Source organism: Enterobacter cloacae complex sp. SHL001 (assembly GCF_049236825.1).
GTDB classification, from domain to species: Bacteria; Pseudomonadota; Gammaproteobacteria; order Enterobacterales; family Enterobacteriaceae; genus Enterobacter; species Enterobacter hormaechei_C.
The window spans coordinates 229,217-286,887 of record NZ_JBMKIP010000003.1; the positions used below are offsets into that span (position 1 = coordinate 229,217).

The 57,671-nt window shown below is 56.0% G+C and carries 44 protein-coding genes and 3 tRNA genes (3 of these 47 only partly in view); 16 read left to right on the plus strand and 31 right to left on the minus strand.

Going from position 1 to position 57,671, the window contains the following annotated elements; genetic code table 11:
- Nucleotides 1–14 carry the 3' end of a 6-carboxytetrahydropterin synthase QueD gene (gene queD / locus ACOTYH_RS10495; protein WP_006811776.1) on the plus strand. Its footprint begins 352 nt before the window's first position, so the window shows 14 of its 366 coding nt (coding positions 353–366); its start codon lies beyond the left edge, outside the window; the stop codon is at nt 12–14.
- Here the strand turns inward: queD and ACOTYH_RS10500 are convergent.
- Nucleotides 1–2,353, minus strand: the 5' portion of a protein-coding gene (locus ACOTYH_RS10500) for a helix-turn-helix domain-containing protein (RefSeq protein WP_086626085.1). The gene continues 2 nt to the left of window position 1, outside the view; 2,353 of the gene's 2,355 nt are visible here — the first part of the coding sequence; it begins with the start codon at nt 2,351–2,353; its stop codon straddles the left edge of the window (only 1 of its three bases is visible, at nt 1). The two genes, queD and ACOTYH_RS10500, sit on opposite strands and share 16 nt — an antisense overlap.
- Before the next feature lie 171 nt (nt 2,354–2,524).
- Between ACOTYH_RS10500 and ACOTYH_RS10505 the strand changes: the two genes are divergently transcribed.
- Both ACOTYH_RS10505 and ACOTYH_RS10510 read left to right on the plus strand, forming a co-directional pair.
- Complete coding sequence (locus ACOTYH_RS10505; protein ID WP_015571720.1) at nt 2,525–3,694, plus strand: M20 aminoacylase family protein; 1,170 nt, start codon at nt 2,525–2,527, stop codon at nt 3,692–3,694.
- A gap of 27 nt (nt 3,695–3,721) precedes the next feature.
- Nucleotides 3,722–5,119 (plus strand): MFS transporter, encoded by a 1,398-nt coding sequence (locus ACOTYH_RS10510; RefSeq protein WP_017382823.1) that lies wholly within the window; start codon nt 3,722–3,724, stop codon nt 5,117–5,119.
- Nucleotides 5,120–5,136: 17 nt separating this feature from the next.
- Here the strand turns inward: ACOTYH_RS10510 and queE are convergent, their stop codons facing one another.
- From queE to ACOTYH_RS10525, 3 genes are read right to left on the minus strand one after another with little or no spacing between them, the layout of a single operon-like run.
- Nucleotides 5,137–5,808, minus strand: coding sequence for a 7-carboxy-7-deazaguanine synthase QueE (gene queE, locus ACOTYH_RS10515; RefSeq protein ID WP_015571722.1), 672 nt, complete (start codon nt 5,806–5,808; stop codon nt 5,137–5,139).
- A 54-nt stretch (nt 5,809–5,862) separates the two neighbouring features.
- Nucleotides 5,863–6,570: an N-acetylmannosamine-6-phosphate 2-epimerase gene (locus ACOTYH_RS10520; RefSeq protein ID WP_017692753.1), complete on the minus strand. Its 708-nt coding sequence runs from the start codon at nt 6,568–6,570 to the stop codon at nt 5,863–5,865.
- Nucleotides 6,570–8,129, minus strand: coding sequence for a maltose/glucose-specific PTS transporter subunit IIC (locus ACOTYH_RS10525; RefSeq protein WP_047638188.1), 1,560 nt, complete (start codon nt 8,127–8,129; stop codon nt 6,570–6,572). Before ACOTYH_RS10525 ends, ACOTYH_RS10520 begins: the two co-directional genes overlap by 1 nt.
- Before the next feature lie 166 nt (nt 8,130–8,295).
- On the opposite strand from ACOTYH_RS10525, the gene ACOTYH_RS10530 reads away from it, so the two are divergent.
- Nucleotides 8,296–9,120: a MurR/RpiR family transcriptional regulator gene (locus tag ACOTYH_RS10530; RefSeq protein WP_015571725.1), complete on the plus strand. Its 825-nt coding sequence runs from the start codon at nt 8,296–8,298 to the stop codon at nt 9,118–9,120.
- Nucleotides 9,121–9,172: 52 nt separating this feature from the next.
- On the opposite strand, the gene eno is transcribed toward ACOTYH_RS10530, so the two are convergent.
- The 5 genes from eno to rlmD form a co-directional block, all read right to left on the minus strand.
- The gene (gene eno / locus ACOTYH_RS10535) at nt 9,173–10,471 is read right to left on the minus strand and encodes a phosphopyruvate hydratase (RefSeq protein WP_006811784.1); all 1,299 of its coding nucleotides are present in this window, start codon (nt 10,469–10,471) and stop codon (nt 9,173–9,175) included.
- An 82-nt stretch (nt 10,472–10,553) separates the two neighbouring features.
- Entirely contained in the window at nt 10,554–12,191 is a 1,638-nt protein-coding gene (gene pyrG, locus ACOTYH_RS10540) for a glutamine hydrolyzing CTP synthase (RefSeq protein WP_003862718.1), read from the minus strand.
- 223 nt (nt 12,192–12,414) lie between these two features.
- Nucleotides 12,415–13,206, minus strand: coding sequence for a nucleoside triphosphate pyrophosphohydrolase (mazG, locus tag ACOTYH_RS10545; RefSeq protein ID WP_017382826.1), 792 nt, complete (start codon nt 13,204–13,206; stop codon nt 12,415–12,417).
- 67 nt (nt 13,207–13,273) lie between these two features.
- On the minus strand, nt 13,274–15,505 hold the full coding sequence (relA, locus tag ACOTYH_RS10550) for a GTP diphosphokinase (RefSeq protein ID WP_003862722.1): 2,232 nt from the start codon (nt 15,503–15,505) through the stop codon (nt 13,274–13,276).
- Between the two features lie 51 nt (nt 15,506–15,556).
- Nucleotides 15,557–16,855, minus strand: coding sequence for a 23S rRNA (uracil(1939)-C(5))-methyltransferase RlmD (gene rlmD, locus ACOTYH_RS10555; protein ID WP_058689540.1), 1,299 nt, complete (start codon nt 16,853–16,855; stop codon nt 15,557–15,559).
- Nucleotides 16,856–16,912: 57 nt separating this feature from the next.
- Here rlmD and barA point away from each other — a divergent pair, with 57 nt between their 5' ends.
- Nucleotides 16,913–19,672, plus strand: a complete 2,760-nt coding sequence (gene barA / locus ACOTYH_RS10560; protein WP_421637730.1) for a two-component sensor histidine kinase BarA — start codon at nt 16,913–16,915, stop codon at nt 19,670–19,672.
- A 50-nt stretch (nt 19,673–19,722) separates the two neighbouring features.
- Here barA and ACOTYH_RS10565 read toward each other — a convergent pair whose 3' ends face one another.
- The 8 genes from ACOTYH_RS10565 to syd form a co-directional block, all read right to left on the minus strand.
- The gene (locus tag ACOTYH_RS10565; RefSeq protein ID WP_048219557.1) at nt 19,723–20,868 is read right to left on the minus strand and encodes a glycerate kinase; all 1,146 of its coding nucleotides are present in this window, start codon (nt 20,866–20,868) and stop codon (nt 19,723–19,725) included.
- Nucleotides 20,869–20,945: 77 nt separating this feature from the next.
- On the minus strand, nt 20,946–22,283 hold the full coding sequence (gene gudD, locus ACOTYH_RS10570) for a glucarate dehydratase (RefSeq protein WP_032619132.1): 1,338 nt from the start codon (nt 22,281–22,283) through the stop codon (nt 20,946–20,948).
- 15 nt (nt 22,284–22,298) lie between these two features.
- Entirely contained in the window at nt 22,299–23,639 is a 1,341-nt protein-coding gene (locus tag ACOTYH_RS10575; protein ID WP_045333289.1) for an enolase C-terminal domain-like protein, read from the minus strand.
- Entirely contained in the window at nt 23,639–24,994 is a 1,356-nt protein-coding gene (gene gudP, locus ACOTYH_RS10580; RefSeq protein ID WP_003862734.1) for a galactarate/glucarate/glycerate transporter GudP, read from the minus strand. Before gudP ends, ACOTYH_RS10575 begins: the two co-directional genes overlap by 1 nt.
- Nucleotides 24,995–25,302: 308 nt before the next feature.
- Nucleotides 25,303–25,752 (minus strand): flavodoxin, encoded by a 450-nt coding sequence (locus ACOTYH_RS10585; protein ID WP_015571732.1) that lies wholly within the window; start codon nt 25,750–25,752, stop codon nt 25,303–25,305.
- A gap of 15 nt (nt 25,753–25,767) precedes the next feature.
- Nucleotides 25,768–26,553: a tRNA pseudouridine(65) synthase TruC gene (truC, locus tag ACOTYH_RS10590; RefSeq protein WP_015571733.1), complete on the minus strand. Its 786-nt coding sequence runs from the start codon at nt 26,551–26,553 to the stop codon at nt 25,768–25,770.
- Nucleotides 26,550–26,879, minus strand: coding sequence for a YqcC family protein (locus ACOTYH_RS10595; RefSeq protein ID WP_045347787.1), 330 nt, complete (start codon nt 26,877–26,879; stop codon nt 26,550–26,552). The genes truC and ACOTYH_RS10595 overlap by 4 nt, the downstream gene beginning before the upstream one ends.
- Nucleotides 26,880–27,511: 632 nt before the next feature.
- The gene (syd, locus tag ACOTYH_RS10600; protein ID WP_047741223.1) at nt 27,512–28,057 is read right to left on the minus strand and encodes a SecY-interacting protein; all 546 of its coding nucleotides are present in this window, start codon (nt 28,055–28,057) and stop codon (nt 27,512–27,514) included.
- Nucleotides 28,058–28,126: 69 nt separating this feature from the next.
- On the opposite strand from syd, the gene queF reads away from it, so the two are divergent.
- The 5 genes from queF to xni all read left to right on the plus strand — a co-directional run bounded on the left by queF (nt 28,127) and on the right by xni (nt 34,542).
- The gene (queF, locus tag ACOTYH_RS10605; protein WP_032669303.1) at nt 28,127–28,969 is read left to right on the plus strand and encodes an NADPH-dependent 7-cyano-7-deazaguanine reductase QueF; all 843 of its coding nucleotides are present in this window, start codon (nt 28,127–28,129) and stop codon (nt 28,967–28,969) included.
- A 116-nt stretch (nt 28,970–29,085) separates the two neighbouring features.
- Nucleotides 29,086–30,450, plus strand: a complete 1,365-nt coding sequence (ppnN, locus tag ACOTYH_RS10610) for a nucleotide 5'-monophosphate nucleosidase PpnN (RefSeq protein WP_003862748.1) — start codon at nt 29,086–29,088, stop codon at nt 30,448–30,450.
- Nucleotides 30,451–30,954: 504 nt separating this feature from the next.
- Nucleotides 30,955–32,244, plus strand: coding sequence for an HAAAP family serine/threonine permease (locus ACOTYH_RS10615; protein ID WP_003862749.1), 1,290 nt, complete (start codon nt 30,955–30,957; stop codon nt 32,242–32,244).
- A gap of 62 nt (nt 32,245–32,306) precedes the next feature.
- Nucleotides 32,307–33,674 (plus strand): L-serine ammonia-lyase, encoded by a 1,368-nt coding sequence (locus ACOTYH_RS10620; protein ID WP_015571736.1) that lies wholly within the window; start codon nt 32,307–32,309, stop codon nt 33,672–33,674.
- 112 nt (nt 33,675–33,786) lie between these two features.
- Entirely contained in the window at nt 33,787–34,542 is a 756-nt protein-coding gene (gene xni, locus ACOTYH_RS10625; RefSeq protein ID WP_063412945.1) for a flap endonuclease Xni, read from the plus strand.
- Nucleotides 34,543–34,599: 57 nt separating this feature from the next.
- On the opposite strand, the gene rlmM is transcribed toward xni, so the two are convergent.
- From rlmM to ACOTYH_RS10645, 4 genes are all read right to left on the minus strand, one after another.
- Nucleotides 34,600–35,700, minus strand: a complete 1,101-nt coding sequence (gene rlmM / locus ACOTYH_RS10630; protein WP_003862754.1) for a 23S rRNA (cytidine(2498)-2'-O)-methyltransferase RlmM — start codon at nt 35,698–35,700, stop codon at nt 34,600–34,602.
- On the minus strand, nt 35,693–36,088 hold the full coding sequence (locus tag ACOTYH_RS10635; RefSeq protein WP_003862756.1) for a DUF423 domain-containing protein: 396 nt from the start codon (nt 36,086–36,088) through the stop codon (nt 35,693–35,695). The genes rlmM and ACOTYH_RS10635 overlap by 8 nt, the downstream gene beginning before the upstream one ends.
- Nucleotides 36,089–36,127: 39 nt before the next feature.
- The gene (gene gcvA / locus ACOTYH_RS10640) at nt 36,128–37,045 is read right to left on the minus strand and encodes a glycine cleavage system transcriptional regulator GcvA (protein ID WP_003862758.1); all 918 of its coding nucleotides are present in this window, start codon (nt 37,043–37,045) and stop codon (nt 36,128–36,130) included.
- Nucleotides 37,046–37,395: 350 nt separating this feature from the next.
- Nucleotides 37,396–37,623 carry a YgdI/YgdR family lipoprotein gene (locus ACOTYH_RS10645; RefSeq protein WP_015571738.1) on the minus strand — a complete coding sequence of 76 codons (228 nt, stop codon included), beginning with the start codon at nt 37,621–37,623 and terminating at the stop codon, nt 37,396–37,398.
- Nucleotides 37,624–37,814: 191 nt separating this feature from the next.
- Here ACOTYH_RS10645 and csdA point away from each other — a divergent pair, with 191 nt between their 5' ends.
- A complete protein-coding gene (gene csdA, locus ACOTYH_RS10650; protein ID WP_045338404.1) occupies nt 37,815–39,020 on the plus strand; it encodes a cysteine desulfurase CsdA in 1,206 nt (401 codons plus the stop codon).
- A complete protein-coding gene (gene csdE / locus ACOTYH_RS10655; RefSeq protein ID WP_017382839.1) occupies nt 39,020–39,466 on the plus strand; it encodes a cysteine desulfurase sulfur acceptor subunit CsdE in 447 nt (148 codons plus the stop codon). The genes csdA and csdE overlap by 1 nt, the downstream gene beginning before the upstream one ends.
- Here csdE and tcdA read toward each other — a convergent pair.
- Nucleotides 39,457–40,263, minus strand: coding sequence for a tRNA cyclic N6-threonylcarbamoyladenosine(37) synthase TcdA (tcdA, locus tag ACOTYH_RS10660; protein WP_006811804.1), 807 nt, complete (start codon nt 40,261–40,263; stop codon nt 39,457–39,459). The genes csdE and tcdA overlap by 10 nt on opposite strands.
- Nucleotides 40,264–40,338: 75 nt before the next feature.
- Complete coding sequence (gene mltA / locus ACOTYH_RS10665; RefSeq protein ID WP_015571742.1) at nt 40,339–41,436, minus strand: murein transglycosylase A; 1,098 nt, start codon at nt 41,434–41,436, stop codon at nt 40,339–40,341.
- 208 nt (nt 41,437–41,644) lie between these two features.
- On the opposite strand from mltA, the gene ACOTYH_RS10670 reads away from it, so the two are divergent.
- The 3 genes from ACOTYH_RS10670 to ACOTYH_RS10680 all read left to right on the plus strand — a co-directional run bounded on the left by ACOTYH_RS10670 (nt 41,645) and on the right by ACOTYH_RS10680 (nt 41,963).
- Nucleotides 41,645–41,721: transfer RNA gene (locus ACOTYH_RS10670), tRNA-Met, on the plus strand.
- A 44-nt stretch (nt 41,722–41,765) separates the two neighbouring features.
- Nucleotides 41,766–41,842 (plus strand) — tRNA-Met (locus ACOTYH_RS10675).
- Nucleotides 41,843–41,886: 44 nt separating this feature from the next.
- A tRNA-Met gene (locus ACOTYH_RS10680) sits at nt 41,887–41,963 on the plus strand.
- 89 nt (nt 41,964–42,052) lie between these two features.
- On the opposite strand, the gene amiC is transcribed toward ACOTYH_RS10680, so the two are convergent.
- The gene (gene amiC, locus ACOTYH_RS10685) at nt 42,053–43,306 is read right to left on the minus strand and encodes an N-acetylmuramoyl-L-alanine amidase AmiC (RefSeq protein WP_017382840.1); all 1,254 of its coding nucleotides are present in this window, start codon (nt 43,304–43,306) and stop codon (nt 42,053–42,055) included.
- Nucleotides 43,307–43,533: 227 nt separating this feature from the next.
- Here amiC and argA point away from each other — a divergent pair, with 227 nt between their 5' ends.
- Nucleotides 43,534–44,865, plus strand: coding sequence for an amino-acid N-acetyltransferase (argA, locus tag ACOTYH_RS10690; protein ID WP_015571744.1), 1,332 nt, complete (start codon nt 43,534–43,536; stop codon nt 44,863–44,865).
- Nucleotides 44,866–44,898: 33 nt separating this feature from the next.
- Here argA and recD read toward each other — a convergent pair whose 3' ends face one another.
- From recD to ACOTYH_RS10725, 7 genes are all read right to left on the minus strand, one after another.
- The gene (recD, locus tag ACOTYH_RS10695) at nt 44,899–46,719 is read right to left on the minus strand and encodes an exodeoxyribonuclease V subunit alpha (protein WP_047062376.1); all 1,821 of its coding nucleotides are present in this window, start codon (nt 46,717–46,719) and stop codon (nt 44,899–44,901) included.
- Complete coding sequence (gene recB / locus ACOTYH_RS10700) at nt 46,716–50,258, minus strand: exodeoxyribonuclease V subunit beta (protein WP_421637731.1); 3,543 nt, start codon at nt 50,256–50,258, stop codon at nt 46,716–46,718. The genes recD and recB overlap by 4 nt, the downstream gene beginning before the upstream one ends.
- Nucleotides 50,255–53,137 carry a pitrilysin gene (ptrA, locus tag ACOTYH_RS10705; RefSeq protein WP_063138592.1) on the minus strand — a complete coding sequence of 961 codons (2,883 nt, stop codon included), beginning with the start codon at nt 53,135–53,137 and terminating at the stop codon, nt 50,255–50,257. The genes recB and ptrA overlap by 4 nt, the downstream gene beginning before the upstream one ends.
- A gap of 139 nt (nt 53,138–53,276) precedes the next feature.
- Nucleotides 53,277–56,651, minus strand: coding sequence for an exodeoxyribonuclease V subunit gamma (gene recC, locus ACOTYH_RS10710; protein ID WP_032671941.1), 3,375 nt, complete (start codon nt 56,649–56,651; stop codon nt 53,277–53,279).
- Between the two features lie 12 nt (nt 56,652–56,663).
- A complete protein-coding gene (locus tag ACOTYH_RS10715; protein WP_023295356.1) occupies nt 56,664–56,987 on the minus strand; it encodes a prepilin-type N-terminal cleavage/methylation domain-containing protein in 324 nt (107 codons plus the stop codon).
- The gene (locus ACOTYH_RS10720) at nt 56,972–57,370 is read right to left on the minus strand and encodes a DUF2509 family protein (RefSeq protein ID WP_033487600.1); all 399 of its coding nucleotides are present in this window, start codon (nt 57,368–57,370) and stop codon (nt 56,972–56,974) included. The genes ACOTYH_RS10715 and ACOTYH_RS10720 overlap by 16 nt, the downstream gene beginning before the upstream one ends.
- Nucleotides 57,367–57,671 carry the 3' portion of a prepilin peptidase-dependent protein gene (locus ACOTYH_RS10725; RefSeq protein WP_032619109.1) on the minus strand. The gene runs 256 nt beyond the window's last position, so the window shows 305 of its 561 coding nt (coding positions 257–561); its start codon lies off the right edge, out of view — the gene reads right to left on this strand; it ends in the stop codon at nt 57,367–57,369. The genes ACOTYH_RS10720 and ACOTYH_RS10725 overlap by 4 nt, the downstream gene beginning before the upstream one ends.

Consider the following 57,671-nt stretch of genomic DNA (forward strand, 5'->3'; position numbering starts at 1 on the left):
ACCGCGGGGAGTGAATCTCCTCCGTTGCGGTCTCACGAGGCACGAGCGGCGTAAACTCGTAGAGCACCAGCGCATTACTCTCCAGTGATTCACTCAGTTGCCAGCCGTCATAAAGGCGTTCATCGCGTACGGAAAGCGTTGGACGCGCTTTATGCGCTATCCAGCGCCACATCTCTTCATCAGGGCCGCTTTCGCTGCCAACCCCTTCAAGCAACGGATAGAGCGCGCCGTTGTGCTGATCAAACAGATGGCATTTAATTCGCCATTTACCGCGCATTCCCTTCAGGTGTAAATGATACTGCTGGCGAAAACGCTGGATGAAGGCTTCTTCACTGGAAAGGAGCGGATTAAAAACCACCACATTACGCAGCAACAGCTGATAACCATTGCGATGGCGCGTAAGCAGGACACGCTTATCATTGACCAGCACCTCGCCCCGCAGACGTTGCCAGAGCCAGAGTACCCAATAAACCGGACGCGGCAGACCATGGTTATACTGTAGCGCCAGGCTTGAGGTATCGATGGTGTTGTTCGCACGGGCTTCTCCCTGAAGGCCCGAATTAAGCCAGAATCCCGCCAGCCAGACCTGCTCCGAAAGCCCGAGCAGGTTCTGCATCAGCAGCGCCCCACGAAAAAACCAGCCGTTTGTCGCCCGCGTGTTGCCGGTGAGGGTATTCCAGGAGAGAAGCCAGACGGGAAGCGAACATTTACGCAGGCGAAGGGCGGCGAGGATCTGGCGGACCTTCAGTATCGGATAATTTTCCGTTGAGGAGAGATGGGCTGGCTCCAGCTGCGCGGGATCGAGAAGCTCATTGGCATCGGCAGAACAGGCAAGAAAATCGGCCTGCATCAGGATGGCTGAACTGAACAGGGTATCGTCGCTTACGCCCGCGCTGACGGGGGCAAATCGGTGCCATAAACCAAACTTTGCCTGCGGAAGATAAGTTCGTATTGCCTTTTGCTGGGCCAGCCAGACCTGCTCCCGGGTCTCCTCACTTGCCTGTGTTGACCAGTGCATGACGAAGTGCCAGCCCGCGGTGATCTCTGGCGAAAAATGATTAACCGACTGTTGTAAAAAACGGGTAAGAAGATCGCGACGGGTCGTTACGCCGGTGTGCAGTAGCACCGTCCACTGCTTTTTTGCCAGCCAGGTGAAGAGCTGATGCAGATTGTACCAGCAGGCGTAGCCCGCCATCTGGGGGTCATCCCACCCGGTGGCAAACAGACGACTGCTGAGAAAAGGTTCGGCGATATCAATTCCCTCAATGGGAATGGCCTCATTTATCGCCTCCAGATTTTGTCGGACGTCCTCACGCAGCAAATCGTCGAGCTCACGCAGGGTAATGACCACCCGCATACGGCGCAGCGAGGCAGAAAGAGGATTGAGCTGCTCAAGATCCAGGCTCTGCTCCTGCTGCGGATGAACGATGAGCGGCGAGGCTCCCCAACCGCGCGCCACCGGTTCATTGAGCAGGCTAAACAGCTTGTCCACGGCGACCGGATAGCGCTGCTCACGCCTGTCCGTCCGAATACGTGCCGCCTCCGGGTGCTGGCGCCGGGCCTTACGAAACTCACCCGGAGACATATTGTGAACACGCCTGAACCGATCGCTCATCATACGCGTGCTGGCGAAACCCTGCTCAAGCGCAATCTGGTGCAGCGGTCGGTTCGTCAGCCGGAGAGCGTCGGCCGCCTTTTCCAGCCGCAGGTGAGTGATGTACTGCATGAAACTGATCCCCACCTCCTTGCGAAAGAGACGAGAGAGCCAGGCTTCAGAGACATATTCACTCGCGGCGATTTCCGCAAGCGTAATACGGCGGGAATAACTGGCATTGATCCGCTCTATCACCCGGGCGATGCGTTTGCTGTGCGCTGAGGAAAATTCCCGTGACAGCATACGGGCGGGCTGTTGAAAGCGGCTGGTCAGCAACAGCAATATCTCGCTCAGCCAGCGGTACGCCTCCAGCCGGTAGCGGTGCGGGTCGTTGATGAGGGTGACCACAAGAAGCTGGCGCAGCAGATCGCGAAGCGCATCGCATTGGGGCCAGACGCCTCCGGCTTCTGCCGGTACAGCATAATCATGGGCAAAAAAATCATTGCAGAGCTGGACGACCCAGCGCCCGGAAAGGGTTACGCGCAGGGTGACATTTGCCGTTTCGCTCGTGAACTGCCAGCGCCGATGACGGTTGATGATAGCAAGGGTATTGGCCTCCAGGATGTCATGTCCCACATCGGTGTTCAGCTCTGCCCGCCCTTCCAGCACCCAGAGCAACGTTAGCGTATCGCCTTCATCCTCCACGCAGTGGCGAATGTCCTGAATCTCTATCCAAAATTCATCTCCCCGTTGCGCCATCTTACCCCTCACCAAAGACAAAAAATGACCTGATCTTTTTTGTTATAACTGAATTGTATGAAAAACAATCAAAATAAAGCCGTCGCTTTACAACAAAAAAATGCATTTTCAGGCGGGACGATCGTCATAGACTCGAAATTATCATCGTTTGGCAGAAAAAGGATAACAAAAATGACACATCCAATTATCGAAGCTCTGCGTGGCAACGAAGCCCGGTTCACTGAATTACGTCACTATTTTCATCAGCATCCTGAAATTGGTTTTGAGGAGCACAACACGAGCGATCGCGTTGCAGCGCTGCTTCAGGAATGGGGATATGAGGTTCATCGCGGCCTGGCGAAAACCGGTGTGGTCGGCACACTGAAGGTGGGTAACGGGCATAAACGCCTGGGTCTGCGCGCCGATATGGATGCGCTGCCAATGCAGGAAAACAACGGCAAGGCGTGGAGCAGTACCGTTGAGGGTAAATTCCACGGCTGCGGTCATGACGGCCACACCACAACGCTCCTGTATGCAGCGGAGTACCTGGCACGCACCCGTAATTTTAACGGCACGCTGCACCTTATTTTTCAGCCCGCGGAAGAACTTCTGTATGGCGGACGCGTTATGGTAGAGGACGGTTTGTTTGACCTGTTCCCCTGCGACCACATCTTTGGTCTGCACAATATGCCGTCACAGCCCCTCGGAAAAATTGGTCTGCGCGATGGCGCCATGATGGCCTCTTCCGACACCCTTCATATTGAGGTTAACGGCGTGGGTGGTCACGGCGCGGTGCCAGAACATACCGTTGACGCCACCCTGGTTGCCTGTCATATCACTATCGCGTTGCAGTCCATTGTTTCGCGCAACATTACCCCCTTCCAGCCAGCCGTCGTTACCGTAGGCAGCATTCAGGCCGGGCACGCCCCTAACATTATCAACGACAAAGTGTTGATGAAACTTACCGTACGCACGCTGGATGAACGCGTGCGGCAAACCGTGCTACAGCGTATCCATGATATCGCCGTTGCACAGGCGGAAAGTTTCAATGCGACGGCCACCATTCGACACATTAACGGCAGCCCGGTGCTGAAAAACAATCCGCAAGCCAACGAGATGGTGCGCAGCGTCGCCACCGATCTGTTCGGTCAGGATGCCGTCGCGGAGGTCAATGCGTTTATGGGCAGCGAGGACTTTGCTTTCATGCTCGAGAAAAATCCCAATGGATGCTATTTCACGCTTGGCGCCGGGGATGAGCCTGACCGCTGCATGGTGCATAACCCGGGCTACGACTTTAACGACAACATTCTCCTCACCGGCGCGGCGCTGTGGGCCGCACTGACCGAACACTATCTGCGCTGATTCGCACCTTCCCGGGAGGGCTGCACTATGAGTACCGTTTCCCTGACAGGCGCATCCGCCTACGCCGGTAACGATCGGCTGCTGGCGGGTATCGTCATGAGCGTTCTGACATTCTGGCTGTTTGCCCAGTCGGTTATCAACGTGGTTCCGGCCATGCAGAATAGCCTCGATATTGCCCTCGAAACCCTTACGCTGGCCGTCAGCCTGAGCGCGTTGTTCAGCGGCTGTTTTGTCGTCGCCTGCGGTGGGTTTGCCGATAAGTTTGGGCGCATGCGCCTGACCATGATTGGCCTGATCCTGAGCATGATCGGGAGTGGTCTGCTGTTCATTTCATGGGAGCCCGTCCTGTTTTTGTTGGGAAGAGCGATACAGGGGCTATCAGCGGCCTGCATCATGCCCGCCACGCTGGCGCTGATTAAAACCTGGTATGAAGGTAAAGCACGCCAGCGCGCAATCAGTTTCTGGGTTATCGGTTCATGGGGCGGGAGTGGCCTGAGCTCGTTTGTGGGAGGCGCCATCGCCACCACGCTGGGCTGGCGCTGGATTTTTATTCTGTCGATGGTGGTGGCTCTGGTCGCGCTATTGCTTATCCGCGCCACGCCGGAAAGCCGCAGCCCTGATGCGTGTCGACACAAACTGGATATCAGCGGCCTGGTGAGTTTTGTCCTTATGCTGGTGCTGTTCAATCTGTTTATCAGCAAAGGACACAGCTGGGGCTGGAGCAGCAGTTTATCGCTTCTTGTACTGTGTGGAGCCGTGATTGCACTGATGTGCTTTATCGTTACCGGGCGGCGGAAAGGCGATGCGGCGCTGATCGATTTCGCCCTGTTTAAAAACCGGGCCTATAGCGCCTCGGTATTCTCAAATTTCCTGCTCAACGGCTGCATTGGCACCATGATGATCGCCAGCATCTGGTTGCAGCAGGGCCATCATCTGTCACCGCTACAGACCGGCATGATGACGCTGGGGTATCTGGTTACCGTACTGGCGATGATCCGGGTGGGTGAAAAACTGCTTCAGCGCTATGGCGCCAGGCTACCGATGATGACCGGCCCGCTGCTGACCGCAACAGGTATTTCGCTGATTTCATGCACCTTCTTAAGCAAAGAGGTCTACATTGTTACCGTTTTTCTGAGCAATATTTTATTCGGGCTGGGGCTCGGATGTTACGCCACGCCCTCAACGGACACGGCGGTAATGAATGCCCCTGAAAACAAAGTGGGGGTGGCTTCTGGGATCTATAAGATGGGCAGTTCCCTGGGCGGCGCAATGGGTATCGCGGTCACCGCATCGCTGTACGCGCTATGGCTGCCGATGGGAACGGCCAGTGCCGCGCAGTATGCCTTGCTTTTCAACAGTGCGATTTGCCTTGGGTCGGCAGTCGTGACCTGGGCTTTACTGCCAACAACAAAAGCCCCGCGTTAAGCGGGGCCACAAAAGTATCAGGCAATGTTCAGATATTTGTGCGTCTGCATCGACAGCCGCCAGTTGCGGGCGATACAGGTTTCAATGCACAGACGGGTCGCATCGTCTTTCTGGCTGATAGGCTGTAGCGCGATCACGCGCTGCTTTTCGTCCGTCAGCGTCGCCAGCAGTTCATCCAGCGCTTCGATGTCACGCACGCGCCCCACCGGATGTTTGATCTCATCAGCACGCTCAAGCGCCTGCGACAGTACGTCATACCCGCCGCGCATATTCACTTTTGGTGAAACCGTAACCCACGTTGAATGGGAGCAGCGCACTTCATGGGTGCCGCTGGTTTCGATCTGACAGCTATAGCCGTTCTTCTCGAGCAGTTCGGTGAGCGGCATCAGATCGTGAATGCAGGGTTCCCCGCCGGTGATCACCACATGCCGCGCCGTCCAGCCCTGACGACTAATAATGGCAAGCAGATCTTCCGCGCTGCCCGCGCCCCATTTATCGCTCTCTTTGGTTTTCGCCAGAATGCTGAACAGCGACACTTCCCGATCTGCGAGCTTATCCCACGTATGTTTGGTATCACACCAGGCGCAGCCAACCGGGCATCCCTGTAAACGAATAAAGATAGCGGGAACGCCGGTAAAGTAACCCTCGCCTTGCAGGGTCTGGAACATCTCGTTAATCGGGTACTGCATAGTCAACTCTGTTAAGGGGATAAACGATAAGTATCGCAGATCCCCGCCAGATGATCATGCTCCATCGGTGCTTTGCGCGCCAATTGCCGCCATAAACCGTTCCGTAATTTGCTGTGGTCGGGTGATCGCCCCGCCGACGACAACCGTGTGCGCCCCCAGCGCCAGACACCTGGCCGCGCGTTCAGGCGTATCCACGTTACCTTCAGCAATCACGGGGATCGTGACGGCAGACAGCACCTCTTTCAAAAACGCGCAGTCATTTTCCGGTAGCGAATGGCCCGCAGTCTCCGCCGTATAACCGTAAAGGGTGGTTCCGACGCAATCAAACCCAAGCGCCTGCGCGGCCACGGCCTCCTGCACGGTGGCAATATCCGCCATCAGCAGCAGCGAAGGGTAACGGGTGCGGATCTGCGCGATCAGCATGTCCAGCGATCCGCCACCGGGCCGTTTCCGGGCGGTCGCATCCAGCGCAACGATCTCCGGGCCGACCGCCATCAACTCATCCACTTCTTTGAGCGTTGCGGTGATGAACACCTCGCTGTCCGGATAGTCTCGTTTGATGATGCCGATTACCGGCAGTGAGACCAGCCCTTTGATAGCCTCAATATCCACCACGCTATTGGCGCGGATCGCAGCGGCACCGCCCTGGGCCGCCGCCAGCGCCATTCGCGACATAATAAACGGGCTGTGCAGCGGTTCGTTTTCCAGCGCCTGGCAGGAGACGACCAGTTTTCCTTTCAGGTTATCCAGTACAGTTTTCATTACGATAAGATCTCTTCTACTTCGTTTTTGATAATGGTGACGTGCGGGCCATAGATGACCTGGACCCCGTTGCCGCGGACGATTACGCCGCGGGCGCCGGTCGCTTTCAGTGCAGATTCATTGACTTTGCTACCGTCTTTCACCGTGACGCGAAGGCGCGTGGCGCAGCAGTCAACGTCATCCAGATTGTCTTTTCCTCCCAGCCCGGCGATCACCGCCGCGGCGCGCTCGCTTTGCGGCAGGGTAGCCTCGTCAGCCAACGCCTCCTTTTCACGGCCCGGCGTGGCAAAATCAAAACGTTTGATCAGATAGCGGAAGGTACAGTAGTAAAGGAAGAACCACGGTACGCCCACCAGCGGGACGAACATCCAGTTAGTTTTCGCTTCCCCCTGCAAAATGCCGAACAGCACGAAATCAATAAACCCGCCGGAGAATGTTTGTCCGATGGTGATGTGCAGCATGTGCGCGAGCATGAACGCCAGCCCGTCAAACAGCGCATGAATGACGTACAGCACCGGGGCAATAAACAGGAATGAGAACTCTATGGGCTCGGTAATTCCCGTCAGGAATGAGGTTAACGCCGCAGAGAGCAGCAGCCCGGCAACCCGCTTTTTGTTCTCCGGCCTGGCCGTGTGGTACATCGCAAGGCAGGCGCCGAGCAGACCAAACATCATGGTAATAAAGCGCCCGGACATGAAGCGCGACGTGCCCTCATAGAAATGCTGCGTGTTCGGGTCGGCGAGCTGGGCGAAGAAGATCCGCTGCGTGCCCTCAACCAGGTGACCGTTAACAATTTCACTGCCGCCAAGCGCGGTGGTCCAGAACGGAAGATAGAAGATGTGGTGCAAACCAAACGGGCCAAGCATGCGCAGGATGAAGCCGTACAGCAAAGTCCCCAGATAGCCGGTGGCATCCACCAGCCCGCCGAGGCCAAAGATCAGCTTCTGAAAATGCGGCCAGACCACGGTCATCAGCGCGCCGACGAGTATCGCCGCCATTGAGCTGATAATGGGAACGAAGCGTGAGCCGCCAAAAAAGCCCAGGAATTGCGGAAGCGCGATTTTATTAAACCGATGATGCAGTGCGCAGGTCACCAGCCCAATAACTACCCCACCAAACACGCCCGTTTCAAGCGTCTGAATACCCAGCGTCATGCCCTGCCCTACGGCGCCCGGGTTCTCATGCGCCAGTTTTCCGGTCAGGATCAGCAGCGCATTGATAGTGGCATTCATCACCAGATAAGCGAGCAACGCCGCCAGCCCTGCCGTGCCTTTATCATTTTTCGCCAGCCCAACGGCGACCCCAACAGCAAACAGTACCGACAGGTTTGCAAACACAATCGAGCCTGCGCTGCTCATGATGGTAAAGATGGCCTGTAGCCAGCCAACGTCTAAAAATGGATACGCAGTAAGCGTATTTGGATTCGATAGCGCCCCGCCGATCCCCAGCAACAGACCTGCTGCGGGCAGTATGGCGATGGGTAACATAAAGGATTTGCCGAAGCGCTGCGCTTTTTCAAACCATCCGCCGGAAGACGCTCCGCTGAACATTTGCATCATTTTTTTATCCCCCTGGTTATTGATGAAAATTTTTACCACATATATTTTTAATTGTGAAAATTACCACCAAAAACCAGGATACCGATCATACTTTTTCGAAATGACTGGCATCTCTCCCCCGCTTTCCGCCACACTAGTTGGCAGAGAAACGCATTAAGGATCTAGCATGTCGGACCATGAAAACCTGCTGCTGAAGCTACGCCAGGAGGCTTCCGGGTACAGCCCAACGCAACAAAAACTGGGGGAGTTTGTCCTCAACGATCCTGCCAGGGTGCTCTACCTGACGATCACCGAGCTGGCGCGTGAAAGCGGCACCAGCGAGGCCAGCGTCACACGCCTTTGCCGCACGCTGGGCTGTAAGGGATATAACGAATTTAAAATGGCGCTTGCGCTGGATATTCAGCAGGGTTTGCCGGAGCGTCAGGCAGGAGATGCAATAGATAACGTGGTGGATGAGTCTGTCCAGGCGCTGCAAGATACCGCAAAACTCCTCGACCGGGCTCAGCTTGAACAGGCGACACTGGCCCTGCATCAGGCGCAGTCAGTGCAAATTTACGGGGTGGCGGCCAGCGCAATTCTGGGGGAGTATTTGCATTACAAGCTGCTGCGACTCGGCAAACCTGCACAGCTGTTTAGCGATATGCATCGCGCCGCCATGAATGCGACGACGCTCTCGAAAGAGACGCTGGTGGTGGCCATCTCAAGTTCCGGCTCTACACGGGATCTGCTTCACGTGGTGAAACTCGCCCGCAAGCGCGGCGTTAAGGTACTGGCGCTCAGCAATACGCCCCGCAGCCCGCTGGCCTCCCTGAGCGATTTACAGCTGGTTGCAGCCAAACCCGAGGGACCGCTGAGCGCGGGTGCGCTCAACGCCAAGGTTGGCGTGATGCTGCTGGTTGAACTGCTAACCACTTCCCTTATTGCAGTAGACAGCCATTACGGTGACGTTAGCCAGCAAACGGCAAGCGCCACGTTGCCGCTTCTGCTATAGAAAACAAAAAACCCGCCGAAGCGGGTTTTTTCATAAGAACGAAGGTTCAGGCTTATGCCTGGCCTTTGATCTCTTTACGACCGTTGTAAGGTGCTTTTTCGCCCAGCGCTTCTTCGATACGAATCAGCTGGTTGTATTTAGCAACACGGTCAGAACGGCTCATAGAACCGGTTTTGATCTGGCCAGCAGCGGTACCAACAGCCAGGTCAGCGATGGTAGCATCTTCAGTTTCGCCAGAACGGTGAGAGATAACCGCGGTGTAGCCAGCGTCTTTCGCCATTTTGATCGCAGCCAGCGTTTCGGTCAGAGAACCGATCTGGTTGAATTTGATCAGGATGGAGTTAACGATGCCTTTCTCGATGCCTTCTTTCAGGATCTTGGTGTTGGTTACGAACAGATCGTCACCAACCAACTGGATTTTGTCGCCCAGTACTTTGGTCTGGTATGCGAAACCATCCCAGTCAGACTCGTCCAGACCGTCTTCGATAGAAACGATTGGGTACTGTTTGGTCAGGTCTTCCAGGAAGTGGGTGAACTCTTCAGAGGTGAACGCTTTGTTGCCTTCGCCAGCCAGAACGTATTTACCGTCTTTGTAGAATTCAGATGCTGCGCAGTCCATCGCCAGGGTGATGTCTTTGCCCAGCTCGTAGCCTGCTGCTTTAACCGCTTCAGCGATAACAGCCAGTGCTTCTGCGTTAGAACCCAGGTTTGGCGCGTAGCCGCCTTCGTCACCAACAGCCGTGTTCATGCCTTTAGCTTTCAGAACTTTAGCCAGGTTGTGGAACACTTCAGAACCCATACGTACCGCTTCTTTCAGGGTTTTCGCGCCAACTGGCTGAATCATGAATTCCTGAATATCAACGTTGTTGTCTGCGTGCTCACCACCGTTGATGATGTTCATCATTGGTACAGGCATGGAGTATTTGCCTGGGGTGCCGTTCAGTTCAGCGATGTGCTCGAACAGTGGCATGCCTTTAGCTGCCGCTGCCGCTTTGGCGTTCGCCAGGGAAACGGCCAGGATTGCGTTCGCACCGAAGTTAGATTTGTTTTCAGTACCGTCCAGATCGATCATGATCTTGTCGATGCCAGCCTGATCTTTAGCATCTTTGCCAACGATAGCCTGAGCAATAGGACCGTTAACAGCGCCAACCGCTTTCAGTACGCCTTTGCCCATGAAACGGGATTTGTCGCCATCACGCAGTTCCAGCGCTTCGCGGGAACCTGTAGAAGCACCTGATGGAGCCGCTGCCATACCGACGAAACCACCTTCCAGATGAACTTCAGCTTCAACGGTCGGGTTACCACGGGAGTCGATGATTTCACGACCGATGACTTTAACGATTTTGGACATTAGATTTTCCTCAGTACAAGTTAAACTAAAACTCCAGACAAACAACGCGTACCAAAGGTACGCGTTGCCGTTCTAACTTTTTTTACTTCGCCTGACGCTTCTGGTACTCGCTGGCGGCTTTCACGAAGCCTGCAAACAGCGGATGCCCGTCACGCGGCGTTGAAGTAAATTCCGGGTGGAATTGGCAGGCCACGAACCACGGATGGTTAGGCACTTCGATGATCTCGACTAACTGATCATCCCCGGAACGGCCCGCAACACGCAGACCCGCAGCTTCAATTTGTTTCAACAACATGTTGTTGACTTCATAGCGGTGACGATGGCGCTCGGTGATGACCGGCTCGCCGTACAGCTTGCGTACCACGCTATCGTCGGACAGCTGGCAGGCCTGTGCGCCAAGACGCATGGTGCCACCCAGATCGCTCTTCTCGGTACGGACTTCGACGTTACCGTCTTCGTCGCGCCATTCCGTAATCAGCGCCACAACAGGGTACTTACAGTCTGGCACAAATTCCGTAGAGTTCGCGTTTTCCATTCCCGCTACGTTGCGCGCAAATTCAATCAGCGCAACCTGCATACCCAGGCAGATACCGAGGTATGGAATATTGTTTTCACGCGCATAGCGTGCAGTGGCGATCTTGCCTTCAACACCACGGTAGCCGAAGCCGCCAGGGATGAGGATAGCATCCAGATCTTTAAGAATTTCAACGCCGCGCGTCTCCACATCCTGTGAATCAATCAGCTTGATGTTCACAGAGACGCGATTCTTCAGACCACCGTGTTTCAGCGCTTCGATAACTGACTTGTAGGCATCCGGCAGTTCGATGTACTTGCCGACCATACCGATAGTCACTTCGCCGCCCGGATTGGCTTCTTCGTAAATCACCTGCTCCCATTCAGACAGGTTAGCTTCCGGACAGTTCAAGCTGAATCGTTTACAAATATAATCGTCCAGACCCTGTGATTTCAACAGGCCCGGGATTTTATAAATGGAATCGACATCTTTCATTGAAATAACGGCTTTTTCAGGCACGTTACAGAACAATGCAATTTTCGCGCGTTCGTTCGCCGGAATCGCGCGATCGGAACGGCAAACCAGGATGTCAGGCTGAATACCGATGGAGAGCAGCTCTTTAACAGAGTGCTGAGTCGGTTTGGTTTTCACTTCACCTGCTGCTGCCATGTAAGGCACCAGCGTCAGGTGCATGAACAGCGCGTGCTCACGACCAATATCTACCGCCAGCTGACGAATCGCTTCGAGGAACGGCAGGGATTCGATATCCCCTACGGTACCGCCGATTTCAACCAGCACAACGTCATGCCCTTCGCCACCGGCAAGGACACGTTCTTTGATGGCGTTAGTGATGTGTGGGATGACCTGCACGGTCGCGCCCAGGTAGTCACCACGGCGCTCTTTACGCAGAACGTCAGAGTAGATACGGCCAGTCGTAAAGTTGTTACGACGGGTCATTTTGGTACGGATGAAACGCTCGTAGTGGCCAAGATCCAGATCGGTTTCAGCGCCGTCTTCAGTAACGAACACTTCCCCGTGTTGGGTTGGGCTCATGGTGCCAGGATCGACGTTGATGTACGGATCCAGTTTCATCATGGTCACATTGAGGCCACGGGCTTCAAGAATGGCTGCGAGGGAGGCTGCGGCAATGCCTTTACCCAGAGAGGATACGACCCCGCCGGTCACAAAAATATAGTTCGTTGTCATGCTGAACCTGAGAAGTTAGGGTGAAACGATGGAATAACCAGGACGGGAAAGTAGTATACCCGAACACGACGAGCGCCACAAACTTTCATTCTCCGTCTCCACTCCAGGCCATGACAAACATAAGGAGTGAGAAAATAGCCCCTTTTGGGTAAATGTTTTTGACGCAAATCAAGCGCTTGTCATTTAAAAAATCACACAAATTGCGCTTGATCGCAAAATCTCGTTAGAGATCATGTTCCTGGCGTTTTACTTCCTGCCAGACTTCTTCCATCGCGTCGAGGTCAATCCCGCTCATTTCCAGGCCGCGCGAGGCCACAATCCGCTCAACTTCGCGAAAGCGTCGCTCGAATTTAATGTTCGCTTTTTGCAGGGCGGTTTCCGCTTTTACACCGAGGTGGCGCGAAAGGTTGACGGTCGCAAACAGCAGATCGCCCATCTCCTCTTCCAGCTTTGCTTCATCCACAACGGCCTGCTGCGCTTCATGCATCACTTCGTCGATCTCTTCGTGCACTTTTTCCAGCACCGGGCCGAGAGAGTTCCAGTCAAACCCTACCGCCGAGCAGCGCTTTTGAATTTTGTGCGCGCGCATCAGCGCGGGAAGGTTCAGGGGAATGTCGTCCAGCGCCGAGTGCTGGGATTTTTCAGCGCGTTCGGCGCTTTTTATCTGCTCCCAGCGCGCCAGCACTTCCGCACTGTTGCCTGCGGAGGCATCGCCAAAAATATGCGGATGACGACGCTCCAGCTTGTCGCTGATAGCGGCGCAGATATCGTCAAAGTTAAAGCGCCCCTCTTCCTGCGCCATCTGCGCGTAGAACACAACCTGGAACAGCAGGTCGCCCAGCTCACCGCGCAGGTCGTCGAAATCTTCGCGCGAAATCGCGTCCAGCACTTCGTAGGTCTCTTCCAGCGTGTAAGGCGCAATGGTGGCGAAAGTCTGCTCTTTATCCCACGGGCAGCCGTTTTCCGGGTCGCGCAGGCGTTTCATGATGCCAAGCAGGCGGTCGATTTGAGTCATAACAGATTCCATTAAATGCCTGAGCCGGGTGGCGGCGTTGCCTTACCCGGCCTACAGAAGAGGATGTTTAGCCGCCGTGCAGACGACGCGCGTCAATCACATCCGGCACCTGGTTCAGTTTGCCGAGTACGCGGCCCAGCACCTGAAGGTTATAGATTTCGATAGTCATATCGATGGTGGCAAGCTGCTCGCGGGTATCGCTGCGGCTGGCAACGCCCAGCACGTTGACCTTCTCGTTGGCGAGAATGGTGGTGATGTCGCGCAGCAGGCCGCTGCGGTCGTTGGCAGTGACGCGCACCACCAGCGAGTAACCCGCCGAGTAGCTCTCCCCCCAGACGGCTTCCACGATACGTTCCGGCGCATGCGATTGCAGCTCTGCAAGCTGATCGCAGTCGGAGCGGTGAATCGAGATCCCACGCCCCTGGGTGATAAAGCCGACAATATCGTCTCCCGGGATCGGCTGGCAGCAGCGGGCAATATGGTGCATGAGGTTACCCACCCCTTCAACCACCACGCGGCCATTGTCCTTGCTGCGCTGCTGCGGAGCGTAGGTTTTCTGCTGGAGTTGTTTCAGCGCTGCCGCATCCTGCTCCGCTGCGCTTGGCTTGTTGAACTGCGCTTGCAGGAAGTTCACCATCTGGTTCAGGCGGATATCGCCGCCACCAATCGCCGCTAACAGTTCGTCGAGCTCGTTGAAGTTGTAGCGCGGCAGCAGGAACTTCTCCGCCTCTTTCAGGCTTATCCCGATATGTTCCAGCTCGTCGTCCAGGATCTGACGACCGGCAAGGATGTTCTTGTCACGATCCTGCTTGCGGAACCAGGCGTGGATTTTAGAGCGCCCACGGCTTGTGGTAACGTAACCGAGGTTCGGATTCAGCCAGTCGCGGCTTGGGTTTGGCTGCTTCTGGGTGATGATTTCAATCTGATCGCCCATCTGGAGCTGGTAGGTAAACGGTACGATACGTCCGCCGATCTTCGCCCCGATGCAACGGTGCCCCACATCGCTGTGGATGTGGTAGGCGAAATCGAGCGGCGTGGAGCCTGCCGGCAAATCAACAACATCCCCTTTCGGGGTAAAGACGTAGACGCGATCGTCGAAGACCTGACTGCGCACTTCGTCGAGCATTTCGCCGGAGTCGGCCATCTCTTCCTGCCACGCAATCAGCTTACGCAGCCAGGCGATACGGTCCTCGTGACCGGAGCGACCGCCGCCGGAGGTACCCTCTTTGTATTTCCAGTGCGCCGCCACGCCCAGCTCGGCGTCTTCGTGCATCTGTTTGGTACGGATCTGAATTTCCACCGTTTTGCCGCCAGGGCCGAGCACCACGGTATGAATAGACTGATAGCCGTTTGGTTTGGGGTTGGCGACGTAGTCATCAAACTCATCCGGCAGATGGCGGAAGTGAGTATGCACTATCCCCAGCGCGGCATAGCAGTCCTGGAGACGCTCCGCCACGATACGTACGGCGCGCACGTCAAACAGCTCGTCAAAGGCGAGATGTTTCTTCTGCATTTTGCGCCAGATGCTGTAGATGTGCTTTGGACGCCCGTAGACCTCGGCGCGCACATTCTCCTCTTTCATCGACTGGCGCAGCCCGCTGACAAATTCCTCGATATAGTGCTCGCGGTCAATGCGGCGTTCGTGCAGCAATTTTGCAATGCGTTTGTATTCCGCCGGATGCAGATAGCGGAAGCAGTAATCTTCCAGCTCCCACTTCAGTTGCCCGATACCGAGACGGTTCGCCAGCGGCGCATAGATATTCGTACACTCTTTAGCAGCCAGGACGCGCTCGTCTTCCGGCGCATCCTTCACTTCACGCAGATGGGCAACCCGTTCGGCCAGCTTGATCACCACGCAGCGGAAATCATCTACCATCGCCAGCAGCATGCGACGGACGTTATCCACCTGCTCGGAAGAGACAGAGTCCGTTTGCGCGGCTTTAAGCTGACGAATGGCTGCCATGTCACGCACGCCGTGGATAAGCGCCACGACGGACTGGCCGACGCTTTCACGCAGGACGTCTTCCGTCACCACGTCGGCGTCCGCCAGGGGGAACAGCAGTGCGGCCTGTAGCGTTTCGATATCCATGTTCAGCATGGAGAGAATTTCAACCATCTCCACGCCGCGCCACAACAGCAGTTCAGCGTCCGGATGCCCCTGCGTTGTGCGTAAACAATAGGCCCAGGTTTCGGTTAAGCGTTCACACGACTGCTGGCTGGAAATCCCCAGACTTGCGATCCATTTTTGAGGGTCAAACTCACCAGCTTTATTTAAATGTGCACTTCTTACCGCAACCATCGTCCTCTCCTTTAGGGACAAGGGCCTGTCGAAGTCGACAAGCCAAACTCATTAGATGTGCTCGAACAACACCATCGATTCCAGATGACCAGTGTGCGGGAACATGTCCAGCATTGCCAGACGTCGAATCTGGTAACCCCCGCTCAATAATGCTTCGCTGTCACGGGCAAGCGTCGCCGGGTTACAGGAAACATAGACCACGCGTTCAGGCGCGAGTTTAATTATATGCTGCATCACGCCCGGCGCACCTCCGCGCGCCGGGTCGAGCAGGATCTTATCAAAGCCCTGCTTAGCCCACGGTTGCTGAGTAACATCATCCTCAAGATTTTGATGAAAGAATGTCACATTTTGCAAGCCGTTCTGTTGGGCGTTTTCCTGGCCTTTCACCACCAGCGCCTCAACGCCTTCCACCCCGACCACGCTTGCTGCTTTGCGGGCCAGCGGCAGGGTAAAGTTCCCCATACCGCAGAACAGATCGAGCACCCGGTCAGTGGGCTGTACGTCCAGCCACGCCAGCGCGTTCGCCACCATCTGCTGGTTCACGCCGTCGTTAACCTGGATAAAATCCCGCGGGCTGAACGTTAAGCGTAGCCCGTCTGACGCATACCAGGGCGCTTCTCCGCTGACCTGCTCAAGTATCTCGCTTTGCGGCGCGAGGAAAAGCGCAAGCTCATGAGAATGCGAAAAGCGTTCCAGTTTTTCGCGATCTGCCTTTGACAGCGGCGCGGTGTGGCGCAGTACCATCAGCGGGCCACTGTTGGCCAGCACCAGTTCGACATGGCCCAGCGAACGCACGCCATCCAGCGATGCAAGACAGTGGTGCACGTCCGGGAGCAACGCCTCAAGATGGGGCACCAAAACAGGGCACTGCGTGACAGAGACGATATCGCTGGAGCCGGCTTTGCGAAAACCCATCTCCAGCCGCTCGGTTTTGGGCTGGTAGCTGAGGCTCAGGCGAGCGCGGCGACGGTAGCCCCAGGGCCGATCGGCAATGATGTCATTCACGTCGTGTCCGACCAGGCGGGCCAGCGCGCTGCTTTTACTTTTTTGCTGTAATTCTGTGCTGGCATGCTGTTGCTGGCAGCCACCGCAGACGCCAAAATGGGGGCAGCGAGGCATCACGCGCTCCGGGCTATCATTAAGACGGCGCTTGACCTGACCGCGCGCATACTGACGTTTGTCTTCCGTCAGCGTAATATCTGCGCGTTCTCCTGGCAGCAAACCTGTGATAAACAGTGTCTTACCCTTGTGACGCGCCACCCCCTGTCCAAAAGGATCGAGGTCCGTGGCTTCAACAGTTATGATCTGACGCGTCGTCACGCGTCGTTTTGCAGAGTAGAATTGCGCCATCGCCGAGATTGTTCTCAAATAAACATAATTAGCCTGATTGTCCCATAACGGAACTCCATGACCAACTACAGCCTGCGCGCGCGCATGATGATTTTGATCCTCGCTCCTACCGTTCTCATCGGTTTGCTGCTGAGCATTTTCTTTGTGGTGCATCGCTATAACGATTTGCAGAGACAGCTTGAAGATGCCGGGGCCAGCATTATCGAACCGCTGGCCGTCTCCAGCGAGTACGGTATGAACCTGCAAAACCGTGAATCCATTGGTCAGTTAATCAGCGTGCTGCACCGCCGTCATTCAGAGATTGTGCGCGCCATTTCCGTTTACGATGAGCATAACCGTCTGTTCGTCACCTCGAATTTCCATCTGGATCCCACGTCGCTGAAAATCCCGGATGGTACCCCCTTCCCGCGTCACCTTACGGTGTTGCGGCGCGGCGATATCATGATCCTGCGCACGCCGATTATCTCCGAAAGCTATTCACCCGATGAATCCGCCCAGTCCGATGCGAAGTCCAGCAATAATATGCTGGGATATGTGGCGCTGGAGCTGGATCTTAAGTCGGTACGGCTCCAGCAGTACAAAGAAATATTCATCTCCGGCGTGATGATGCTGTTCTGTATCGGCATCGCGCTGATCTTCGGCTGGCGACTGATGCGCGACGTCACGGGGCCTATCCGCAACATGGTGAATACCGTTGACCGGATCCGCCGGGGTCAGCTCGACAGCCGCGTGGAAGGCTTTATGCTCGGCGAGCTGGATATGCTGAAAAATGGCATCAACTCAATGGCGATGTCGCTGGCGGCTTATCACGAAGAGATGCAGCACAACGTTGACCAGGCCACCTCTGACCTGCGCGAAACGCTGGAGCAGATGGAGATCCAGAACGTGGAGCTGGATCTGGCGAAAAAACGTGCGCAGGAGGCGGCACGAATTAAGTCTGAGTTCCTGGCGAACATGTCGCACGAGCTGCGCACGCCGCTGAACGGGGTGATTGGCTTCACCCGTCTGACGCTCAAAAGCGAGCTGAACCCGACCCAGCGTGACCATCTGCATACCATTGAACGCTCAGCCAACAACCTGCTGACCATTATTAACGACGTACTGGACTTCTCGAAGCTGGAAGCGGGCAAGCTGATTCTGGAGAGTATTCCCTTCCCGCTGCGCAGCACGCTGGATGACGTGGTCACGCTTCTTGCCCACTCATCGCATGATAAGGGTCTGGAACTGACGCTCAATATTAAAAATGATGTGCCGGATAACGTCATTGGCGACCCGCTGCGCCTGCAACAGGTCATTACCAATCTGGTGGGCAACGCGATTAAGTTCACCGAGAGCGGCAACATCGACATTCTGGTCGAAAAAAGGGCGCTCAGTAATAACAAAGTCCAGATTGAAGTGCAGATCCGGGATACCGGCATCGGTATTCCGGAGCGCGATCAGACGCGTCTGTTCCAGGCTTTCCGCCAGGCCGATGCGAGCATTTCCCGTCGTCACGGCGGAACGGGCCTGGGGCTGGTGATCACCCAAAAGCTGGTGAAAGAGATGGGAGGCGATATCTCCTTCCACAGCCAGCCTAACCGGGGCTCAACCTTCTGGTTCCATATCAACCTTGATCTTAACCCGAACGTGCAGACCGACGGCCCGGTCACCGGCTGCCTGAAAGGGATGCGTCTGGCCTATGTGGAACCGAACGCCGCGGCGGCGCAGTGTACGCTGGATGTATTAAGCAGCACGCCGCTGGAGGTCATCTACAGCCCGACCTTCTCCGCGCTGGCTAACGATCATTACGATATCCTGTTGTTGGGGATTCCGGTGACGTTTACCGGAGAACTGACCATGCAGCAGGAACGCCTGGCGAAGGCGGCCTCAATGACGGACTACCTGCTGCTGGCGCTGCCGTGCCACGCCCAAATCAACGCCGAAGAGCTGAAAAACGACGGAGCGGCGGCGTGTCTGCTGAAACCCCTCACCGCCACACGGCTGTTACCTGCGTTGACCGAATATTGCCGTCTGACGCATCAGTCCCTGCCGCTGGAAAGCGACGAACATAAGCTGCCGATGACGGTGATGGCCGTGGACGATAACCCGGCGAACCTGAAGCTGATTGGCGTGCTGCTTGAGGATCAGGTTCAGCATGTTGAGCTGTGTACCAGCGGCGCCGAAGCCGTGGAACAAGCCAAACAGATGCAGTTCGACCTGATCCTGATGGATATTCAGATGCCGGGCATGGACGGCATCCGCGCCTGCGAGTTGATTCGCCAGCTTCCGCACCAGCAGCAGACGCCGGTGATTGCCGTGACGGCGCACGCGATGGCGGGGCAAAAGGAGAAACTGCTGGGTGCGGGCATGAACGATTATCTGGCGAAACCGTTCGACGAAGAGAAGCTGCACAGCCTGCTGCTACGCTACAAGCCGGGGCACATTGGCGGGACATACACCATTACAGCTGAATCGCCGGAGATCAGCGTTAACCAGAATGCCACGTTTGACTGGCAACTGGCGCTGCGCCAGGCGGCGGGTAAACCGGATCTGGCCCGCGATATGCTGCAAATGCTGGTGGACTTCCTGCCTGAGATCCGTAACAAGGTTGAAGAACAGCTGGTGGGTGAAAACCCCGAAGGACTGCTGGAAGCCATTCATAAACTGCACGGCAGCTGCGGCTACAGCGGCGTACCGCGGTTGAAAAATCTCTGCCAGTTGCTTGAACAGCAGCTCCGCGCGGGTACGCCAGAATCCGATCTCGAACCGGAGTTCCTGGAGCTGCTGGACGAGATGGACAACGTGACGCGGGAAGCAATGAAGGTGTTGGGGAGCTAAGACCAAAGCCCGGTGGCGCTTCGCTTACCGGGCCTACAGGAGCACGAACGTTAACGCGACATCCCCTGCCCCATCTTTATCACCGCCGCAATATTCCTTGCGGCCAACTGTACATTCTGTTGCGCATTTTCCAGCGCATCCTCCAGCGAGCAGATGGTGTAAATCACGCTGAATACGGCATCCAGTCCATGCTCATGCACCACGCCAACATCCGCCGTCAGGCTGCCGGCAATGCCGATAACTGGCTTGTTATAGCGTTTCGCGACTCTCGCCACGCCAACGGGCACTTTACCGTGGATCGTCTGGCTGTCGATACGCCCTTCGCCCGTGATCACCAGATCGGCGTCCGCGACCTGTTCATCAAGATGCAGGGCATCGGTGACAATCTCAATCCCCTGACGGAGCTGTGCGCCGCAAAATGCATACAGCGCCGCCCCCATTCCGCCAGCCGCACCGCCGCCCGCCAGGTTTAAGACGTCAATATCCAGATCCCGGGCGATAATTTTTGCGTAATGCGCCAGCGCGTTGTCCAGCGTCCTGATCATCTCCGGCGTCGCCCCTTTCTGCGGACCAAATACCGCAGAAGCGCCTGTCTCGCCGATCAGAGGGTTGGTTACATCGCAGGCCACTTCAATTCGACAGTCTGCCAGCCGCTTATCCAGCCCGCTAAGATCGATATGTGCAAGGCTTGCCAGTTCGCCGCCGCCCGGCCCTACGGGCTGCGCTTTCGCATCCAGCAGTTTTACGCCCAGCGCCTGCACCATGCCTGCGCCACCGTCATTGGTCGCGCTGCCTCCAATGCCAATAATGATATGCTTAACGCCCGCATCCAGCGCATGACGGATCAGTTCCCCGGTTCCCCAGGAGGTGGTGATTAACGGGTTACGCTTTGCCGGAGCAACAAGCTCCAGACCGCTCGCTGCCGCCATCTCAATAAAGGCGCTTTTCCCGTCTCCGGATAACCCGAAAAACCCTTCCACGCGTTCACCCAAAGGCCCGGTAACGGGAACATGGACAAGACGCCCATGCGTGGCTGCCACCATCGCTTCCACCGTCCCTTCGCCACCATCGGCAACCGGTAATTTGACATAGTCCGCTGACGGGAAAATGTCGCGAAAACCGACCTCTATCGCTGTCGCCACCTCCAGCGCGCTCAAGCTTTCCTTATACGAGTCCGGAGCGATAACAATTTTCATAAGCCATCCTTACGCATGTTAGTTACGTTAAGCATACACCACGTAAGGGACCACTCATGGGAGCGGTCCCAATGCGCTTATCGTACCATGCACGGACGTTTATTGTCGAATGTCCACTCTGGGATCAGGTATTGCATCGCCAGCGCGTCATCACGCGCACCCAGGCCGTGTTTCTGGTACAGCTCATGCGCTTTCATGACCTGGTCCATATCCAGTTCTACGCCCAGACCCGGCGTAGCAGGAACCTGTACCATACCGCCTTTGATTTCAAACGGCTGTTTGGTCAGGCGCTGGTTGCCCTCCTGCCAGATCCAGTGGGTGTCGATGGCGGTAATGTTGCCCGGCGCGGCAGCCGCCACGTGGGTGAACATCGCCAGCGAGATGTCGAAGTGGTTGTTGGAGTGCGAGCCCCAGGTCAGGCCGAACTCATGGCACATCTGCGCCACGCGAACCGAGCCCTGCATCGTCCAGAAGTGCGGGTCTGCCAGCGGAATGTCCACCGATTGCAGCGAGAGCGTGTGCCCCATCTGACGCCAGTCGGTCGCGATCATGTTGGTGGCGGTTGGCAGCCCGGTGGCGCGACGGAACTCCGCCATCACTTCACGTCCGGAGAACCCCTGCTCTGCACCGCACGGATCTTCCGCATAGGCCAGCACGCCTTTAAGCTGCTTACCGATTTTTATCGCCTCATCAAGCGACCAGGCACCGTTCGGATCCAGCGTGACGCGCGCCTGCGGGAAGCGCTTCGCCAGCGCGGCGATCGCCTCTGCTTCTTCTTCACCCGCCAGTACACCGCCTTTCAGCTTGAAGTCATTAAAGCCATATTTTTCATACGCGGCTTCCGCCAGGCGCACCACCGCGTCCGGGGTCATCGCTTCATCGTGACGCACACGATACCAGTCGCATTTTTCGTCCGGCTGGCTCTGGTACGGCAGCGGGGTGAGTTTGCGGTTGCCGATAAAGAACAGGTAGCCGAGCATTTCCACTTCGCTGCGCTGTTGGCCGTCGCCCAGCAGGGAGGCGACATTGACGCCAAGATGCTGGCCCAGCAGATCCAGCATCGCGGCTTCAATGCCCGTGACCACATGGATAGTGGTGCGCAGATCAAACGTTTGCAGACCACGGCCACCCGCATCACGATCGGCAAAGGTCGTACGCACGCGAGTCAGCACATTTTTGTACTCGCCCAGCGTTTTACCCACCACCAGCGGAATGGCGTCCTCCAGCGTTTTACGGATCTTCTCCCCGCCCGGGATTTCACCGACACCGGTATGCCCTGAGTTGTCCTTGATCACCACAATATTACGGGTGAAGAACGGCGCATGGGCGCCGCTCAGGTTCATCAGCATGCTGTCATGTCCCGCGACAGGAATGATCTGCATGGAGGTGACTACAGGGGTAGAAAATGTGCTCATCGTTCGATCCTTTTATCAGTGACGTCCAAATACAGGGCGCTTACGGTCAAATGTCCAGCCGGGGATAAGGTACTGCATCGGGCCTGCGTCGTTGCGCGCGCCGCCCGGCAGTTTTTTATACGCTTCATGCGCCTTGTGGATCTGATCCCAGTCAAGCTCCACGCCCAGCCCCGGCGCATCCGGTACGGCAATTGTGCCGTTTTTGATTTCAAGTGGATTTTTGGTCAGGCGCGCTTCGCCTTCCTGCCAGATCCAGTGCGTATCGATGGCGGTCGGGTTGCCCGGCGCCGCCGCGCCAACGTGGGTAAACATCGCCAGCGAAATGTCGAAATGGTTATTGGAGTGGCAGCCCCAGGTGAGCCCCCAGTCATCGCACAGCTGCGCCACGCGCACCGCGCCGGAAAGGGTCCAGAAGTGTGGGTCCGCCAGCGGTATGTCCACCGCATTCAGCATCACCGCATGGCCCATTTCACGCCAGTTGGTGGCGATCATGTTGGTCGCAACCGGCAGCCCGGTAGCGCGGCGGAATTCGGCCATCACCTCGCGGCCAGAAAATCCCTGCTCGGCGCCGCACGGATCTTCCGCGTAGGTCAGCACGTCGCCCAGCCCTTTGCACAGCGCGATAGCTTCATCCAGCAGCCAGGCGCCGTTCGGATCGACGGTGATGCGTGCCTCCGGGAAGCGTTTTTTCAACGCGCGCACGCTGTCAATCTCCTGCTCACCCGGCAGAACGCCGCCTTTCAGCTTGAAGTCTTTGAAGCCGTAGCGATCCTGCGCCGCCTCTGCAAGGCGTACCACCGCCTCGCCAGAGAGCGCCTCCTGATGACGCAGGTGATACCACTCGTGGCTGCCCGGCGAGCGTTCCAGATACGGCAGATCGGTTTTCGTCCGGTCGCCAACGTAGAACAGATAGCCCAGCACCGTTACCGCATTACGCTGTTTGCCTGGCCCCAGCAGTTCGCAGACCGGCACGTTCAGCGCCTTGCCCAGTAAATCGAGGAGGGCCGCCTCCAGCGCCGCCACCGCGTTAACGCGCAGTTCAAACGTCCAGGCGCCTTTGCCGAAGGTATCAAAATCCGCCGACTGGTTACCCTTATGCACCCGCTGAACCACCTTGTTCAGGCGGGCGACCTCCTGCCCAACCACCTGCGGGATGGCGTCGACCAGCGTCTGGTAAATCACCTCTCCGCCAGGCGCTTCCCCGACGCCGGTATTCCCTGCGCTGTCGGTCAGCACCACAATGTTGCGGGTGAACCAGGCGTTATGCGCGCCACCAATGTTGAGCAGCATGCTGTCCTGCCCCGCCACCGGAATGACCTTCATCTCCGTCACGATCGGGCTTGATTGCGTTGTCATCATCCGCGCTCCCCAACAGGTTTCAGTTCGATTCGTTTGATGTCACCCACCAGCACCAGATAACTGAGTACCGCCACCAGCGCATGGACGCCTACATAAATCAGCGCGCCGTTGAAGGAGCCAGTGGTGCCGACGATGTAACCGATAGCGATTGGGGTGACAATGCCGGAAATGTTGCCAAACATGTTGAACAGACCGCCGCTCAGGCCGCTGATCTCTTTCGGCGCGGTATCTGCCATCACCGCCCAGCCCAGTGCGCCAATGCCTTTACCGAAGAAGGCCATCGCCATAAAGCCGATAATCATCCACTCCGCGCTGACATAGTTACAGAACACCATGGTCATGGAGAGCAGCATGCCGAGTACGATTGGCGTTTTACGCGCAATATTCAGCGAACCGGTACGACGCATCAGCCAGTCGGAGATGACCCCGCCAAGCACCCCGCCCACGAAGCCACAGATGGCCGGCACGGAGGCGACAAACCCCGCCTTCAGAATCGACATCCCGCGCGCCTGCACCAGGTAAACCGGGAACCAGGTGATAAAGAAGTAGGTTAAGGCGTTAATGCAGTACTGGCCGAGATAGATACCGATCATCATTCGTGAGCCGACGAGCTGTTTGATCTGCCCCCATTTCTGGCTGAACGGAACTTTAGCTTTCTGGGTTTTCTGATCCATGTTGATCAGCGCCCCACCTTCAGCAATGTAGTCCAGCTCTTTCTTGTTCACGCCCGGATGCTGGTTTGGTTCGTGGATCACTTTCAGCCAGATGAAGCTGATGACGATCCCCAGCCCGCCCATGAAGAAGAAGACGTGCGACCAGCCCACTTCGTGCGTCAGCCAGCCCATGATTGGCGCGAAAATAACCGTCGCAAAGTATTGCGCCGAGTTAAAGATGGCTACCGCCGTTCCCCTCTCCTGCGCCGGGAACCAGGCGGCCACAATACGGCTGTTGCCAGGGAATGATGGCGCTTCCGCTAAGCCCACCAGGAAGCGGAGGGTAAAGAGCGCAATGATAATGCCGAAGCCGCTGAAGATATCCACGAAGCCCTGTAACAGGGTAAACATCGACCAGATGAAAATGGACCAGAAATAGACCCGTTTTGAACCAAAGCGGTCCAGCAGCCAGCCGCCAGGGATTTGGCCGATTACGTAGGCCCATGAAAATGCGGAGAAAACATAACCCATACCTACCGGATCAAGTCCGATGTCCTTTGCCATCTCAGAGCCGGCAATGGATAACGTGGCACGGTCGCCGTAGTTGAAAGAGGTGACGATAAACAGCATCACCACTATCCAGTAGCGGGCGTTGGTGCGCTTCTCAGCGCTGCTCGCCGCGTGGCTTAATGTACTCATTGTTGCACTCCTGAAACATAGCTTTCGCCTGGTTCATTCTGTACAGCACCTGTAGGGTAATCAGAATGAGAGATTTGTGTTTGGTTTTGGTACGGCCAGAAGCCGTTTTATAGTGACGGGAAAAGTATATGAAGGAGTGCCTCTTCACCTCACCGTGCAAAAACACAGTATTGAAGGGCGTGAGGGAGGTTGTTTAGGGCATAAGCCCAGAGGAGTGGAAGGTGGTTCACGGAAATGGCGTTTGGGGCGGGGTGTAATGCCGGGAGGCGGCTACGCCTGACCCGGCCTGGCATTGGTATAGCGCAGGGTTATTTAAGCAGCGTTGCCCAGTGTTCAACCCAGGGATTTGACTCGCTTTCTGGCTCAGGGTGTTCACCCGCATCAATCAGCAACATCTCTCCGACGCGCTGAGCGCTCTGTTCCTGCAACAGCGCGTCGAACTGTTTACCGCCGCCGCAGAAATTAGCGTAAGAGCTATCGCCGAGGGCGATGATGCCATAGTGAACATCTGGCTGATAGCCGAGCTGGTCTTTAATGCCCTGGAAAAGCGGGACGATGCTGTCCGGCAGATCGCCCTGCCCGGTGGTGGAGGTCACCACCAGGATGTATTTATCTTTATACTTTTCCCAGTCCGCCAGCTCCGGATCTTCATAGACCGTTGCTTTATGGCCCTGGTTTACAAGGATTGCTTCCGCTTCCTCCGCCACCAGCAGCGAGTTGCCGTACATCGTGCCGACAAAAATGCCTACTTCAGCCATGCTTTGCTCCCGTAATTATTGCGCTTGCTGTTCATCCTGAACGTTGCCTGCGGCAAACTCAACCCTTTCATTTTCGGGGAGTTGTCCCAGCCAGCCAAACTGTGACAACGCCTGCATCCAGACCTCGTCCAGCCCCGCGCGAATAGTCAGCGGTTCGCCGGTAAACGGGTGCGTCAGGCGTAGCTCGCTGGCGTGCAGCATCAGCCGGTTACAGCCAAAGTGCTCGGCCGCGCTGCGGTTCTGGCGCAGATCGCCGTGCTTGCTGTCGCCGATAATTGGGTGGCGCAGATGTGCAAGATGGCGGCGAAGCTGGTGCTTGCGCCCGGTTTTGGGCAAAAGCTCAACCAGACTGTATCGCGTGGTCGGAAATTTGCTGGTCGCCACCGGCAGTTCTGTGGTCGCCATACCGCGATAGTCGGTCACCGCAGGCTGCGGGCCTTTATCTTCGCGGGCAAATTTATCGGCAATTTTATCCAGTTCCTCCACCAGCGGATAATCAAGCGTGGCGGAATCCGTCAGCCAGCCACGCACGATGGCGTGGTAGCGCTTTTGCATCTGGTGCTGCTCAAACTGCTGCGAAAGCAGTCGACCCGCCTCACTGGAAAGCCCCATCAGCAGAACGCCAGAGGTTGGCCGATCCAGACGATGAGCAGTAAAGACGTGCTGACCGATCTGATCGCGCACGGTTTGCATGACCACGACTTTCTCATCGCGATCGAGCCAGCTACGGTGCACCAGCCAGCCGGACGGTTTATTCACCGCCACTAACCACTCATCCTGATAAAGGATCTCAAGCGTCATGCATCGTCACCGGCGAAAAGCGCATCGAGCTTTTCCAGCTCCACCAGCATCATGGCACGCGCCGGGTGGGTCGCTTCCAGCGCCATTTCGTAATAGGGAGAGACGGCAAAAGACGCGGGCAACGCGTGACCACCTTCCAGTAGCGCGTGCATACGCGGAATTAAGACCCACTGGAGCCACTCGAACGGGGCCAGCGTATCCAGACAAAACGGTTGGGTGCTGGCGAACGCGTCTGGCTGCGGCGCGTTATCCTGCCACAGCTGATGGTGGCGCATAAGGGCTTCGATGGCGTGCAACTGCGCACGAACGTTGTCATGATGCGACATATATACCTCAACTGAAAAACGGAATGGCGCGAAGCATAGCATTGCGGACGACAGAAATAAAAAAAGGGAGCACTGTAAAAACAGTGCTCCCGGTTCGTTTCGCAGCATTCCAGCTACAATACGTGCTCCCTGCTCATCCGTGACAACTTTTCCTGATGCCCGAAGGCCTGGTCATCCATTTACCTTTTGCTTCCTGCTCACATCGTCCTGATGTGTAGGTTTCATCCTGAAACGTCCTGGCCATCCTGACCCACCGACCATACTGACCGGCTCTCGTTCTCCTTCCTGGAGGTGTCCCTTACGCATCCTGCGTGATCCACTTTGCTTCATCCTGAAGCCTTCCTGCGGCGTCATCCTGACGTGTCCCTGGTAAGAAACGCCATCATCCTGATGTTCGTTTCTCGTGTCGGCATCCTGTCGACACAGATAGAATCCGCTATTCTGCTTCGTCTTACAACCCACCTTGTAAGCAATGTAAGCCAGGCGAAACGGGGGATTTCCTTTCAGAAAAACACTAACCTGTTGAAAGAAAAGTTAATATTAATCTGAAATTCCTAAGGCAACGCTAACTGTTTCGGCGATGTCTCACAGAGCGTGTAAGAGATCTCTCACACGTCCAGTAGCATCATGGATTACAGAAGCGGCTTAATTTGGGTAAGAAAATCCGCAAGTGAAGGCGCGAGAACGTCGCGATTGCGGGTGCCGAGCGTCTCTTTGATGACCTCGCCAGACAGGTTGCAGACAGAAATGACGTCCAGTTCACTGTCGAGCGTCGCAATAAAAAGAGTCGGAGAGAGCTTAAGGCGTTTTTGCGTGACCAGGTGACCAATGAGGTTTTCCTGAACGCGTTGCAGATCGTCTTCGCTCCAGGTTTGCAGCAGCGTCAACGGCTGTCCTGCAAAACATGCAGTCATATCCCCGGCAAACTGCGTGGTATAAAATGCATGAAGCGCAGGTTGTATCACAATGTCTATCGCGCGTTCAACCGCATTTACATTCTGCTCGCCCGTGAACGGTTTCGGTTGCCAGATAACGTAATCATCCTGCGAAGCGATAATGCACGGTGACGGCACGCCATATAAGTCAGTACTTTGCGGCCACGTCCCCCGCTTTTCATGCCAGGCATCGCAATAGCGGGTCGTGAAGGACGTCAGGGCATTTGCAGTTTCGATATCCACCGATTTCTCTCTTCTTGTAAGACAGGATAAACTCAGCCCATAAGTGTACCTGTAAAGTGGCTATGAAACATGTCTTACGAAAATCATCAGGCGTTAACGGGCTTAACGCTGGGTAAATCGACCGATTACCGCGACACCTACGATGCAAGCCTGTTGCAGGGCGTGCCGCGCAGTCTGAACCGCGATCCGCTCGGGCTGCACGCTGACGCGCTGCCGTTTGTCGGCGGCGACATCTGGACGCTGTACGAACTCTCCTGGCTGAATGCGCGCGGTCTGCCGCAGGTGGCCGTGGGCCACGTCGAGCTGGATTACGCCAGCGTAAACCTGGTCGAATCCAAGAGCTTTAAGCTCTATCTCAACAGCTTTAACCAGACCAAATTCAACAGCTGGGACGAGGTACAACAGACGCTTGAACGTGATTTAAGCGCGTGCGCGCAGGGCAACGTAACCGTCTCGTTATACCGTCTGCATGAGCTGGAAGGACAGCCCATTGCCCATTTCCACGGCACCTGCATCGACGATCAGGACATTGAGGTGGAAAGCTATGAATTTAGCACCGACTACCTGGAAAACGCGGCGGGCGGAAAAGTGGTCAGCGAGACGCTGGTCAGCCATCTGCTGAAATCCAACTGCCTTATCACCCATCAGCCGGACTGGGGCTCGGTACAGATCCAGTACCGCGGCCCGCAGATTGACCGTGAAAAGCTGCTGCGTTACCTGGTGTCATTCCGTCATCACAACGAATTCCACGAGCAGTGCGTGGAGCGCATCTTCAACGACATCCAGCGTTTCTGCCAGCCCGAAAAGCTGAGCGTTTACGCCCGCTACACCCGTCGCGGCGGCCTGGATATCAATCCGTGGCGCACCAATACCGATTTTGTGCCTGCCACCGGACGGCTGGTGCGCCAGTAAGATAAATATTTTCACAATATGCGGGCGGTATTCCGCCCGAAGTGTTGTGAAACGTCATAAGCCAGGGCTATTGTAATCAACAGGGAAAGACGATAATCGTCCCATAAGGAGCTCACTTGATTACACATATTAGCCCGCTTGGCTCTATGGATATGTTGTCGCAGCTGGAAGTGGACATGCTTAAACGCACCGCCAGTAGCGACCTTTATCAACTGTTTCGTAACTGTTCACTTGCCGTACTGAACTCCGGAAGCCTGACCGACAACAGTAAAGAGCTGCTGTCCCGCTTCGAAAGTTTTGATATCAACGTGCTGCGCCGCGAGCGCGGGGTGAAGCTGGAAGTGATCAACCCGCCGGAAGACGCTTTTGTCGACGGGCGTATTATTCGCTCACTTCAGGCCAACCTGTTTGCCGTGCTGCGCGACATTCTGTTTGTTAACGGACAGATCAGCAACGCCGGACGTTTCCAGCATCTTGACCTGGAAAGTTCCGTTCATATCACCAACCTGGTCTTCTCCATTCTGCGTAACGCCCGCGCCCTGCACGTGGGCGAAGCGCCGAACATGGTCGTCTGCTGGGGTGGTCACTCTATTAACGAAACCGAATACCTGTATGCCCGCCGCGTGGGGACGCAGCTCGGCCTGCGCGAACTGAATATCTGTACCGGTTGCGGTCCTGGCGCGATGGAAGCACCAATGAAAGGCGCGGCAGTAGGTCACGCGCAGCAACGCTATAAAGAAGGCCGTTTTATCGGCATGACCGAGCCGTCGATCATCGCCGCTGAGCCACCTAACCCGCTGGTTAACGAACTGATTATTATGCCGGATATCGAAAAACGTCTTGAGGCGTTTGTCCGTATCGCGCACGGCATTATTATCTTCCCGGGCGGCGTAGGTACGGCGGAAGAGCTGCTTTATCTGCTCGGGATCTTGATGAACCCGGCCAACAAAGATCAGGTTCTGCCGCTGATCCTGACCGGCCCGAAAGAGAGCGCCGACTACTTCCGCGTGCTGGACGAGTTTATCGTGCATACGCTGGGCGAAGACGCGCGCCGTCACTACCGCATTATTATTGACGATGCCGCAGAAGTGGCCCGTCAGATGAAAAAAGCAATGCCGCTGGTGAAAGAGAATCGTCGTGATACCGGGGATGCCTACAGCTTTAACTGGTCCATCCGTATCGCACCGGATCTTCAGATCCCCTTCGAGCCGTCGCATGAGAACATGGCGAACCTCAAACTCTATCCGGATCAGCCGGTGGAAGTGCTGGCTGCCGACCTGCGTCGCGCCTTCTCTGGCATCGTGGCGGGGAACGTGAAAGAGGTGGGGATACGCGCAATTGAAGAGTTTGGCCCGTATAAGATCCACGGTGATCCGGAGATGATGCGCCGCATGGATGATATGTTGCAGGGCTTTGTCGCTCAGCACCGCATGAAGCTTCCAGGCTCTGCCTATATTCCGTGTTACGAAATCATCAAGTAAAGCGACATTCCTCTCCTCTCAAGCCGGATCGTCATCCGGCTTTTTTATTCGTGATGCGATTCATAGCGATCTTCAATGTTATTAACAAATCTGACGTCTGCGCAAACGATTACCTCGTTTTTGAAACCATAAATAATCAGCCTTAATCGAAATTACCCGCCAGAAAATCCTAAAATCCCATTTCTTTACAGCGAAAGACACCTATCTCGCGGGTCGACCTTTTCGAAAACATGTCGTTAATGGTAGCCTTCGCGCCCGTAAATTCTCTTTGATGTTTTTTTAACAGATAAATGGTCTAAAGATACCCACATCACAAGTGGATTATTGCATTTGGGATCGCGATCACTGATAGATTCATAACTAGAATGTATCTTTCCGCCCGCCAATAGTTACGGGCAAAAATTATTAAAAAACCGTCACTGAACGAATTTCATATTACCGTCAGGCGCTTTTTCATCGGATTTGACTAAAAACCTGACAATTTGCTTCCTCCAGGAGATACAGATGGAAACCACTCAAACCAGCACCGTTGCTTCGATTGAATCCCGAAGCGGTTGGCGCAAAACGGATACCATGTGGATGCTTGGCCTGTACGGCACAGCAATCGGCGCTGGTGTACTGTTCCTTCCTATCAACGCAGGTGTCGGCGGTATGATCCCGCTGATCATCATGGCCCTCATTGCCTTCCCGATGACCTTCTTTGCGCACCGAGGCCTGACCCGCTTCGTGCTGTCCGGTAAAAACCCGGGCGAAGACATCACTGAAGTCGTCGAAGAACACTTCGGCGTCGGCGCAGGTAAGCTGATTACCCTGCTCTACTTCTTCGCGATTTACCCGATTCTGCTGGTGTACAGCGTTGCTATCACCAACACCGTAGAAAGCTTTATGATGCACCAGCTTCAGATGACCCCGCCGCCGCGTGCGATTCTGTCCCTGATCCTGATCGTTGGTATGATGACCATCGTGCGCTTCGGCGAGCAGATGATTGTGAAAGCGATGAGCGTGCTGGTGTTCCCGTTTGTTGCGGCTCTGATGGTGCTGGCTCTGTACCTGATCCCACAGTGGAACGGCGCTGCGCTGGAAACCCTGTCTCTGAGCAGCGCATCCACGACCGGCAACGGTCTGCTGCTGACCCTGTGGCTGGCGATCCCGGTTATGGTGTTCTCCTTCAACCACTCGCCAATCATCTCTTCCTTCGCAGTAGCGAAGCGTGAAGAGTACGGCAATGGCGCAGAGAAGAAGTGCTCCAGCATCCTGGCTCGCGCGCACATCATGATGGTACTGACCGTAATGTTCTTCGTGTTCAGCTGCGTGCTGAGCCTCTCCCCGGCGGATCTGGCGGCGGCGAAAGAGCAGAACATCTCTATTCTGTCTTACCTGGCAAACCACTTTAACGCACCGCTGATTGCGTGGATGGCGCCGATCATCGCAATTATAGCCATCACCAAATCCTTCCTGGGCCACTACCTGGGCGCACGTGAAGGCTTCAACGGCATGGTGATTAAATCTCTGCGTGGTAAAGGCAAGACCATTGAAATCAACCGTCTGAACAAAATCACTGCGCTGTTCATGCTGGTGACCACCTGGGCGGTAGCCACCCTGAACCCAAGCATTCTGGGCATGATTGAAACCCTGGGCGGCCCAATTATCGCGATGATCCTGTTCCTGATGCCGATGTACGCGATTCAGAAAGTGCCTGCGATGCGTAAATACAGCGGCCATATCAGCAACGTGTTCGTTGTTGTGATGGGCCTGATTGCCATCTCCGCTATTTTCTACTCGCTGTTCAGCTAATACCTCCTGCGCCGTCTGCGGACGGCGCACTTCTCCCCTCTGACTGAAGCAATGGACGCATCATGATTAGCGTATTCGATATCTTCAAAATCGGTATTGGTCCTTCCAGCTCTCACACCGTCGGACCAATGAAAGCCGGTAAACAATTCACGGATGACTTGATTGCACGCGGCATTTTGCACGACATCACCCGCGTGGTTGTCGATGTATATGGTTCCCTTTCCCTGACCGGTAAAGGCCACCATACCGATATTGCCATTATCATGGGGCTGGCGGGTAATCTGCCGGATACCGTTGATATTGATGCAATACCTGGCTTTATCCAGGACGTGAACACCCACGGTCGTTTGCTGCTGGCGAACGGCGAGCATGAGGTTGAATTCCCGGTTGATCACTGCATGAATTTCCATGCGGATAACCTGTCGCTTCACGAAAACGGCATGCGCATTACCGCGCTGGCCGGCGACAAAGCGGTTTACAGCCAGACGTATTACTCCATCGGCGGCGGGTTTATCGTCGACGAGGACCATTTTGGTCAAAGCACCAATTCTGCCGTTGATGTGCCGTACCCTTACAAAAACGCGGCCGACTTACAGCGTCACTGCCAGGAGACAGGGCTTTCTCTCTCCGGCCTGATGATGAAAAACGAGCTGGCCCTGCACAGCAAAGAGGAGCTGGAACAGCACTTCGCTAACGTCTGGGAAGTGATGCGCAGCGGCATTGAGCGCGGGATCACCACCGAAGGCGTGCTGCCGGGTAAACTGCGTGTTCCGCGTCGTGCGGCTGCGCTGCGCCGCATGCTGGTCAGCACCGACAAAACCACCACCGACCCGATGGCCGTCGTCGACTGGATCAACATGTTCGCGCTGGCGGTGAACGAAGAGAACGCCGCGGGTGGCCGCGTCGTCACCGCGCCAACCAACGGGGCGTGCGGAATTGTTCCGGCGGTTCTGGCGTATTACGACAAGTTTATCCGTGAAGTGAATGCAAACTCACTCGCGCGGTATATGCTGGTCGCCAGTGCGATTGGCTCACTGTACAAGATGAACGCCTCGATTTCCGGCGCGGAAGTGGGCTGTCAGGGTGAAGTGGGCGTCGCCTGCTCTATGGCGGCGGCGGGTCTGGCCGAACTACTGGGCGCAAGTCCTGCGCAGGTTTGTATTGCGGCGGAAATCGGCATGGAACATAACCTGGGGCTGACCTGCGATCCGGTCGGCGGACAGGTCCAGGTGCCATGCATCGAGCGTAACGCCATCGCCTCTGTGAAAGCGGTGAACGCGGCCCGTATGGCGCTGCGTCGTACCAGCGAACCGCGCGTCTGCCTCGACAAGGTTATCGAAACCATGTACGAAACCGGTAAAGATATGAACGCCAAATACCGCGAAACTTCCCGCGGTGGCCTGGCGATGAAGATCGTCACCTGCGATTAAGCCTCTCAGGAAGCCTCGTTTTGCGAGGCTTCTTCCTGTTTTCCCCACCATTCATAGTTTCATGCTGCGCTCAGTGTTACCCTTCACCCATTAGACAGAAGGGAGATTATCTGTGGCCGTTCATTTGCTTATCGTCGATGCACTTAACCTGATTCGCCGTATTCATGCAGTACAGGGCACCCCCTGCAAGGACACCTGTTTACACGCGCTGGAGCAGCTCATTCGCCATAGCGAACCCACCCACGCTGTTGCCGTATTCGACGATGAAGCACGCAATACCGGCTGGCGGCACCAGCGCCTGCCGGACTACAAAGCCGGACGTGCGCCAATGCCGGACGATCTGCACGCAGAAATGCCCGCTATCCGCGCGGCCTTTGAGCAGCGCGGCGTTCCGTGCTGGGGCGCCCACGGTAATGAGGCTGACGATTTAGCCGCAACGCTGGCGGTTAAAGTCGCGAGCGCCGGGCATCAGGCAACTATCGTTTCAACCGACAAAGGCTACTGCCAGCTGCTCTCACCAACGATCCGCATCCGGGACTACTTTCAAAAACGCTGGCTGGACGCGCCATTCATTGCCAGCGAGTTTGGGGTATCGCCTGAGCAACTGCCGGAATACTGGGGGCTGGCGGGGATCAGCAGCTCTAAAGTGCCGGGTGTCGCCGGTATTGGACCCAAAAGCGCCGCACAGCTGCTGACGGAGTTTCAGAGTCTGGAAGGAATTTACGCCAGGCTTGATGAAGTGCCGGAAAAATGGCGCAAAAAGCTGGAGGCGCATAAAGAGATGGCGTTTATCTGCCGGGAGGTGGCGACGCTACAGACGGATTTACAGCTGGACGGGAATTTACAGCAGTTAAGGTTAGAACGTTAAAACAACTACACGATTTTGTAGGCCCGGTAAGCGCAGCGCCACCGGGCGTTACAAACGTTATCGCTCGTCGCGACGCCCACCCACTGCCGCCCACCAGCGACGGATATGGACCGTCACTTCTTCGCGGTCGTGATAAAGCTGACGCGCCTGGATTTCCGCGTTAATCCCGTGTTCGTCCAGCTGCTGCTGAATATAGGCCAGGTTCTGCGACACCTCTTCGTAGCGCTTTTTCATCGGCAGCTTGAGGTTGAAAATCGTCTCACGACACCAGCCGTTCACCAGCCAGGAGGCCATCAGCGCCGCGACTTTCGCCGGTTTTTCTACCATGTCGCACACCATCCAGGAGATGTTGTTGCGGTTCGGGCGATAGCGGAAGCCGTCCTCACGCAGCCAGGTGACCTGCCCGGTATCCATCAGGCTTTGCGCCATCGGGCCGTTATCCACAGACGAAACCCACATATTGCGTTTCACCAGCTGATAGGTCCAGCCGCCCGGGCACGCGCCAAGGTCGACGGCATACATGCCGTTTGCCAGACGTTCGTCCCACTCGTCCGCCGGGATAAAGACGTGAAACGCCTCTTCCAGCTTCAGGGTTGAACGGCTCGGCGCATCTGCCGGGAAGCGCAGACGCGGGATCCCCATAAAGAACGGCGAATTATTGGTGGTATACGAGTAGCCGGCGTAGCAACATCCTGGCGCAATAAAGAAGATATGCACGACCGGGCGCTTTGGCGTTTCGTAGTTTGTCAGCACACCCGCATCACGCAGCGCCGCGCGCAGCGGCACGGTGAACTTACGGCAGAACTTCATCAGCTCTTTGCTTTCGTTGGTGTCGGCCACTTCCACGCGCAAATCGCCGCCCTTCTCCACCACACCCTGCAACAGGCCAACAATCGGCGTGATGCGATCTTCCGGCGGAAGATCTTTCAGCAGTTCGCCCGCGACAAACATCTGACGGGCGAAAATCAATGAGCTGAACGGCAGTTCGCGCGCCAGCTTGTCGGCATCATCAGGCTGATAGCATTCAAATACCACATAGCCCGCGTTCTCTTTGACGCGAGCGAATCCAAAGACTTCACGCTTCGCCGCTTTATCGGTGATTTCCGCGGCGCACTCTTTCTCAAACCCCGGGCGACAATATAAAACAACCTTATTCATGAACAACGCCCTTGCGTTTCAGACGGATAGCTCCGATAAACATTAACACCCAACCCGCCAGGAAGCTGACGCCGCCGACAGGTGTAACAAACGCCCACAGGCGTAAATGCGACAGCGCCAGACAGTAAAGACTGCCGCTGAACAGTACGGTACCCAGCGCCAGAAAGACGCTGCTCCAGTAAAACCAGATGCTGATGCGGCGCTGCATCGCCACCGCCAGCCCAAAAATTGCCAGCGTGTGGAACGCCTGATATTCAAGGCCGGTCTGGATCCAACCCATCTCCACAACGCCCAGAGATTTGCTTAAGACATGCGCGCCAAACGCGCCCAGAGCTACAAAAATAAAGCCACTCACCGCGGCGAAAATCAGCATGAATCGGCTGGTCATGTTTAAGTCCTGAATTGATGCGTGCCCGGCACACAAACGTTATTGTTCATACCTGAAGCGGAATTTTTCTTGCTCGCTTGCCGCTTTCGCCAGTATCCACTGCCGGAAAGCGGCTATTTTACCCAGTTCTGCCTGACTGTCATGACAAACCAGATAAAATGCATTCTTGCTGACCAGTACATCGTTAAATGGGCAAACCAGACGGCCTGCCTCAATTTCGGACTGCGCCATAACGTTGTTTGCCAACGCCACGCCCTGCCCGTGAATGGCAGCCTGTAGCACCATCGCGCTGTGGCTAAAAATGGGCCCCTGCTGCACGTTTATATGATTAAGACCTAACTGGCGGGTATAAGTTTGCCAGTCGCGACGCGAAGCATCGTGCAAAAGCGTATGTTGCGCCAGATCGGCGGGCGTTTTGAGCGCTTTATCCCCCGTCAGCAGCAGCGGTGAACAGACCGGCAACAGATATTCTGCGTATAATTTTTCCACACGCAAGCCCGGCCAGTTACCGCGACCGTAAAAAATCGCCACGTCCACATCATCTGCCAGCTTGTCTTCCTGACGGTCCACCGCCTGGATTCGGACATCGATTCCCGGATAAGTTGAGTTAAAGCTTGAGAGTCGCGGCACCAGCCACTGAATGGCAAAACTGGGCAATAAACTCACAGTCAGAGCGCCTTTTGCGCTCCGGGCCTGAAGCTTGCGAGTGGCTTCCGTCAGCTGGGAAAAAATCTCTTTAATATCCTGAAAATAGCTCTGCCCCTCTTCGGTCAACAGCAACGAACGGTTGCGTCGACGGAACAGCTTAAGCCCCAGAAAATCCTCCAGAGACTTGATTTGATGACTTACTGCGGCCTGTGTCACAAAAAGCTCATCGGCTGCGCGGGTGAAGCTGAGGTGGCGTGCTGCTGCATCAAAAACACGTAATGCATTTAGGGGTGGCAATCGCTTGGACATGGTTATCTGGCTTAGATGTTAACGAGATTTAACATATAGGAAACAACGTTTAACCTATTAGTTTTTTTTATCTGAGCCATTATAATTTGTCCGTTGAGGAACTACCAGCAAATACCTATAGTGGCGGCACTTCCTGAGCCGGAACGAAAAGCTTTTTTTGGAATGCGTGTTCTGAAGGGCTTTTGGCTTACGGTTGTGATGTTGTGTTGTTGTGTTTGCAATTGGTCTGCGATTCAGACCACGGTAGCAACGCTACCAATTTTTCACTTCCTGTACATTTACCCTGTCTGTCCATAGTGATTAATGTAGCACCGCCAACTTGCGGTGCTTTTTTTTCGCTTATCTAACTGTTAATGCTCGATTTCCTTCATCTCTTTCACGTCACTGCGGTTGATCTGCTGTTTGTTCCCGTTAGCATCTTTGTAAGAAATCATCCCGGTATCATTATCGGTTGTCGGTTTCCCTTCAGAGACGATAGATCGACCATCGTTGGTATGCATTACGTAGTTATTACCAGAACAGGCGCTCAGGGCAAAGGTCAACGCACAGGCAGAAATGATTGCAGCTGTCTTTTTCATGATTATCTCCTTTAGCAATTAATGCTATTCAAACCTCGATTTATAACAGGCTAAAACATCCGCCTAACACTATTTAGCATAACCTGCTTTTTCAGACTCGCCAGGATAAGCAGACAAATCTGATAGATATCAACTTCCTTGCCCTGCCGATGAATTTGCGCGACGATCGTAGAATCGATATGAGGAATTCCATGAACGCTTTCAGTCCTGCGCAGTTTCGCGCACAGTTTCCTGCGCTGGCCGATGCCGGCATTTATCTTGATAGCGCCGCCACGGCCCTTAAACCGCAGGCGGTGATTGAGGCAACCCGCCAGTTTTACAGCCTGAGCGCCGGGAACGTGCACCGCAGCCAGTATGCCGACGCGCAGCGCTTAACGGCGCAATACGAAGCCGCACGGGATCAGGTCGCGCGCCTGATCAATGCTGACAGCGGTAAGAACATCGTCTGGACGCGGGGCACCACAGAGGCCATTAACATGGTGGCGCAATGTTACGCGCGTCCGCTGTTGCAGCCCGGGGATGAGATCATCGTCAGCGAGGCGGAACACCACGCCAACCTGGTACCCTGGCTGATGGTGGCCGAACAAACCGGGGCACGGGTTGTAAAGCTCCCGTTGGGTGCGGACTTCCTGCCTGACGTGGCGCGTCTGCCTGAGCTGATTACGCCGCGCAGCCGTATTCTGGCGCTGGGGCAGATGTCCAACGTCACCGGCGGCTGCCCGGATCTGGCGCGTGCCATTGAGATTGCCCATGCCAGCGGCGTGGTGGTGATGGTCGACGGTGCGCAGGGTGTGGTGCATTTTCCGGCTGACGTTCAGGCGCTGGATATCGACTTCTATGCCTTCTCAGGACACAAATTGTACGGGCCAACCGGTATCGGCGCGCTGTACGGCAAACCTGAACTGCTGGCCCGGATGACGCCGTGGCTCGGCGGCGGCAAGATGATTACCGAAGTCACCTTCGACGGTTTTAAAACGCAGGATGTACCCTACCGCCTGGAAGCCGGTACCCCAAACGTGGCCGGGGTTATCGGCCTGAGCGCGGCGCTCGAATGGCTGGCAGAAACGGACGTGGTTCAGGCTGAAAGCTGGAGCCGGGGTCTGGCGACGCTGGCGGAAGAAGAACTGAAAAAACGTCCGGGTTTTCGCTCGTTCCGCGTCCAGGACTCCAGCCTGCTCGCCTTTGATTTCGCGGGCGTGCACCATAGCGACATGGTGACGTTGCTTGCCGGATACGGCATTGCCCTGCGTGCCGGACAGCACTGCGCCCAGCCGCTGCTGGCGGCTATTGGCGTGAGCGGTACCCTGCGCGCCTCGTTTGCACCGTACAATACAAAAAGCGACGTCGATGCGCTGGTTTCCGCCGTCGACCGCGCCCTGGAATTACTGGTGGATTAATGACAAGTTCAGCTTTAGCCGGACACCCGTTCGGCACCGTTATTACTGAAGAGACGTTAAAACAGACCTTCGTCCCGCTCACGCAGTGGGAAGATAAATATCGTCAGCTGATCCTGCTGGGTAAACAGTTGCCCACGCTGTCAGACGAGCTGAAATCACAGGCGAAGGAGATCGCAGGCTGCGAGAACCGCGTCTGGCTTGGGTTTAGCGTATCCGGTGAGAAACTGCATTTCTTCGGCGACAGCGAGGGACGCATTGTTCGCGGTCTGCTGGCGGTGCTGTTGACCGCAATCGAAGGGAAAAGCGCCGCAGAGCTGCTGGCGCATTCTCCGCTGGCGCTGTTTGATGAGCTGGGACTTCGCGCGCAGCTTAGCGCCTCGCGCGGTCAGGGACTGATTGCGCTAAACGACGCGGTGCTGGATGCCGCCCGTCAGGCTCAGGCCTGACGTTCCGCCTTCGCCATCATCTTCTTCAGGGCGTGAGAGACCGCCACAAAGCCGAAGGAGGCGGTCACCATGGTGGCCGCTCCAAACCCTGAGGCACAATCCATCCGCTTTGGCCCTTCCGCCGTGCTTTTCATTGCACAGACCGAACCATCCGCCTGCGGATAAACCAGCGCTTCTGTCGAGAACACACAGTCCACGCCCAGCTTGCCTTTGCTATTTTTCACCACGTTGAAGTCGCTTTTTAAGCGCTCGCGCAGCTTAGCGGCCAGCGGATCCTGAATGGTTTTCGCCAGATCCGCCACCTGGATCTGCGTCGGATCAATTTGTCCACCCGCGCCGCCCGTTGTCACCAGCGGCACCTTGTAACGACGACAGTAAGCGATCAGCGCCGCTTTTGGCCGCACGCTGTCGATGGCATCAATCACATAGCTGTAGCCTTTGCTCATGTACTCCGCAACGTTATCTGCCGTCACAAAGTCGTCGATCACCGTCACCCTACACTCCGGGTTGATGAGACGAATACGCTCCGCCATCACCTCGGACTTCGCCAGACCGACGTTATCACGCAGGGCGTGGATCTGACGGTTAGTGTTAGTGACGCAGACGTCATCCATATCAATCAACGTAATTGCGCCAATGCCGGTTCTCGCCAGCGCTTCTGCCGCCCACGAACCCACACCACCAATGCCTACCACGCAGACATGCGCATCCGCGAACAGTTGCAGGGCTTTTTCACCATATAACCGTGCCGTGCCGCCGAAACGCTGGCGCCAGGCATCGCTGATTACCACAGACATAAAACCTCAGATGTAAAAAGGGTGAGGTATTCCTCACCCTGAACCGTAATCCGTCTTGCCCTCAGAATACCACAATCAGCCGCTGAATACGTTTCCGGTACCCGGCGCTGCCTTCAGCACCCACACGCGTCCGTAGTGGTTATACCAGCCTGCACGATGGCCGGCATCCGGGCCGATGCCCTGATAAATGTCGAAGTGCTGGCCTTTGATCGCCCCACCCACGTCCAGCGCCACCATCAGGCGTAATTCATACTTGCCGTTGAATTTGCCGTTGTTGTCGAGGAGTGGAACTTCCGCCAGCAGCGTAGTACCTGCCGGGATAATCGAACGATCCGATGCCACAGAAGCGCGGCCAATCAGCGGGACGGCGCTCGCCCCTTTCACCGGCGCAAAGTTCTGCGGTTTGAAGAAGACAAACGATGGGTTCTGCTCAAGCAGCTCACGCACTTCCGCTTCGCTGTGTTTTTCGCCCCACTCGCGGATCGCCTGCATCGACATATCTTCTCGTTTCACTTCGCCACGGTCGATGAGCACCTTACCGATGCTGCGATAGGCATGGCCATTTTTCCCGGCGTAGCTAAAGAAGTTCAGCGGCGAGCCGTCGCCAAAATCAATATAGCCGCTGCCCTGCACGTCCATAATGAAGTTGTCCATCAGCGAGTTGCTGTAGGCCAGCACGTAATTTTCGCTCAGCGCGCCAGCGTAGATCTCGGCGCGGGACGGCAGACGACCGCGTTTCGGCGGCATACGGTAAATGGGATACTGGAACTCGCCCTGGCGTGTGTGTCGCGCCTGGACAACCGGAGTGTAGTAACCGGTAAACTGGACGTTACCGTAGTTATCCGCCCCCTCCATCTGCCAGGCATCGATACCAAACTGGCGCATATTGCGGGTATCACCGCCTGCACGCAGCCAGTCCTGGACGGCGCTATAGACGTTGTTCTGCGAACCGTATAAACGCGGAGAAGCAGTGCGGATCTGGTAGACCTGCTCGGAGAAGTCTCCGGCATTGATCGGAGCGCCCACGGCGTCTGGCTGGTTAACTAAAGAGAAAGGCTGGGATAACTTCCCGTCTTTATACTGTTGACCGCGATCGGTCGGTTTGGAAGAGCAGGCCGCAAGAATCGCCACCATTGCGCCTGTCATCAGATACTTCGCCCAACGTCCTTTCATTATATCTCGTCTTTTAGTTGCCCAATTCCGCGAGATGAAGATAACAAACCCACCGTGTTAATGAAATGCAATCACCTTCCCTTTGGCAAATTCTGCACAAAAAATAGTCCAAAGTGGCTTTTGCCGTTCATTTTGCATACAAAATAATGAATTATGTGAAAAAGGGGTTGCATCACAAACCTATCCGAGTATAGTGCGCTTCCACGGACGCGGGGTGGAGCAGCCTGGTAGCTCGTCGGGCTCATAACCCGAAGGTCGTCGGTTCAAATCCGGCCCCCGCAACCAATCAAATTTGAAGAAGTAAGTTTCTACAAGTGTAGAAAGACGGACGCGGGGTGGAGCAGCCTGGTAGCTCGTCGGGCTCATAACCCGAAGGTCGTCGGTTCAAATCCGGCCCCCGCAACCAATCAAATTTGAAGAAGTAAGTTTCTACAAGTGTAGAAAGACGGACGCGGGGTGGAGCAGCCTGGTAGCTCGTCGGGCTCATAACCCGAAGGTCGTCGGTTCAAATCCGGCCCCCGCAACCAACACTTCTTAAAACAATAAACACCCTGAAGGGTGTTTTTTTGTATCTGGCGTTTGTGAAAATGCCGGGCATGATACCCGGCTTAATGCCCTACCCCCGCCGCGCCAGCGTTTCCCCGTCTGAGAAGTAGGCCCGGATCCCCGCCAGAATCGACTCCGCCACTTCCTGCTGGAATTTAGCCGTCTTGAGCTTACGTTCCTCTTCCACGTTACTGATAAACGCGGTTTCGACCAGAATGGATGGAATATCTGGCGCTTTCAGGACCGCAAATCCGGCCTGCTCGACGCTGTTTTTGTGCAGCTTGTTGACCCGGCCCAGCTTGCCCAGCACCGCTTTACCAAACTTCAGGCTGTCGGTAATGGTCAGCGACTGCACCATATCAAACATCGTATGGTCGACGTAACGGTCGCCACTTTTGCTCACGCCACCAATTAAATCCGAGGCGTTCTGCGTGTCCGCCAGGTATCTCGCGGCGGTACTGGTCGCCCCTTTCGTTGACAGGGCAAACACTGAAGATCCGCTCGGCTGGCGGCTGGTGAAGGCATCCGCGTGAATAGAGACAAACAGATCCGCGCGCTGCTTTTGCGCTTTTGCCACGCGGACCTTCAGCGGGATAAAGACATCTTCGTTGCGCGTCATGTAGGCGCGCATATTGCCCTCTTTGTCGATCAAGGCCTTCAGACGACGGGCAATTTGCAGCACCACATCTTTTTCGCGGGTGCGATATTTCCCGACGGCGCCGGAATCTTCTCCGCCGTGGCCAGGATCGAGCATGATCACAATCGGGCGATCGCGCCCCGCCTTACCCGGCTGTGGGCCACTTTGCGCTGGCGGAACCTGGCTGTCGAGATCGCCTTTGTTGTAATCCTCAAGTAATGCCAGGAGCGGATCCTGAATATCCGTCGCATTCGCCGGATAGAGATCCATCACCAGACGCTCCTTAAAGGCGGCTACAGGCGCAAGGGCAAAGAGCTGAGGTTTCACGTTCTGCTTCAGCTCAAACACCATACGCACGGTTTGCGGATCGAACTGCCCGACGCGCGCCGATTTGATAAACGGATCGTCGCCACGGATCTGAGCTGCCATGCCTTTAAGCACGGAGTTGAGGTTTACACCTTCGAGATCAACCACCACACGTTCAGGATTGCTGAGGGCAAATTGCTTGTATTTCAGCACGCGATTGGACTCGACCGTCACGCGCGTATAGGTCGACGACGGCCAGACGCGCACCGCGACTACCTGGCTTGTGGCGGCAAGACCCACCTGGCTGACGCTAAGCAACCACATCGCCCCGGCCCCTTTTAACAGGCGGCGGCGGCTTATTGCTGAATTGGATCCCGACATGCTTCTCCCGAGCAAGAAATCTGATTGATGAACAAAACGCCCAAATTGACCGAAAACTTTAACGAATGACGCATAAACTGTCATCTATAAAAGGGTAAACAATCATACGTTAACGCACGGATTACTTATTATTTTCTGTGGGTCGCAGAAAATTTAGGCTTGCACACGCGGCCACAATCGAATAAAAATACAGAAATTACGAATAAACATTCACTAAGGGTTGTGTCATGGTTAAGGAACGCAGAACCGAACTGGTCCAGGGATTCCGCCATTCTGTTCCCTATATCAACACCCATCGGGGAAAAACGTTTGTCATCATGCTTGGCGGCGAAGCCATTGAGCATGAAAACTTTTCCAGCATCGTCAATGATATCGGCCTGCTGCACAGCCTCGGCATCCGTCTGGTGGTGGTGTATGGCGCACGTCCGCAAATTGAAGCCAACCTGGCCGCCCATCACCATGAGCCGATCTACCACAAACACACGCGCGTGACGGATGCGAAAACCCTCGAGTTGGTCAAACAGGCGGCGGGTCTGTTGCAGCTCGATATCACCGCCCGCCTGTCGATGAGCCTGAATAATACGCCGTTGCAGGGCGCGCACATCAACGTGGTGAGCGGCAACTTTATCATCGCTCAGCCGCTCGGCGTGGACGATGGCGTGGATTACTGCCACAGCGGCCGCATCCGCCGTATTGATGAAGAAGCCATTCACCGCCAGTTAGACAATGGCGCGATCGTTCTGATGGGCCCTGTTGCCGTCTCCGTAACGGGTGAAAGTTTTAATCTGACCTCAGAAGAGATTGCCACCCAGCTGGCCATCAAGCTGAAAGCGGAAAAAATGATCGGCTTTTGCTCCTCACAGGGTGTCGTGAACGATGAGGGCGTGATTGTGCCAGAACTTTTTCCGAATGAAGCCCAGGCGCGCGTCGAAGCGCTGGAAGCAGAAGGCGATTACTATTCCGGTACCGTGCGTTTTCTGCGCGGCGCCGTTAAAGCGTGCCGTAGCGGGGTGCGCCGCAGCCACCTGATCAGCTATCAGGAAGACGGCGCGCTGTTGCAGGAGCTGTTCTCCCGTGACGGGATCGGTACGCAGATCGTCATGGAGAGCGCCGAGCAGATCCGCCGTGCCACCATCAACGATATCGGCGGCATTCTGGAGCTGATCCGTCCGCTGGAACAACAGGGAATTCTGGTTCGCCGATCCCGCGAGCAGCTGGAGATGGAGATCGACAAGTTCACCATCATTCAGCGGGATAACCTGACCATTGCCTGTGCGGCGCTTTATCCGTTCCCGGAAGAGCAGATTGGCGAAATGGCGTGCGTCGCCGTGCATCCTGATTACCGTAGCTCCTCACGGGGGGAACTGCTGCTTGAACGCGTGGCGGCACAGGCGCGCCAGATGGGTCTGAGCAAGCTGTTCGTGCTTACCACGCGCAGCATTCACTGGTTCCAGGAGCGCGGCTTCACGCCGGTGGATATTGATTCCCTGCCGGAAAGTAAGAAAGAGATGTACAACTACCAGCGCCGCTCGAAGGTGTTAATGGCGGACCTGGGATAACAGTCACCCTCTCCTGCTGGAGAGGGCGTTCACTCAGACAGATTCAAATATCGCGCTTAATCCGCTTCTGCGCTCGGTACGGGTGGCAATCGCCTGACTCAACACGCGCTCATCCGCATACAGCGACAGAAGCTGGCGCGCACGGGTAATGGCGGTGTAGACCAGCTCGCGGGTCACAACCGGCGACAGCTGGGTAGGCAGGATCAGCGCCGCATGGTTGAACTCGGAGCCCTGAGATTTGTGTACCGTCATCGCCCATGCCGTTTCATGCTCTGGCAGGCGGCTGGGCTGGACGGACTTCACGCTGCCGTCCGGCAGCTGGAACCAGACGCGCAGTCCGTTACCGCGATCGAGCGCAATGCCGATATCGCCGTTGAACAGCCCCAGCGCACTGTCGTTGCGGGAGATCATCACTGGCCGGCCTTCATACCATCGCGAATGCTGTTGACGGTTAATTTTGCGTTTCTGCACCAGCAGTTGCTCCAGCCTGTCGTTCAGGCCCGTGACGCCAAACGGCCCTTCCCGCAATGCGCACAGAAGCTGGTATTCGCCAAATGCGGCGATGACCTGCCCGGGCTGACTGCGCTGCTGCACGCAGCTCAGAAAATGCTGGTATCCCTGAAGAGCCTCCTCAAGCATAGCCTGATACTCTTCCCCGCTTTGCAGCGATTTCTTTTCAATGTCAGTGAAGGAACCGTCAAACACCGTGCGCGTGGCGTGCCTGTCGCCACGGTTGACCGCCGCAGCCAGCTGGCCGATGCCGGAGTCGCTACCGAAACGGTAGCTTTTTTGCAGCAGGCACAGGCTGTCACGCAGTGCGCCCGCGATCGGCGTGTGATCGGGTTCAAGCGAGCAACCGGTCAGACGGGCGAGCTCCTGCGCCCGCGCGGGGGTATAACCGTAACTGGCGTAGGTACAGATATCCCCCAGCACCGCCCCGGCTTCTACAGAGGCGAGCTGATCGCGATCGCCCAGGAAAACCACGCGCGCATGGGGTGGCAGCGCATCGATCAGGCGCGACATCATGGTCAGGTCGATCATGGAGGCTTCATCCACCACCAGCACGTCCAGATGCAGCGGATTGCCCGCATGGTAGCGCAGCCGCTGGCTACCCGGCTGCGCGCCGAGCAGACGGTGCAGAGTACTTGCTTCACCCGGGAAAAGCGCAAGCTGCTCCTGGGTGAGCGGCAGCCGTTGCATCGCACCGCCCAGTGATTCGGTCAGACGCGCCGCGGCCTTCCCGGTGGGCGCCGCCAGACGAATACGGCATCGCTGCTCGCCTGAAAGCTGTATCAGGGCTGCCAGCAGCTTTGCGACGGTCGTTGTTTTCCCGGTTCCCGGGCCGCCGGATATCACCGAGATCCGCCGCGTAAGGGCGACGGCTGCCGCCACTTTCTGCCAGTCTGTGGCCTCACCGGAGTCAAACAGCCTGTCCAGCGTCTGGCGAAGCTGTGCTTCGTCGCAGGGAAGCGGCGCATTGGTCTCACTAAAGAAACGCGCTACCGTCAGTTCGTTTCGCCACAGGCGGTTCAGGTATAAGCGCTCCCCCGTAAGGATCAGCGGTGCCTGGTTGTCTCCCGGCCCGACGGCTGACGATTCACGCAAGATTTTCTGCCAGTCCACCTTATCTCCCAGCAGCGCAAAGCAGGACTGGAGGACAGGCGGCATTTTCTCGTCAACCACCAGACGCGAGAGCGGCAGACACACATGCCCCTCTCCGGCATCTTTACTCAACAGGGCAGCGGCAAGCATCACGGCGGGCTGGTCAGCGGCAATCATCATGGCAAACTGCACGTCCAGCTGACGCAGCACGCGTTGCTCTACCGCATCCAGCAATAAGTCCTGCATCGTCATGCCATCTCCTCCGTGTTTGCTGCAAACAGGTTATCCATTTTATTAATCAATTCCGCATCCGGACGAGTGCTGAAGATCCCGGAGCGCGGATCGGCAGCATCAACCCCGCGCAGGAACAGATAGATGACACCGCCAAAATGATCGTCGTAGCGATAATCCGCAATACGGTGGCGCAAATAGCGGTGCAGCGCCAGGGTATAGAGCTGATATTGCAGATCGTAGCGATGCATTTGCATGGCTGCCGCCATCGCCTGCTGGGTATAGGCTTCGCTGTTCTCGCCCAGCCAGTTCGATTTGTAATCCAGCAGGTAGTACCGTCCTTCGTGACGGAAGACCAGGTCGATAAACCCTTTCAGCATGCCCTGCACCTGACGGAAGTTCAGCGGCGGGCAACCGGCTGACAGCGGATCGTACTGACGGATGAGCGCATCGAGCGCGTCGGCCTTAAGCGGGCCTGCGACGGGCAGATAAAACTCCATCTCAACCTGCTTATTTTTGGCCGTTAACTGGCGAAGAGAGAAGCCCTGCGTCGTCAGCGGCGCCTGCAAAATGGCGTTGATCCAGTCAGTGAGAACGGGCTGCCAGTGCGCGTCATAGCCTCCGCTCTGCAACATCTTCAGCACCCACTCCTCACTGACAGGCTGGGTGAAATCAAGCTCTTCAAAGAGGCTGTGCAAAAAGGTGCCCGGTGACGCGCCGCGTGGGAACTGATGTGGAGTTAACGTCGGTTCAACCGGAACATCGCCCACCCCTGCGGCATCCACGTCCAGCTTCGGCATGAGATCCTGCGCAATACTTTGCCCGTGCTGTTGCAGGCCAGAATAGCTGGTGACGCGCCAGTCGTCGGCAAGCACCCGTGTAATCTGGCGCGCGTTAAGATCGGTCGCGGGCTCTTGCGCCATTTCCCAGCGGCTGTTGTCTGGCAGAGAAGGGATATGCAGGGCGATATCGTCTCCGCAAAGCGACTCAATACAGAGGCGCAACCCCGCCGCATCTTTCGGCTCACCACGCTGAACAAGCCGCCCTAAGGCGCTTAAATGGAAATCGCTCTCCCCTGTTTTCTCCCCGCGACGGCGGAAAACCGGCGCGACGCCCAGGCTGCAATGCCAGACAGAACGGGTCAGCGCCACGTAAAGCAGGCGCAAATCCTCCGCCAGACGCTCCGCTTCCGCCAGCTCAACGCTGGTTTCCGCCTTGCTGAGATCGAGCACCGCATCGAAAGTCTCGCGGTCATGATAATAGGCCTGATCCTGAACGCGGTAGTTGGCGATAAAGGGCAGCCAGACCAGCGGATACTCGAGACCTTTCGATTTGTGAATGGTGACGATTTGCACCAGATGCTTATCGCTCTCAAGACGCATCTGCTGGCTTGCGGCGTTACTGTTTGGATCCGCGATTTGCTGCGCCAGCCAGCGCACGAGGGCATGTTCACTTTCAAGCTGGGTGCCGGCTTCCTGCAACAGTTCGCTGATGTGTAAAATATCGGTAAGACGCCTTTCACCGCCCGATGACGCCAGCATATTTTCGGCAATCTGGCGCCGCGTCATCAATTCGCGCAGCATCGCCATGACGCCGCGTTTTTGCCAGCGTTCACGGTAATGGACAAACTCTTCCACCACCGCATCCCATGCGTTTTCGTCATGGTTGAGCTCATCTATATCGCGCGCGTTCAACCCCAGCATAGAGCAGGCCAGCGCGCTTCGAAGCGTATTTTCGCGCTCCGGGGCCAGCACCGCCTGAAGCAGCCAGAGCATTTCCTGGGCTTCCAGCGTGTCGAACACGCTGTCGCGGTTAGAGAGATACACTGACGGAATATCCAGCAGCGTTAGCGCATCGCGGATTAGCGCCGCTTCCTGACGACTGCGCACCAGCACGGTAATATCAGAGGCTTTAACAGGATTCGCCTGTTCCCCCTTCCACAGCAGCGCCTCGCCGCGCGCGCCTGCGCTCAGCCAGTCACGGATTTGCGCGGCGCAGTGCTGCGCCATCGCCGCCTGATAGTCGGCAACCCCATAGCCTTCCCCTTCCAGCAGCCAGAAGGTCATGGCGGGTTGCACCGCGCCACTGACTTCGAAGCGCAGGGATGCGTTTTTTGGGGCGGATTTCACCGGCAGGAAAGGGATTTCATTGAACATGAACGCCGTCTCCATACGGCTGAACAGCGCATTGACGCTCTTAACCATCCCCGGCGCGGAACGCCAGTTAGTGTCTAACGTGTAATGCGCGACAACCTCACTACGGGCTTTCATATAGGTGAAGATATCTGCCCCACGGAAGGCGTAAATCGCCTGTTTAGGGTCGCCAATCAACAACAGAGCAGTGTCGGGCTGCTGTCGCCAGATGCGGCGAAAAATGCGGTACTGCTGAGGGTCAGTGTCCTGAAATTCGTCAATCATCGCCACCGGAAAACGGGTACGGATCGCGCTGGCGAGCGCTTCACCATTCTCGCTGGACAGCGCCTCGTCCAGGCGGCTCAGCATGTCATCAAACCCCAGCTCTCCCCGGCGACGTTTTTCGCGCGCGACGGCCTGGCGGATCTCCGTCATAGCGCGGGTGATCATCAGGTCATTGAGCGTTAATGGCTCCGCAAGCAGCGCATCAATCGCCACAAACAGGGAATGCTCAGGCACAATGCCGTCGGCTTTGGTTCGCTCGGTCAAAAAGCGCTGCGAAAATTTTTCCAGCGCGTCCGGAAGCTGGTAGCCCCGCGTCTCCTCCTGGGCCCAGACGCTGATCTTTTCGATCCACTTCCCCTGGTTCCCACGGTTGAACTTGCGTCTGTCGATGCCTGAGTTTTCGATGATTGCATCAATTTCACCAACCGACTCATTCCACTTATGCTTAAGCGCCGCAATTTTGGCGACGATCTTTTCATGGCGCGAGGCCAGCGTTTCATCGGCAGGCGGCGGAGATTTAATGACCGGCGCTTCGCCTTGCAGGTAACGGTCGATGGCGCGAAGAAGCTCTTCCGGACCTTTCCACAGGGCGTGAACCGCTTCGGCAATGTCGCGCTGCAATGGATAACAGTGACGACGCCAGAAATCCGCACAGGCCTGATAGCGAAGCTCGGATTCATCTTCAATAAGCTGCTGCTCAAAGAGCATGCCGGATTCAAACGCATTCAGGCTTAACATGCGCTGACAAAAACCGTGAATGGTGAAGACGGACGCTTCATCCATTTGCCGCTCGGCCAGCAGCAGCCATTGCGCAGCCTGTTGCTTATCCGCAATCTCGTCCAGCAGGCTCGCGTAGAGGGGGTTATCCGTTGTCTGACGCAAACAGGCGATGCGCAGCTCATGAATGTTGCTGCGAATACGGCCACGCAGCTCGGCAGTGGCCGCTTCGGTGAAGGTTACCACCAGCAGCTCTTCCACGCTTAACGGGCGCGAAAAAGCGGCGTTGCCGCCGAGCCCCAACAGCAGACGCAGATAGAGCGCGGCGATGGTATAGGTTTTTCCCGTTCCCGCTGAGGCTTCAATCAGTCGCTCACCCTGTAGAGGTAAACTTAGGGGATCAAGCGGCTCAGCGGTATGGGTCATTCTTTCTTACTCCAGGGCATAGTTTGTTGCAGCGCGCTGACGCTCTTCCAGACGGTCCACTCTTTTGATTTTACGTAGTCCGTTTTCCTGTTCTGGCTGCCAGAAACCTGAGACAGGATGGCCATACCCTGCGGTTTTACTACCGCCTGATGGAAGAAATCGGCAACCTTTTGTGGCGTCAGCTGTTTTATTTCGGCCACTATTTTATCACGCGAATCAAATTTCATATTACCGCGATCAAAATCTTTGCTCAGCTGCGAGGCCTCTTCACCCAGCGTCTGCGGCGGCTGCATCACCTGGGCGATAACCGCCTGCTGGATCTGGGCAAACTCTTCCGGCTTCATGGCGCGCAGTTTTGCTTCCGCCTGCGGGAAGAACGCCTGATAACGCTGCCACAGGTAAGCGGGTTGCTTGTCGCTGCTTTGCAGAAGGAAGCCCAGCCCCCACTGACGGCCCACATTCATAGAGAAAGCGAATACCGCATAGCCCAGCTGCTCCTCGGTGCGCAGCTGGTTGTAAAACCACGGCTGAATAATTTGACCGAGAACAGCACTCTGGGCAGAGCTGGTAAATTCGTCATAACCGACAGGGACAAACACCGCGGCCAGCGCGGAATCCGTGCTGCTTCCCGCTTTTTCGAAGATCACGTTCTGCTTTTTCTCTACCAGCACATCCTGGTTACGGCACCACTCATCGCCTTTTGAACCCAGTTGCGCACGGACGTTTTGCGCCAGCGTTTTAGCCTGATCTTCGCTCATATTCCCTACAACCAGGAACTCCGGACGGGTATTGGTTTTCAGCGCATCACGGTAAGCCAGCACCTCTTTTAAGGTGACTGAGGGCAATAACGCGCGGCGATCTTCGCGCTGGAAGTACGGAATTTGCGACAGCATCTGTGCTGGCATAATCGCCTGATCGTAGGCTTTACCCTTCTCGGCAGAATCCATCATCTGGGCATACCAGGACTTAGCCTGCTCGAGCTGTTCTTCCGTAGGCGTATAGCTGAAATAACCGTCCAGCAGCGCCTGGAACAGCTGCGGCAAACGCTGGGTATAGCCGTTGGCATTCACCATCAGGCCGTTATTGGCGTTGGTGGAGAAACTGATACCACCAACGGCAGCCTGGTTGCTGAGCTGATCGAGAGCAATACCGGCCAGATAATCGTTAAGCGCAAACAGCACCTGGTTTCTGGCGCTGTCCATAGCTTTGGGGTTACGCAGCACCACGCTAACATCCGCTTTTGGCTCGTCGGCGAAATAGCGGCTTGGGGTGTAGACCACGCGCAGCGTCGGCTCATCAACAATCAGCTCCGGGTGCGGATACGCCTTTGCGGGTTTGATCAGCGAGAAATCGTCCGGGATGTAGGGGTTAAGTTCCGGTAACGTCAGCGCAATTTCCCCCGCCTTTTTCTGCCAGCCCGCGAAGGTCTGTTCGCTGATTTTTTCAACCTGATACGGGGCATCAACGAAGTAGGCCATTTTGTTATGCGGTTCGTTCGGGCTGATATACCAGACGCGGGCATTCTGCGGAGTCATCATCGCCAGTCGCGCTTTGAGCGCTCCGGCGTCATACTGGTCGGCAATATTTACCGCATCCAGCGTATGTTCCACCGGCACGCGGATCATGGTATCTGCCAGCCACTCAACGTAGTCCATATCACGCGTGATAGAGGGATAGCGGAAATCGAGATCCAGCACGTGCGCCAGCTCGTCAAAGTAGCGTTTATCGACCCCTTTATCGCGCAGCAGAGAGAGGTAACTGAAAATGGCCGCAACGACGTCGTCCCGGTGAGCCAGCCCTTTATCGGTCAGCGTCGCGGAGATGGCCAGCACGCCGCTATTCCCGTTTACAACGGGATCGGAGTCAGCGCGAATACCTTCCACCAGCCCCTGCTTTTGCAGCCAGTCGGAGAGCGTACCCGGGCTGCGGTTGCCGATAAGATACGTCACCAGCTCGTCGGTTTTGCTGCGGAACTGCGCCGTGTTGTTATCAATACGGAATTCAACGCGTAACACCTTGCGCGGCAAGGCCGGCACATAATGAATAACAATGCCTTTTTGCGCGTCCGTGACAACCGGCACGTTAATCTGCGGCAGATCGATATTTTTATTTGGCACCCTGCCGTAGGTCTGCGCGGCCATGTTTGCCAGCGTCGGCAACGGTTTATTGCTGTAGATAACCGCTTTCATCAGATTGGCGGAATAGTATTTTTCACGAAACGCATGCAGCGCATCGAGCACCGGGCTACCTGGCTTGTCGCTCAGCGTTTCAAGGTTGCCGCCTGAGAAGCGCGAACCCGGGTGCGCCGGATTGATGGTTTCAGCGCTAACCTGCGCCATGCGCATACCGTCTCGCGTGCGCGCCATCGTCAGTTCGGCGTTCACGGCATTACGTTCACGGTCAGCGTATTTTTTATCCAGCAGCGGTGCGGCGATGGCATCCGCCAGACGGTCCACCGCCCCATCAAGCGCATCATTTTCCACTTCCAGGTAAAACGCGGTGCGATACGGCGCGGTACTGGCGTTGTGGCTGCCGCCATGCATTTTCAGAAATTCGGACAGGCTGTCAGGCTGTGGGTATTTTTTAGAGCCCATCAGCGTCATGTGCTCAAGGTAGTGCGCCAGTCCAGGGTGGGCGTCAGGATCTTCCAGCGAACCCACCGGCACAACCAGCGCGGAGAGCGATTTCACCGCCTGAGGATCGGAAACCAGCAGCACGGTCATCCCGTTATCAAGACGAATCGCCTGATACTCACGGGTGTCCTTATCGCTCTTACGGATTGTTTCCTTGACAGGTTGCCAACCGGAATCGGCCTGAGTGACGGGAGCCCAAAGGGCGATAAACAAAACAAACGCTTTGAACAAGGTGCTGCCTGGCATTACGACCTCTTTTTCACGGCTACATCATTAACAACGTGCGTGCTGGACACGCCAGCATCTCTTTCTTTGGGTACATCAGTCCGTGATAAGAGGTGCATCATAAATGAACACCTCATACTGCGCAATTTTTATACAGCACTCAGGACTGATTAAATTTGAACAACGGTAACAGGTAGCGTTGCGCCTCCAGGGTGATAATGTCGAAATATTCTGGCTCCAGCGTTCGCCATAAACGTTGATACCAGACATCGTCACCTTCGCCACGTACCATCATGTTCCCTTCGTAGGCCTGCAAAAACTTGCTGCGCGCTTTCTGGAGCGAAGCCTCATCCGTTAACATGGCATCATTCTGCGCGTCGTAACAGGCTTTTATCCACGCCCCCCCACTTTCAGGCAGCAAAAGCAGAGGTTTGTTCATGCCCTGACGGTAACCTTCAATATAAAGCGACAGATACGTCAACGCCTGCTCAGGCTCCATCGGCGGGAAACGCCATTCGCCGTCCTTACGTACAAACAACCGGCTTTCACCTTCGTGACCACTCGCACTGTAGACAAGATGTTCGAGCCAGAGTTGCAGGCCATGTGAAACGCTGAGCATGGATGGCCGCCAGCGCAGCAGCCCGTCAGACTGCACGTGCGTGAGCCAGCCGCTGAGGTGCATACCGTTACAATCGAGATCGATTTCAATGCTGCTCGCCGGCTGCCGACACGCGATAACGCGGTCAGCAAGCGCTCGCATCTCCTCGCACTGGGCATCCCAGACGATTTCGCCGAATGCACCATACGGAAGTAATCCCGACGCCCTGTAACGTCGGAACAGTTTACTGGCGTCTTCTTCGTCAACCAGCGCATTCAGAAGCTGGGAATTAAGCTTAAAACGCTCCAGCCCATCAAGAATAAACGGTTCCGCATCGGGGATTTCGCTCTCTTCAGAGCGGAAATTCACCTGCAAGCGTTGCTGGAAAAAAGCCCGGACCGGGTGTGCCCAAAAACGCTGTAGCTGCTCAAACGAGAGGGTATCTATGACGCGCGGTTCGAGCGTCTGAATAAAATCGGTTTGCGGCGTCCCCGCTTTCTTCGCTGCGGGAAGCCACTCGCGGGCGTAGCTTTGCAGTTCATCAGGAACGTAATTGACAGGATCAAACGGCATACGGCTATGGTGACAGGTGATATGCGCTTTCACCCGACGTTCGCTTTCGTCGCAGTTGCAGGCTTCATCGCCCGGCAGATAGTGGCTCTGTCCAATGTAGTCCACCAGCTCCTGCACCAGCACAGACGGGAAACGCTCGCTGTTATCCTGAATTGAACGTCCGATATAGCTGATATACAGCCTGCTTTGCGCAGACATCAGCGCCTCAAGAAAGAGATAACGGTCATCATCGCGGCGGCTGCGGTCGCCCCGCTTCGGTTGTGCGCTCATGAGATCAAAACCCAGAGGTGGAAGCGCACGCGGATAAATACCGTCGTTCATGCCAAGCAGACAGACCACTTTGAACGGGATTGAACGCATTGGCATCAGGGTACAAATATTCACCGGCCCCGCAAGGAAGCGCTGGCTGATGCGCTCCTGATCGAGACGTTGCGTCAGCTCATCACGAAGAAGCGAAAGAGGAACCGCCTCGTGATAGTGCGAATTAACCCCCTCATCAACGATGGCCTGCCACTGCTTCTCGATAAGCGCCATGGCGGCTTCAGTTTCGCTGTCCGGCAGAAAGAAATCATTCAGCATTTCGCGGCAAATCGGCAGCCACTCTTCGAGCGGGCGGGGCTGCATCAACGCACGGCGCCAGCGGTTGAGCTGCATAAGCAGCGAGGCTAAGTGACCAACCAGTTCCGCGATCAACCCACTGGATTCATCGTACGGCAGCACGTCATTCCATTCGCCGTGGATGCTCTCCATAGCATACCCCAGCAGCATGCGCGTCAGGCCAAACTGCCAGGTATGCTGGCCGGTCGCAGGCAGTTCGAACTCCTGGACGTTATCATCGTCGATACCCCAGCGGACACCAGATTCGTTGACCCACTGGCGCAGATAGCGCAACCCCTCTTCGTTAATGTTGAAACGTGCGGCCAGAACAGGCACATCCAGCAGTGCCAGCACATCCTCAGAGATAAACCGGCTATCAGGCAGCGAAAGCAGGCTGATAAAGGCCTGTAGCGCCGGGTGTGACTGACGAGCGCGACGGTCAGAGATTGCGTAGGGCAGATAGCGGTCGCCCGTTGCGCTGCCAAATACCGCCTGAATAAACGGGCTGTAGCTGTCGATATCCGCCACCATCACCACGATATCGCGCGGTGTCAGGGTTGGATCGTCCTGTAACATGGCCAGCAGGCGGTCATGAAGAATTTCAACTTCACGCTGTGGGCTGTGGCAAACGTGGATCGCGATACTGCGATCGTCAGGATCCAGTTTTCGCTTCTTGTCGCTTCGCGCAAACTCTTCGGCAGTGATCCCGGCAACGGCACGGTTTTCCAAATCCAGAATATCAAGCTGAATATTGTGCAGCAGGCTGTCCGGCGTAATATCCGCAAACGCATCCACATCCCCTTCTCCCGAAGAGGTGATTTCAGAAAGCAGATAAATATAGTCGCGTCCGAGCTTGCCCCACGAGGCAAGCAGCGGGTTCGGCAGGTTCTGAATCCCTTCTTCATCAAAAAGCTGCGCCGCGTTTTCACTGTCTTTAAACAGCGGCACGGCGCGCTCTTCAAAGAGGCGCTTTCTCTGGCGGGTGACCAGTCGTGAAAGCCAGCGCGGATCCTGAATATCCCCCCAATAGTGTCGACACGGGTTGGTAAAGAGGATATGGATATCAGTGTGCTTACCGAGCGCTTTTAGCGCGTTCAGGTAGACAGGCGGCAGCGCGGAGATACCGCAAATGAACACGCGTGACGGCAAACGGGCTGGCCGTTCTGCGCTGTTCTCAAGTATTGAGATAAAGCGATCGTACAGGTTAGCACGGTGCCACTTAGGCTGACCGAGTTTCCCGGTATGCTCGACCAGCGCTTTCCAGAGCGGCGCCTGCCAGATTTGCGCTTCCGGTAACCCATCGACTAATTCTCCCGCTTCCCAGCGAATCAGCCATTCTGCACGGTAAACCAGATACTGGTCATAAAGGTCGGCAGTACGTGAGGCAAGCTGGAAAAGTTTACGCTTGTCGGTGTCGTCATTCAGGTAGTGGCGCAGCATGGCAAACTCATCATGCGCCAGCATGTCCGGCAGCAGCGTCATCAGTTTCCAGGCCATGCTTTGTTTGTTGAAGGCGCTCTGCTCAGGAATATCCGGCAGGACGCGAACAAACATCTCCCAGATAAAGCTCGCGGGCAGCGGAAAATCGATGTTCGCCGCAATGCCAAATTTCTGCGAAAGGGACATTTGCAGCCACTGCGCCATACCGGTGCTCTGCACCAGCACCATTTCTGGCTCAAACGGATCGTCAAGACGCTCTTGCTCAACGATATACTCCATCAGTGCTTCCAGCACATCCAGACGATTTGAGTGGTAAACCCTTAGCATAAACGCTCCCGACTAGCGGCTAACCGGGCAATGCAGACGCGTCAACGCGCCCTGCCGCCCCATAGGAGAAATAAGTGTGACCGTGATGCTGACACATCCGGACTGTGTTGTCTGCCCCCGACTGACCTGCCAGCCCGGCGGGAGCGTTAATGTTGAGATCTGCGACTGATTCCACGCATGATGCCATAGCTGACGATACTGGCTAAGCGCCGCATACCGGGCTGCCAGCGCGCGATGATAGCCGGATAACGCCATCACAACCACAACCAGCAACATCATTGCCAGCAAAACCTCAACCATGCTAAATCCTTTTTGTCTGCTCAGGGTAACTGACATAGCGTACTTTCCTTAAGGGGGCAGAAATCACTCCAGCCGTGGGCGGAAAAGCGTATCTGCCCCTCCGAGATGTCCCCGCCTCGCCATAGCAATAGATTGTCATTGCCGGCAATAAGCAACACACGCGCCCCAAACAGCCTTATACAGACCCGCAAACGTTGTGTCTGTTTGCACTGAACCTCTGGCTGTAAAACCCATTCCTGAACGCGCCCCCACTCCAGTGCAGATTGCACGGCAGCCTGCTGGCGAACAGACAAACTCTCGCCACTTACCAGCGTGCTAAAGGTTTGCAGCTGCTGATTTAATCCGGTGAGGATCAGCGTGCCGAGCACCAGCAACAGCAGGACCAGCGCCAGCGATGACATGCCCCGCTGACGATTCACAGATTAAACCCCGTTACGGTATGGCGAGCCGAAAAGGGTGCGGTCAGTTCACCTTTACGGCGGGCACGCAGCTCGATACTGATGACCGGCGCAAAGCCATCATGATCGGTTTTAGTGACCATAAATTGCTCTATCAGGACCCGATCCGGGTCGGTGAGCTTATCCCATCCCTTACCGTCACAGGATGTGGCGCCCCGCAGAGTTTCAAGCGATCCGGACTCAAGCCGGAATCCCGTACTGTCGTTTTCTGACGCGGTGCTATCCCACTGGCCGTTGCTGTTCGCATCCCATAGCACAATCG

Coding starts and splice junctions, on each gene's coding strand:
- csdE (WP_017382839.1), top strand. CDS start 39,020: ATGACAAGTTCAGCTTTAGCCGGACACCCGTTCGGCACCGTTATTACT.
- ACOTYH_RS10595 (WP_045347787.1), bottom strand. CDS start 26,879: ATGTCGCATCATGACAACGTTCGTGCGCAGTTGCACGCCATCGAAGCC.
- amiC (WP_017382840.1), bottom strand. CDS start 43,306: ATGTCGGGATCCAATTCAGCAATAAGCCGCCGCCGCCTGTTAAAAGGG.
- barA (WP_421637730.1), top strand. CDS start 16,913: ATGACCAACTACAGCCTGCGCGCGCGCATGATGATTTTGATCCTCGCT.
- ACOTYH_RS10615 (WP_003862749.1), top strand. CDS start 30,955: ATGGAAACCACTCAAACCAGCACCGTTGCTTCGATTGAATCCCGAAGC.
- gcvA (WP_003862758.1), bottom strand. CDS start 37,045: ATGTCCAAGCGATTGCCACCCCTAAATGCATTACGTGTTTTTGATGCA.
- ACOTYH_RS10585 (WP_015571732.1), bottom strand. CDS start 25,752: ATGGCTGAAGTAGGCATTTTTGTCGGCACGATGTACGGCAACTCGCTG.
- mazG (WP_017382826.1), bottom strand. CDS start 13,206: ATGACTCAAATCGACCGCCTGCTTGGCATCATGAAACGCCTGCGCGAC.
- ACOTYH_RS10645 (WP_015571738.1), bottom strand. CDS start 37,623: ATGAAAAAGACAGCTGCAATCATTTCTGCCTGTGCGTTGACCTTTGCC.
- ptrA (WP_063138592.1), bottom strand. CDS start 53,137: ATGCCAGGCAGCACCTTGTTCAAAGCGTTTGTTTTGTTTATCGCCCTT.
- ACOTYH_RS10530 (WP_015571725.1), top strand. CDS start 8,296: ATGTCGGACCATGAAAACCTGCTGCTGAAGCTACGCCAGGAGGCTTCC.
- gudD (WP_032619132.1), bottom strand. CDS start 22,283: ATGAGCACATTTTCTACCCCTGTAGTCACCTCCATGCAGATCATTCCT.
- recB (WP_421637731.1), bottom strand. CDS start 50,258: ATGACCCATACCGCTGAGCCGCTTGATCCCCTAAGTTTACCTCTACAG.
- csdA (WP_045338404.1), top strand. CDS start 37,815: ATGAACGCTTTCAGTCCTGCGCAGTTTCGCGCACAGTTTCCTGCGCTG.
- queF (WP_032669303.1), top strand. CDS start 28,127: ATGTCTTACGAAAATCATCAGGCGTTAACGGGCTTAACGCTGGGTAAA.
- ACOTYH_RS10635 (WP_003862756.1), bottom strand. CDS start 36,088: ATGACCAGCCGATTCATGCTGATTTTCGCCGCGGTGAGTGGCTTTATT.
- tcdA (WP_006811804.1), bottom strand. CDS start 40,263: ATGTCTGTGGTAATCAGCGATGCCTGGCGCCAGCGTTTCGGCGGCACG.
- argA (WP_015571744.1), top strand. CDS start 43,534: ATGGTTAAGGAACGCAGAACCGAACTGGTCCAGGGATTCCGCCATTCT.
- recD (WP_047062376.1), bottom strand. CDS start 46,719: ATGACGATGCAGGACTTATTGCTGGATGCGGTAGAGCAACGCGTGCTG.
- rlmD (WP_058689540.1), bottom strand. CDS start 16,855: ATGGCGCAATTCTACTCTGCAAAACGACGCGTGACGACGCGTCAGATC.
- ACOTYH_RS10510 (WP_017382823.1), top strand. CDS start 3,722: ATGAGTACCGTTTCCCTGACAGGCGCATCCGCCTACGCCGGTAACGAT.
- ACOTYH_RS10715 (WP_023295356.1), bottom strand. CDS start 56,987: ATGTCAGTTACCCTGAGCAGACAAAAAGGATTTAGCATGGTTGAGGTT.
- ACOTYH_RS10575 (WP_045333289.1), bottom strand. CDS start 23,639: ATGACAACGCAATCAAGCCCGATCGTGACGGAGATGAAGGTCATTCCG.
- ACOTYH_RS10520 (WP_017692753.1), bottom strand. CDS start 6,570: ATGAAAACTGTACTGGATAACCTGAAAGGAAAACTGGTCGTCTCCTGC.
- ACOTYH_RS10505 (WP_015571720.1), top strand. CDS start 2,525: ATGACACATCCAATTATCGAAGCTCTGCGTGGCAACGAAGCCCGGTTC.
- ACOTYH_RS10565 (WP_048219557.1), bottom strand. CDS start 20,868: ATGAAAATTGTTATCGCTCCGGACTCGTATAAGGAAAGCTTGAGCGCG.
- truC (WP_015571733.1), bottom strand. CDS start 26,553: ATGACGCTTGAGATCCTTTATCAGGATGAGTGGTTAGTGGCGGTGAAT.
- gudP (WP_003862734.1), bottom strand. CDS start 24,994: ATGAGTACATTAAGCCACGCGGCGAGCAGCGCTGAGAAGCGCACCAAC.
- eno (WP_006811784.1), bottom strand. CDS start 10,471: ATGTCCAAAATCGTTAAAGTCATCGGTCGTGAAATCATCGACTCCCGT.
- mltA (WP_015571742.1), bottom strand. CDS start 41,436: ATGAAAGGACGTTGGGCGAAGTATCTGATGACAGGCGCAATGGTGGCG.
- ACOTYH_RS10620 (WP_015571736.1), top strand. CDS start 32,307: ATGATTAGCGTATTCGATATCTTCAAAATCGGTATTGGTCCTTCCAGC.
- recC (WP_032671941.1), bottom strand. CDS start 56,651: ATGCTAAGGGTTTACCACTCAAATCGTCTGGATGTGCTGGAAGCACTG.
- relA (WP_003862722.1), bottom strand. CDS start 15,505: ATGGTTGCGGTAAGAAGTGCACATTTAAATAAAGCTGGTGAGTTTGAC.
- ACOTYH_RS10525 (WP_047638188.1), bottom strand. CDS start 8,129: ATGATGCAAATGTTCAGCGGAGCGTCTTCCGGCGGATGGTTTGAAAAA.
- rlmM (WP_003862754.1), bottom strand. CDS start 35,700: ATGAATAAGGTTGTTTTATATTGTCGCCCGGGGTTTGAGAAAGAGTGC.
- queE (WP_015571722.1), bottom strand. CDS start 5,808: ATGCAGTACCCGATTAACGAGATGTTCCAGACCCTGCAAGGCGAGGGT.
- pyrG (WP_003862718.1), bottom strand. CDS start 12,191: ATGACAACGAACTATATTTTTGTGACCGGCGGGGTCGTATCCTCTCTG.